The organism is Marinomonas sp. TW1, from assembly GCF_001625355.1.
In the GTDB taxonomy this organism is placed as follows: domain Bacteria; phylum Pseudomonadota; class Gammaproteobacteria; order Pseudomonadales; family Marinomonadaceae; genus Marinomonas.
Map to the genome: position 1 here is coordinate 170,749 of NZ_JSEE01000003.1, position 57,070 is coordinate 227,818.

Here is a 57,070-nt window from a genome sequence, read left to right on the forward strand (position 1 = left end):
CTCGTTGCTAGACTTGGTGGTATTTGGTCGCGCGGTTGGTTTGCAAGTGAAGAAATCCCTTGATGAAGGTTTTGATTCTTTAGATGCAACGGATACCGATGTCGAAACAGCCATGTCTCGTCTGAATCGCCTAAATGCCTCCACTGGTGGCGAAAGCGTGGCGGAAGTTCGTGCAGACTTGCAACGTGTTATGCAATTGTATTTCGGTGTGTTCCGTGAAGGTGACTCTATGCAGAAAGGCCTAGAGCAGTTAGCGGAAATTCGTCAGCGTGTTGAAAATCTTCACCTTGAAGATAAGAGTGAAGCCTTCAATACTGCTCGTATAGAAGCTCTTGAGCTTGAAAACTTGCTAGAAGTGGCGGAAGCGACAGCGGTTCCTGCAGAATTCCGTAAAGAGAGTCGTGGTGCGCATGCCCGTAACGACTTCACTGAGCGTGATGATGAGAATTGGTTGAAGCATTCTTTGTTCCATCCAGCGGATAAGAAAGTGACTAAGCGTGATGTAAACTTCGCGCCTAAGACAATGGACGCTTTCCCACCTAAAGCTCGTACGTACTAAGGGGTTATGTCAATGTTAGTTAGTATTTATCGCTACAATCCTGAGAAGGACGACGCTCCTTATATGCAGGATTATCAAGTGGACTTGCCAGAAGGTAAAGACCTAATGGTGTTGGACGTTCTGAACTTGCTAAAAGCGCAGGACCCAACGATTTCATACCGTCGTTCATGCCGTGAGGGTGTGTGTGGTTCTGATGGTATGAATATGTCTGGTAAGAACGGCTTGGCTTGTATTACCACTGTGTCGGAAGCGTCTAAGAACAACAAACTGGTGTTACGCCCACTACCTGGTTTACCCGTGGTGCGTGATTTAGTGGTTGATATGGGACAATTCTACAAGCAATACGAGAAAATTCGTCCATACTTGATGAACGATACGCCAGCGCCAGCCATTGAGCGTCTGCAAAGCCCAGAAGAGCGTGAAAAACTTGATGGACTCTACGAGTGTATCTTGTGTGCATGTTGTTCAACGGCTTGCCCATCGTTCTGGTGGAATCCAGATAAGTTTGTTGGTCCTTCTGGTTTGCTACAGGCTTATCGTTTCTTGGCGGACAGTCGTGACAACGCAACACAAGAGCGTTTAAGCGAATTGGATGATCCATTTAGTGTTTTCCGTTGCCATGGTATTATGAACTGTGTCAATGTATGCCCTAAAGGGTTAAATCCGACTAAGGCAATTGGTAATATTCGTACTATGCTGTTGCAAAGAGCGACCTAATAGATGAAAGATTCGGATAGTGACTGGGTGAATTTGACCTGACTGCCGAATTAGGCGGCTTGAATCGATATTCAATGCCGCCATTTTTGCATATTCTCCTATGGAGAATAGAATAAAAAGAATTTAAAATTCGACCTCTACGAGCAAGGATGTGCTAAGAAAAGTTGCTAACTCAGTGATGAAGGATTCAAAGTATTTCATAAATTGAGTGACATGCTTTTAGTGACTTAGTATTGAACGTCAGAGGGCGATAGTAGCTGGAAGTAAACAAAAAAATCGAGACTGTCAAAAGTCTTACGGGCCTGATAATAAGATCAATCGTTCGATTGAACCGGGACCCCGGTAGCTGGCTCGAACATAAGGGTGATCGAGAATGCACGAAAGTTTAATGGAGTTGCTGTGGAGCACCTCTCATTTTTCAGGTGGAAACTTGGAATATGTAGAAGGGTTGTTTGAAAGCTACCTCGTCGATCCGAATTCAGTTTCGGAAGAATGGCGGAAATGTTTTGACCAATTGCCTCGCGTTAGCGAAGCTCAGTCAACGGATCTTCCTCATTCAGTTATTCAAGAACAATTTCTGCAAATTGGTAAAAACAAATTCAGAGCCATGCCAGCTAGTTCTGGTGTCGCAGTGAGCTCTGACCATGAGCAGAAACAAATCGGTGTCCTGCAGTTGATTAATGCGTACCGCGTTCGTGGTCATCAACATGCAACATTGGACCCGCTAGGTTTACAGAAGCGTGAAAAAGTCGCTGATTTGGATCTGGGTTACCACCAATTAACGGGTGCTGATTTAGACACGTCATTTAACGTCAATTCTTTGTTTTTTAACAAAGAAAATATGAAGTTAAGTGAAATCGTATCCGAATTGGAAAAGACTTACTGTGGCAGTATCGGCTATGAGTTCATGCACATCGTTGATACCCAAGAGAAAGCTTGGTTGCAGCAGCGAGTAGAATCCGTTCGATCCCGCCCTGAATATTCAAAAGAAACTCGCGAGAGCCTATTAGAACGTCTTACTGCCGCGGAAGGTCTAGAAAAATACCTAGCCAGCCGTTACCCAGGCGCAAAACGTTTTGGTTTGGAAGGTGGCGAGAGCTTGATTCCTATGGTGAATGAGTTAATTCAACGTTCTGGCGCACTGGGTGCGAAAGAGGTTGTGATTGGCATGGCTCACCGTGGTCGTCTGAACGTACTGGTTAATACTTTGGGTAAAAACCCGAAAGACCTGTTCGACGAGTTTGAAGGTAAAAAGTTAGTCAACACTTCTGGTGACGTAAAATACCACCAAGGTTTCTCTTCAAATGTGATGACCGCTGGCGGTGAAGTTCACATCGCATTGTCTTTCAACCCATCTCACTTAGAAATTGTTTCGCCTGTGGTTGAAGGTTCTGTTCGCGCTCGTCAAGATCGACGTAAAGACACGACAGGTAAGTCTGTTGTACCAATTTCCATTCACGGTGATGCGGCATTTGCTGGTCAAGGCGTGGTCATGGAAACCTTCCAAATGTCGCAGACACGTGCTTATCGTACTGGTGGTACGGTTCATATCGTGATCAATAACCAAGTTGGTTTCACCACCAACCGTCAAGAAGATTCTCGTTCTACTGAATACGCAACCGATGTTGCTAAAATGATTCAGGCGCCAATCTTCCACGTAAACGGTGATGATCCAGAAGCGGTTTTGTTCGTGACACAATTGGCATTAGATTACCGTTACGAATTTGGTCGTGACGTCGTAATCGACATGGTTTGTTACCGTCGTCGTGGTCACAACGAGACGGATGAACCATCTGGTACACAGCCGTTGATGTACAGTGTTATTAGCAAGTTAAAAACCACTCGTAACTTATACGCTGAGAAACTGATTGCTGGATCAGTGGTGAGCAAAGAATTGTCCGATCAAATGGTCAGTGACAATCGCGAGAATCTGGATAATGGTCGCCACGTTGCGCAAAGCCTAGTGTTAGAGTCTCAAACGAAAATGTTTGTTGACTGGAAACCTTACCTAGGGGTTGAGTGGACAGATGAAGGTGACACTCGTTACCCATTGGCTGAGCTTCAAGAAGTGGCGAAAAAACTGACGCATGTTCCCGATGGGGTTGTTGTTCAGCGTCAGGTACAAAAGATTTACCAAGACCGTGACAAAATGACGGCGGGTGCTTTGCCTCTTAACTGGGGATACGCTGAAACATTAGCGTTCGCTACTTTGCTAGAGCAGGGTTACCCGATTCGTATTACGGGTCAGGATTCTGGTCGTGGTACTTTCTCGCACCGTCACGCTGTGATTCACAGTCAAAAAGATGGCAGTACTTATATTCCTCTGAAACATTTGTCTGAGGATCAGCCAACATTAGACTTGTACGATTCTTACTTGTCTGAAGAAGCTGTACTGGCATTTGAATACGGTTATGCCAGCACGTCACCACAAGGTTTGGTGGTCTGGGAAGCGCAATTCGGTGATTTTGCCAACGGCGCGCAAGTGGTCATTGACCAATTCATTACCAGTGGTGAGCATAAGTGGGGACGTCTATGTGGTTTGACTATGTTGTTGCCTCACGGCTACGAAGGTCAAGGTCCTGAGCATTCTTCCGCTCGCTTAGAGCGTTTTATGCAATTGTGTGCGGAATACAACATTCAAGTTTGTGTCCCAACCACACCGTCACAGATTTACCATATCTTACGTCGTCAAGCGATTCGCCCAATGCGTCGTCCATTGATTATCATGTCGCCGAAGAGTTTGTTGCGTCATAAACAAGCCACTTCGACTCTGGAAGATTTGGCGGAAGGCAGCTTTAAAACAGTATTGCCAGAAGCGTCAGAGTCTATCGCGGCGGATAACGTGAAACGCATTGTGTTGTGTAGCGGTAAGGTTTACTACGATTTGATTAATCGTCGTGAAGCGCTAGAAAAAGATGATGTGGTCGTGGTTCGTCTAGAGCAGCTGTACCCATTCCCATACGCTGACCTAGAGTCCGTATTGGAACAGTACAAAAATGTTGAGAGCTTGGTTTGGTGTCAAGAAGAACCGAAAAACCAAGGTGCTTGGCATGCCAATCGTCACCGTATGAATCGAGTGTTGGAAAAACTGTACCCTGAGTTGAAAATCCGTTTTGCGGGTCGAATTTCATCAGCTGCACCAGCAGCGGGTTACATGTCTGTCCACGTAGAAGAGCAAGAAGCACTGGTCAACGACGCACTAGTTGGTTAGTACCATAGCCTGTCAGAGATAAGGGTATAAAATGAGCATTGAAATTAAAGCACCTACTTTTCCAGAATCTGTAGCCGATGGAACGGTTGCTACTTGGTACAAAAAACCAGGTGAAGCCTGTGCCCGTGATGAGCACATTGTCGACATTGAAACGGATAAAGTGGTTCTAGAAGTAGTGGCACCAGCCGATGGTGTGATTGCAGAAGTATTGAAAAATGAAGGTGACATCGTACTGAGCGATGAAGTCCTAGCAAAATTTGAAGAGGGTGGTGCGGCCGCATCTGCTCCAGCGGCAGCGGAACAAACAGCAGCACCAGCATCCTCTTCTGCGAAAGAAACGGTCCAAATCAAAGCGCCAACATTCCCTGAGTCTGTTGCCGATGGTACGGTAGCGGCTTGGCACAAACAGCCAGGTGAAGCTTGTTCTCGTGATGAGCACATCGTTGATATCGAAACCGATAAAGTGGTTTTAGAAGTGGTTGCGCCTGCTGATGGCGTCATCGGTGAAATCTCTAAAAATGAAGGTGACACTGTACTGAGTGATGAAGTCTTGGCTTCATTCCTAGTTGGCGCGTCTGGTGAAGCGGCTGCACCTGCAGCACAAGCTGCTGCGCCTGCAGCCCCTGCTGAAGCGGGTGACGAAGACGGTGTCGCTGGTCCTGCAGCACGTAAAGCCTTGGCAGAAGCTGGTTTAACACCGGCTCAGGTGAAAGGCTCAGGTAAAGGTGGTCGCATCACTAAAGAAGATGTTGACGCAGCAGCGAAAGCGAAGCCTGCAGCCGCGCCGGCAGCGAAAGCAGCGCCTGCGGCTATGCCAGCATTGGGTGCTGATGGTCGTGTTGAAAAACGCGTTCCGATGACGCGCCTACGTGCCACTATTGCTAAGCGTTTGGTTGAAGCTCAACAAACCGCTGCCATGTTGACAACATACAACGAAGTTAACATGGGTCCTGTGATGGAGATCCGTAAGAAATACAAAGACCAGTTTATGAAGACTCATAACGGTACTAAACTTGGCTTTATGTCTTTCTTCGTGAAAGCGGCAACTGAAGCGCTTAAACGCTTCCCAGCAGTAAATGCGTCAATCGACGGTAATGACATGGTTTACCATGGTTACCAAGACATTGGTGTGGCGGTTTCTACTGACCGTGGTTTGATGGTGCCGGTATTGCGTAACACGGAAGCAATGGGCATGGCCGATATTGAATCTACAATCATGGACTTCGCATTGCGCGGTCGTGATGGCAAGTTAGGCATGGATGACATGCAAGGTGGTACTTTCACCATTACTAACGGTGGTACTTTTGGTTCCTTGATGTCTACTCCAATCATTAACCCACCACAAACAGCGATCTTGGGTATGCACAAAATCCAAGAGCGCCCAATGGCGGTAAATGGTCAAGTTGTGATCCAGCCAATGATGTACCTGGCTCTGTCTTATGACCACCGTATGATCGATGGCAAAGAAGCGGTTCAATTCCTAGTAACGATTAAAGAGTTACTAGAAGATCCAGCGCGTCTATTGCTTGAAATCTAAGGTACTTGAAATCTAAGGATTCATACACATCTAGTGGTATGAATTGAATACTGAGTGACTCTTCTGTATTGAGTCGCTCAGCTTGACTGAAAAATGGGACCTCTTATGTCTGATAAATTTGATGTTGTTGTAATTGGTGGCGGCCCTGGTGGTTACGTGGCTGCAATCCGTGCTGCTCAGCTTGGTCTGAAGACAGCGTGTATCGAAAAATGGTTGGACAAAGAAGACAAGCCGCGTTTAGGCGGCACTTGCTTGAATGTTGGTTGTATTCCTTCGAAAGCACTTCTAGATTCTTCTCACAAATACCATGACGCGAAAGATTCTTATGGCGTTCACGGTATCAGTGTTGGCGATGTTGCTATGGATGTTAATGCCATGGTTGATCGCAAAGACAAAATCGTTGACCAGCTGACTAGCGGTATCACTGGTTTGTTCAAAGCAAACGGTGTAACAAGCTTTGAAGGTTTTGGTAAAGTTCTAGCGAACAAAAAAGTTGAGTTCACAGCGCACGACGGCACGGTAAGTGTTTTAGACGCAGAAAACGTGATCTTGGCAACAGGTTCTGTACCAGTAAACATTCCACCTGCACCACGTACAGGTGACATCATCGTTGATAACGAAGGTGCACTTGATTTCCGTGAAGTACCTAAGCGTTTGGGTGTGATCGGTGCGGGTGTTATCGGCCTTGAGCTAGGTTCTGTATGGGCTCGTTTAGGTTCTGAAGTCGTTGTGCTAGAAGCGCAAGATTCTTTCCTAAGCGTATGTGACCAAGACATCTCTAAAGAAGCGGCTAAGATCTTCAAGAAACAGAAGCTTGATATCCGTACTGGCGCTCGTGTAACGGGTAGCCAAATCAACGGTGAAGAAGTAGAAGTGACTTACCTTGATGCAAAAGGTGAAGAGCAGAAGCAAACTTTCGATAAGTTGATCGTCGCGGTTGGTCGTAAGCCATTTACTGACGGCTGCTTGGCAGGTGACTCTGGTGTGAATCTTGATGAGCGCGGTTTCGTGTTTGTTGATGAGCAGTGCCGTACTTCTGTACCTGGTGTCTTCGCGATTGGTGACATCGTTCGTGGTCCAATGTTAGCGCACAAAGCATCTGAAGAAGGTGTGATGGTGGCGGATATTATCGCTGGTCACAAAGCGCAAATGAACTACGATTGCATTCCTTCTGTTATCTACACTCACCCTGAGCTAGCTTGGGTTGGTAAGAACGAGCAAGAACTGAAAGCAGAAGGCGTTAAATACAAAGTGGGTAAATTCCCATTTGCAGCCTCTGGTCGTGCTATGGCAGCAAACGATACAGATGGTTTTGTTAAGATCATTGCTTGTGAAGAAACAGACCGTATCCTAGGTTGCCATATCATTGGTGGTCATGCGGCTGATTTGATTGCGCAAGCCGTAATTGCAATGGAATTCGGCTCAACAGCAGAAGACATTGCCCTGACTGTATTCGCTCACCCAACCGTAAGTGAAGCAGTTCATGAAGCAGCCTTGGCTGTTGATGGTCACGCAATTCATATTGCGAACCGTAAGAAGCGTTAAAAGAAATTAGATTTGCCGGCTTTTCCAGCCGGCAATTTCTGTCTTAATCGGCAGAATTTATGTCAATCATTCAGATGAGCGGAAGAATCAAATGAACCTACATGAATATCAGGCTAAACAGCTTTTTGCTGAATACGGCCTGCCAGTATCGACAGGGTACGCAGTAGACACGCCAGAAGAGGCGGTCGAAGCTGCGAAAAAAATTGGTGGTGACAAGTGGGTTGTTAAAGCTCAAGTACACGCAGGTGGCCGTGGTAAAGCGGGCGGTGTGAAACTTGTTGATTCTTATGACGAAGTTAAAGCCTTTGCAGAAAATTGGTTAGGTAAAAACCTAGTCACTTACCAAACAGACGCAAATGGTCAGCCTGTTGCTAAGATCCTTGTTGAATCTTGCACTGACATTGCCAACGAATTGTACCTAGGTGCGGTTGTTGACCGTTCTACTCGTAAAGTCGTTTTCATGGCCTCTACTGAAGGTGGTGTTGAGATCGAGAAAGTAGCGGAAGAAACACCAGAGTTGATTCACAAAGCGATCATTGATCCGCTAGTTGGCGCTCAGCCATACCAAGCTCGTGAAATGGCATTTAAAATGGGTCTTAACCCAACTCAAATCAAGCAGTTCACTAAGATCTTCCTTGGTTTGTCACAAATGTTCCATGACTGCGATTTCGCATTACTTGAAATCAACCCTCTTGTTATCACAGACGAAGGTAACCTTCACTGTCTAGACGGTAAAATCAACATCGACAGCAACGCTGTCTACCGTCAGAAGAAAATGCAAGAGTTCCACGATCCATCTCAAGAAGATGAGCGTGAAGCACATGCGGCTCAGTGGGAACTTAACTATGTTGCTCTAGATGGTAACGTAGGTTGCATGGTAAACGGTGCTGGCCTAGCAATGGGTACAATGGACATCGTTAACCTACACGGCGGCAAGCCAGCTAACTTCCTAGACGTAGGTGGCGGTGCAACAAAAGAACGTGTTGCTGAAGCATTCAAAATCATCCTTTCTGACAGCAATGTTAAAGCCGTATTGGTTAACATCTTCGGTGGTATCGTTCGTTGCGACATGATCGCAGAAGGTATCATTGGTGCGGTTGAGCAAGTTGGCGTAAACGTACCTGTTGTTGTACGTTTGGAAGGTACTAACGCAGAGAAAGGCCGTGAAGTTCTAGCTAACTCTGGTCTAGACATCATTGCTGCATCCAGTCTTAAAGACGCAGCGGAACAAGTTGTTAAAGCTGCGGAGGGCAAATAATAATGTCTGTCTTAATTAACAAAGATACGAAAGTCATCTGTCAGGGTTTCACTGGCGGTCAAGGTACGTTCCACTCTGAGCAAGCGATTGCTTACGGAACGAAAATGGTTGGTGGTGTAACACCGGGTAAAGGTGGTCAAACTCACCTAGGTCTTCCTGTGTTCAACACAGTGAAAGAAGCGGTTGAAGAAACAGGTGCGGAAGCGTCTGTTATCTACGTTCCAGCACCTTTCGTTAAAGACTCTATCCTAGAAGCAGCTAACGCTGGTATCACGCTAATCGTTTGTATCACTGAAGGTGTGCCAACACTGGATATGCTTGATTGTAAAGTTAAATGTGACGAGCTAGGTGTACGCCTAATCGGTCCTAACTGCCCAGGTGTAATCACACCAGGTGAATGTAAGATCGGTATCATGCCTGGTCACATCCACTTGCCAGGTAAAGTTGGTATCGTTTCTCGTTCTGGTACTTTGACTTACGAAGCGGTTAAGCAAACGACTGACGCTGGCTACGGTCAATCTACTTGTGTTGGTATCGGTGGTGATCCAATCCCAGGTACGAACTTCATCGACGTTCTAGAAATGTTCCAGAACGATCCACAAACCGAAGCCATCGTTATGATCGGTGAAATCGGTGGTACAGCAGAAGAAGAAGCGGCGGCTTACATCAAAGCCAACGTGACTAAGCCTGTTGTGTCTTACATCGCTGGTGTTACGGCGCCTGCCGGTAAGCGTATGGGTCACGCTGGTGCGATCATCTCTGGCGGTAAAGGAACAGCTGACGAGAAATTCGCAGCGCTACAAGACGCTGGTGTTAAAACTGTTCGCTCTCTAGCTGACATCGGTACTGCATTGAAAGAAATCACTGGCTGGTAAGCACTTTTTTAAGTGATTGCTAAGTCATCTTTGATGATAAAATCCCTGCCAATTGGCGGGGATTTTTTTTGGAGAGAAGAGCATGTCTGCGTGTCCATTTTGTCAAGGCGAAGTGAGTTGTGGTCTCACTCAATCTGCATCTTGTTGGTGTTTTTCTGAAACCATACCAGAGAAAATGCTGGCCTTGTTGCCCGTCGAAGCGCAAGGTGTCGCCTGTATCTGTAAAATGTGTGTTCAAGCGTATCAGCAGCAGCCCATTGCATTTCGAGAACGTTATGACAGCCTGACCGGCTCACAGTAGTGATTCCAATACAAAATAACAAAACAAAGGGAGAGGGTAATATGTCGAAAGAGTCTATTTACGATATTGCTGTTATCGGTGCTGGCATAGTGGGGCTATCGACCGCTTGGCAGTTGCAAAAGCGTTATCCTAAGTACCGAATTCTGTTGATAGAAAAAGAAGCGCAAGTCGGTTTGCACCAAACAGGTCACAACTCAGGTGTGATTCATGCTGGAGTCTATTATGCGCCGGGTTCGCTCAAAGCGGAGTTTTGTTATCGTGGGGCAAAAGACACCAAAGCCTTCTGTCGTGAGCACGGTATCGAGTTTGAGGAATGCGGTAAATTGCTGGTTGCCACCAATGATGCGGAATATGAGCGAATGCGGGCTTTGTATAAGCGTTGTCGCGAAAATGGCTTAAAAGTTGAATTACTTGACCAGGCAGAATTAAATCGTCGTGAGCCGAATGTGAAAGGGGTCGCCGCCATCTATGTGCCTTCTACTGGTATCGTCAATTACCAGCACATTTGCCAAAAAATAGCGGCGCTCTTTGAGCACGCCGGTGGTGTTTTAATGCTGGAAAGTGAAGTAGTGGGTTTAAAAGAGCATGCAGATCATGTCAACATCAAGTTGAAAAATGCCCAAGTGCAAGCCAGTTTTTTAGTCAGTTGTGGTGGTCTAATGGCCGATCGATTGACGAAGATGCTGAAGATTCCAACGGACTTTCAAATCATCCCATTTCGTGGTGAGTATTATCAATTACCACCTCAGCACAACAACATCGTTAAACACCTTATTTACCCCATTCCAGATCCAGATTTGCCTTTCTTAGGTGTCCATCTGACTCGCATGATTGATGGTTCTGTTACGGTCGGTCCAAATGCCGTGCAAGGTTGGAAGCGGGAAGGCTATGGTCGTATTAACTTTAGTATTCGAGATGTGGCGGAGATGGTGACCTTTGCTGGTTTTTGGCGGCTACTGAAAACCTATTGGAAAACCGGATTAATCGAAACCAAAAACTCTTGGTTCAAAGCCGGTTATTTACAACAAGTACGCAAATACTGCGACCTTGTTGAGTTGGAGGATTTACAACCATACCCAGCTGGGATTCGTGCGCAAGCGGTCATGAAAGATGGTTCACTGGTGCACGATTTTTTGTTCGCCAACAGTGAGCGTACTTTGCACGTCTGTAATGCGCCTTCTCCCGCTGCCACCAGTGCCTTGCCAATTGGCCAATACATAGTCAACAAGCTGGACGATCAGATCACTAACTTGTGATATTAAGTAAATGGAGACTTACAGAACGAAAGGATTGTGAAACAAATTTGCTAAGGTTTGCTGGGCCTTCAGGGTATAAGCTAGAGTATTTGATCTTGATTAAAAAGTGAGAATACTATGTTGTTTGAAAAGACGGTATCCGAGGTCGATCTGGTTAATCGAGCGGTAAAAAGGATGTCTAATTTGGAAAAGGCCAAAAGTGAAACACAGGATAAAGACAATGTGCAGCACTTGAGAATAAATGCGTCTGCAACTCTTGGCGTTAACGGTTTACTTTCCAAGGGGCGGAACGCTAAAGCTTTGTTTGCTAAAGGCATGATCAGTCTACTAATAGCCTCTCAGCTGGCCGCCTGTGGCACGATTATCTATCCTGAACGACGTGGTCAAAGCCATGGTGCGATTGACCCTGGTGTGGCTGCACTGAATGCAGTGGGTTTGATTTTATTTTTCGTACCTGGTGTGGTGGCGTTTGGCGTGGATTTTGTTACTGGCTCTATTTACCTTCCTGGGGGCAAAACAGCCAGTCTTAGTCAAGACGAATTGAAACAGTTAAAGCAAGGTGATGATTCGGTAGATGTCACTCATGTACGTAAGGTGCTGGCGCAACGGAAAGACATTGCATTGCCAGAACAGGCTTATACTCAGTCGTGGAATGTCGTCTCTATGGCATCAAAGCAATCTTTGCAATTGGCCATGTCGATGCCATCAGAGCAGCTAGCTATGTTGACCCGATAAGTTTTCATTAGCCATTATCATGCTGTTTTAGAAACGAATATTACGGTCTTGTTTGGTAGATTAAGAGTTGCTGCTGGTTAAGGTCTTGATCTAACGCTAAGGTCAAGACTTCAACGCCTGTTTTGTGAATGCCTTGCCATATATTATCAGCAATGATCAGCGATTCGCCCTCTATTTGAATGATCAAATCGACTTGATGTTTGACGACCAGAGCTGCCACTTCGCTGGGAGAGTAAACGGTAACCTGATGCACTTGAGTGCGATTGTTCCATGGCTCATCATCAATGAATGCAATGATTTCAATGGGCTTTGAATGGTGATGGTTATTATCCAGCAAGGCCTTCGACAGAGAAAAACAGCGATAGTCTATGCCAATAAAAATGACTTTTATGGGTTGGCTTCTCGATTGAAAGAGCGGTTTAAACAACGCTTTCAATCGCATGACAAGAGGGTGAAGGCTAGGCAAGAGTTTCATCATGCCTGTTATCTTAATCAAGCCAACCTATAAAGCCAAGTTTGTTAAGGGTTGTCAGAGCCCGCCATCAGACGTCCAAAATGGTATTGAAGCCACCGTAGATAAGTCGCTTTCCATCAAATGGCATGGGATTGGCTTCGGGTGACATTCTGGGGTCCTCCATCATGGCTTCCCAAGCGGCGTCTCTTACTTCTTTTGATGGCCAAATAACCCAAGAAAAGACAATGGTTTCATCCTCCTTGGCTTTTACCGCAGAGCTAAACGAGGTGATCTCCCCGTCGGGGATTTCGTCACCCCAATTCTCAACCAGTTTCAGCGCGCCGTAATCTTTAAAAATGTTAGCCGATCGCATGGCATGCGCCAGATACTCTTCTTTTAGTGCGGTCGGTACAGCGGCAACAAATCCATCAACGTATGACATAATCTTCTCCCATTTTGTATTGTGGCCAGCAGCGACGTTGGCATTTTTGCTTGGTGATTACATTTCAGGGTGATTAAAAGGTTAGTATGTGATTGAAATAACTCAAGTCTAAACAGCCCGAACCGCTGTTAGAGACTAGAGAGGGCAACACATGGAAGAAGGGGCAGAACAGTCATTCTCGCGGCGTATAATATCAGAGAGCTTTACTGTAGCGCTGCTTTGGACGACCGCCTGTTTTGTAATCGAGCGTCATAGTGACCTGACCTTGGGCTTCTAAATATTCCAAATAACGACGAGCCGTAATGCGACTTAGGCTGACAGCCTCGCCAATATCGTCGGCAGTGAACGGCGTATTATCAATGTGTTTTAGGTGCTCGGTCAGTGTTTCTAATGTGTTTTCATCAATGCCTTTAGGGGTTTTTCGGCTGCTATTATCCTGTTTGGACTGTTTGCGAAAAAGTGCATCAATGTCTTGTTGATCGATTTTCTCTTGCTTGGTGAGGCGCTGTTTGAAATCTAGATAATCGTTTAGGGCCTGTTGAACACGAGACATACGAATGGGTTTTACCAGATAATCCATAACGCCGAGTTGAATGGCTTGTTCTATGGTTTTCGTTTCGCGTTCCGCTGTGGTCATGATGAAGCAGGCATGAGGGTGGCGGGTTTTAAGGCGCTGAATTAATTGCAAACCATTGCCGTCTGGTAAACTGATGTCGACCATGATCAGCTCAGGTTCAAATACATCGGCTTTTAATTCCGCTTCTGCGAGGTTTTCACAGGCTGCTACGACGCTGAAAGCCTTGTGTAAGTTGATGGTGTTTTCTAGAACATAGCTAGCACGTAGGTCATCTTCTACTATCATTACTGGGATGCTAGTCATCTTTTTAACGCCTGTTTGTCTAAATAGATACTAAATACCGTGGTGTTTTCGTCACTGCGTTCCCAATCCAAACTGCCTTGATATTGGTCGACAATCTTCTTGACTAAATATAGTCCAATGCCATTTTGTTCTGTATTGTGCTTGCTGCTCACGCCAAAGTCTAATATTTGATTTTCCAGTTCGGCTTCCACGCCTGCTCCGGTGTCTTCAACTTCTAGCATGATATGGGCATTACGATCACTAATATAGAGTTTAACGCAGGGCGATCGGTATTGGCGGTGGTGCCAAGCCGCCAAAAAAGCATTGTCTAATAAGTTGCCCACCAATGTGACCAAAGCTTCGTTCGTTTGCGGTGAGTATTGCGCCAATTGGCAATCACTGTCGATAATAAATTCGAGTTGTAAATCTTTGGCTTTATTATGTTTCGCAAAGATCAAACCTGCCACAGCACTGTTTTCGATGGTTTTGATGATTTGCCTCAACATCGCCTGATCGCCGTCACTTTCTTGTTGTAAGTAGTTAATGGCGTCATCGTAGCGTTCGGCTTGCAGCATGCCAGACAATACATTCAAACGATTAGCATACTCATGTGTTTTAGCCCTTAGTAAGTCAGCATAGTTCTGAGTACTGGTCAGTTCCTGTTCAAGAGATTGCTCATCGTGATCAGGGTAAAACACAATCACATAGCCAAAATGTCCTTTTTTACTGAGTAAAGGATAGAGGGTGGCCAGAAAGGCAAGTTTGCCTAGGCTGAAACGTCTTTGTGTAATTTGGCCTTGGGCTTCCAATACAAAGTGCGACAAGCTTTGCGACTGTTCATTGAGCGGTTTGTTAATGACGTCATTGGCGGTCAAGACTTTCATGGTTAGCCATTCTATGGCAGTACTATTGATGGCGGTCACATTTTGCTCGTGGTCCACGGCAATGATGCCATCTCGAATGCTGTCGAGAATCAGTTCTTGTTCTTTAAATTTTTGAACGATTTCCTCGGGTTCGAGCGACAAGAAGGTTCGCTTTATTTTTGCAATAAAGATAATGGCGATGACAACACCTAATACATAAAGAAACACCACCAACCATGCGGCTTCTTTTAGATGTTGGTAGATCAGTTCGCTGGTGGTTTTTGAAAGATAGCCAACACTTACCGCGCCAATGATGTCTTGATCTTTTATCACTGGTGTAAAGTTTCGAATGGCTTCGCCTAAGGAGCCTTTGGCCACATTGGTGTAGCTCTTACCCTGTTGCAAGGCGGGGTAAACATCATCACCGATAAAGGGTTTACCGACCCGATCTGGAATCGGGTGACTCAAACGCAAGGCGGCTTTATTGACCACGACAATAAAAGAGGCGTCGGTTTGTTGTCGTTTACTCTCAATGTAACTTTCTAATGAAATGACTTGGCCTTGATTGCTCATGTTTAAGGCTTCGATGACGTTATCATCATGAGCCATCACCCGAGCTAGCTCCAAGCCTCTTTGACTAATGCTGTCGAGATAGGCGCTGCGTAGGACGTAACCAAAGACTAAAGTAGCGGCGACAATAATGAGCGTGATGGTGGTCACCGTTATTAATGCCAGATAGGACTTGAGTGTCATATTTGAAATACGCTTCAAAGAGGTAAAAGCGGAAGTATACAGCATGGGAAACTGGCGCTAAAGCAAGGCTGAGTGTTGCAATGAGGAAATCAGAAGAGAGGCTGGAATCTCTCTTCTGATTGACCGTGATTTAACAAAAAAATTAGGCGATAGCCTGCACAACCAAGGTGGCCAATATCAGCATGAAAGCGCCACCAATACGAGAGGAAATCTGCGCAAATGGCATGAGTTCCATACGCTTACTGGCAGCTAACACGGCAACATCGCCTGTGCCGCCCATGTTGGCCATGCAAAGACCACCGGTGATCGCCGCTTCGATAGGGTAGAAGCCCATTAACCAGCCAATCAAACCGGCACCAATAATCGCGCCTAATACGGTAATCAAGACCAGCAAGAAATACATAGGTGATAGCGCATTTAGAATCTGATTTAGGTCTGTGTACGCGACACCAATGCCAACTAATAGGGCAGGTGTTAAGTTACTGACAACAAATTTGTACCAAGAGTGAGCTGCTTGTTCTAACGCTGTTGGCATGATGCCAGAGACTTTAATCAAAGCAATGGAAATGATCATCAAGGCATAAGTATGCATGCTGATAAAGCTAGACAGCACAGTACCAACGAAGAACATGCTCACGGCTAATAGGGCACCAACACCCAAAATAGTGACGTTTAATGAGCCGGTTTGTTGCTCTTCTTCTGTGATGGCTTTTTGGCCACGAATAAGCTGTCCGTTACCGGTTAAGCTAGGGGCAATCTGACCCAGTTTGTTCAATAAGCCCGCCATAACGATGGCAATGGCGTTACCGATGGCAAGGGCTGGTACCATTTGCGACATCAAGGTTTCAGCGTTCATGCCGGTTTTACCAGACATGATCTCAACCAGAGGAACCGCACCAGCGCCCATGCCGCCACCCATAATTGGCAGCGCGATCAGCATGACTGAATCGTAAAAGTCTTTGCTGACTAACATACCAACCACACCGGTCAGTACACAGGCAAAAAAAGCTGAACCTAAGATGACTGGAATGTATTTAAGTGCGGCTTTCTTGAGGGTTTGAGTATCCATTCCTAAGATGGAGCCCGTGACTAAGCTGGCAACATAAAATGCCAAAAAGCCACCGCTTTTCATAAAGGTTGTCACATTGTCATCGGCACTAGAAGGGAAGAAACCACTGTGGAAAAGGTAGGCAGAGCCAAAAATGACCACGATGGCGCCACCGCCAAAAAATTGATTGATAATCGGGGTTCGGTCGCCGACAAAGTTGAGGATGGCACCGACAACAACCATAATGCCTAATGCGCCAATCATGCCTCCTGGCATCTTTCCTGCAAAGGTAGCTAAAAAGATAATAATGGCGGCAATGGCTAGAATCGCTTTGCTGATACGTTGGTCACGTACCGTCATGGTTTCGTTCATGATCATGTTTGACTCACTGTTTTTTTGTTTGTTTTATGAATGGGTCGCAGTCTACCAAGCTTCTTTCAGAGCGGAAGTTCTGGAGGCTTTAATGAAACTAAAGAAAGGTTTTGAAAGTTTTGTAACTCACTTAAGGTCGGTTTAAGGAGAAAAACATGATACGAGACGTCAGTTTAGATGACGCTAAAGTCATCACTGAAATTTACAATTATTACATAGACCATACTGTTGTTAGCTTTGAAGAAGCGATGATTGAACCTGCGGAAATGACAAAACGGATTCAAGCAGTGCACGACGCATCTTTGCCTTGGTTGGTGCTGGAAGAAAACGGCATTTTGCTAGGGTATGCCTATGCGACACAATGGAAGGCCAGATCTGCTTATCGATTTGTGGTGGAAGTGAGCGTCTATCTTGAGTCGACACAAGGAGGCAAAGGGCTTGGGACAAAGCTGTATGATGCGTTATTTATCAAGCTTAAGCAGATGGACCTGCAAGCGGCTATTGGTTGCATTACTCTACCAAACCCAGCCAGTGTGTATCTGCATGAAAAGTTTGGCATGGAAAAAGTGGGGCATTTTGCCAAGGTCGGTAGAAAGTTTGATGCTTGGCATGATGTCGGTTACTGGCAAGTTATGTTGTAAGCCATAATGAGTTAGTAGAATAAAAGGGAGGGTAAATGAAAGCGTACTTTACGTTACTGGCGCAATATAACCAGTGGATGAACGAGAAAATTTATCGTGCCGCCGCGCAGCTGAACGAGCAACAACTCAAGCAGGATAGAGGTGCTTTTTTTACCTCAATATTAGGCACGTTAAATCACAATGTGGTGGGCGACATCATCTGGCTGAAACGTTTCGCTAACCATCCTGAGGCTAAGCAGGTTCTGCAAGGGGTTCACGTTTTCCCGCCACCAGCGACATTGGATGAATCGCTCTTTACTGACCTACACACCTGTCAGCAAGCACGCCAAAAGTTAGACGAACTCATTATAAGCTTGATCGACGAGTTATCTGACGATGCATTAAATCGCCCTCTGACCTATCGCAACATGAAAGGGCAGCAAGCCAGTAAAGCGTTTGGTTTATTATTACTGCACTTTTTTAACCATCAAACCCATCACCGAGGACAGTTAACCACCTTGTTTAGCCAAGCTGGCTTGGATACTGGTGTGACCGATTTATTGGCGTTAATTCCCAGTCATTAAAAAAGCCAGTGAGTCTTCTCACCGGCTTATTCTGAGTTTACTTGCGTTTCCCGCCTTTGCCTTGCACCGCTTTAAATCTTGGATTGTCTTTACAGATCACAAAGACACGTCCGCGACGTTTCACCACTTGGCAATTCGGGTGGCGCTTCTTAGCACTTTTTAAAGAAGATAAAACCTGCATCTATTTGCTTCCTTTCAACGTACGATCGCCAAAACGGCGCTTAAAGTTATGCACACGACCTTCCAATTGAGCAGAGCGTTGTTGACCTGTGTAAAACGGATGCGAAGCGGAAGACACATCAATGGAGTGATACGGATAGGTTTTACCGTCGTTCCAGTCGATGGTCTGACTTGTGCTGATGGTCGAGCCGATCAAGAAATACGTGTCAGCACTGGTGTCGTGAAAGATTACGGTTCGATAATCTGGGTGTATATTTTTGCGCATGAGAGTCTCCTGATTAAGTTAGTATTGTTTTGTTATAACATAACATTAATTGTCTAATCAAGAACTATTCACATTAAGCTTGTGTGTTATAGTCAGGTGAGTTGTACATAATGTGTTTAGTATGGACTCTAATTTATCAGGAGATTCCGATGCAATCAGACATTAAAAACAAGTTTGACGCATACCCAGCGGCTGCACGACAAAGGTTGTACGACATCCGCAGTTTGATTTTTGAGATGGCAGAGGAATTAGAACTCGGTACCATCACTGAGGCGTTGAAATGGGGGGAAGCCAGCTATTGTTCTAACATTGGCAGTCCCATACGAATGGACTGGAAAGCCAAACAGCCTAATCAGGTGTCTCTCTTTGTTCATTGCCAAACTCAGCTGATGGAAACCTATAAAGAGCTATATGCTGATCGTCTCACCTTTGTAGGCAAGAGAGAAATTCAACTGCCATTATCAGACCCTATGCCTTTAGTTGAATTGCGAGGCTGTATTGCCATGGCTTTGCAATATCATCAGTTAAAGCACCGTCCTTTATTAGGTGCTTAACCTCACCATAGTAGAAGCTAAGATTGATTGTCTAATATCATACAAACAATCACCATGACCAATAGAAACGACATGCCTTGCCAGAACATAATGGGATTACGTTGTAGGATAGGACGTTGCGTTCGCTTTAAGAACGCTGGATTTGGATGGTGTAGATCGTAAATGAATTCGGACACTTCGTCATAGCGCTTTGCAGGGTCAATGTGCAATGCTTTTTGCAACGCGTCATCCACCCAGACAGGCACTTCTGATTGATCCGTAATGAGGCTGCGATAGGTCAATTTTCGTTGCGCCGATATGCTTCTCGCTTCAGTGATTTTACGGCTGTAAGGAAAATGATTGGCAGATAGCATTTGATAAGCAATGACCCCTAGCGCATAGATATCAGAGCGTTCGGTACCTGAATGCCCTAAAAAGTACTCGGGGGCGGAGTAGCGCAGCGTGCCGCGAAGAACATTGGTGTCTAAAAGGTGACTGACGCCAGCGACTTGGGTGGAACCAAAGTCGATGATTTTTATTCTATCGTGATCGTCAATCATGATGTTTGCTGGGCGAATATCTTGATGGATCATGGCTTTACGGTGAAAGGCTTGTAACCCGTTGGCTATCTGCTCAATGATGTAACGAACTTGTTCTAATGACGGTGTTGGGTGGTCTCTCATCCACTGTTCGAGAGACTTACCTTCAATGTATTCCATCAGTAGATAGAGGTAGCTTCGCCCTCGTGTTGTTTCTTTTATTTTAGCCACGTTAGGATGATCAATGCGCTTGGCAATCCACTCTTCTAGCATAAAGGTTTCACGGAAGGTTGTGTCATCTTGTAATTCCATAGAGGGCGTTTTCATTACCAATTTCTCGTGGCGCTCTAGGTCATAAACTAAAAAGACATGGCTGCGACTACTGATCTGAATAGGACGAAAAATTTCATAACCATCAAATCGCATTCTTTCCCTTAATGGTGGAGGAAAAGGCAGCTCTCGAAGGTTAAAGTCATTGTCGTCTGTTTGATGGCTGGGCATTTGATCAATGCGTACTATCTGAACACTTAGATTGTCTTGACTGCCGTTCTGCAAGGCGAGGTTAATCAGATGCTCAGCTGCCTTGTCTAAGCTGTCTGCCGATGCAATCACCTGATGGAACTGATCGGCTTCAATATGTTCATAGACCCCATCTGTCGCCAAGATAAAGACATCGTCTATTGCGATAGACTGAGCTTGATAATCCAATTCTAAAATTGGGTTAATGCCCAAGGCACGAGACAAATAACTTTCCTGAGAAGACACTACATGACGATGGTCTGTCGTTAGCTGATCAAGTGTCTCGTCTCTTAATTGATAGATTCGGCTATCGCCTAGGTGAAACAGATGGGCGCTATTGGAACGTAAAATAATGGCACTAAAGGTACACACATAACCTTTGTCTTTATTGAAACGGTCTGGTTCATTTTGACTTTGCGAGTATAAGTTAGCATTGATGGATTTGATGACGTTTTCGGCCGACATTTTCACCGACCAAGTATCGGATGTTCGGTAATAATCTTCTAAGAATTGAGTAATGGCCGTTTCACTGGCGAGTTGGCTAACCTCACTGCTACTAATGCCATCAGCAATGGCCAGAGCAATTCCTTTACTTTGCAGTCTTGGCGTTTGTGGCATCCAGTGGCCAAGTGCATCTTGGTTTATGGTTTTCATGCCAGCACACGTTGCACTACCTATACTTACTGTCAGAGGTTTCATACCTTACTCCTTACGTCCTTTTAAAACAGGTAAAGAAACCTGATACTCCGAAGACCTTACGTCTTCGGAGTCGTCCGACTCAGAAAGATTAAGCCAATTTACGTGATGCCGATGTCCTTACATGAGTAATATACAAAGGTAACCCGACTAATAAAAGACCGCCTGCTAAATTTCCAAGTACAGTCGGGATTTCATTCCAAACAAGGTAATCAACGAAGGTGAACTCGCCACCCATAATCATCGAGAATGGGAATAAGAACATGTTGACGATTGAATGCTCGAAGCCCATATAAAAAAACAGCATGACAGGCATCCACATGGCCGCCATTTTTGCCCCAGCAGACGTTGAGATCATGGCACCGACAACGCCCATAGAAACCATCCAATTACACAACATGCCACGTATGAAAATCGTGAACCAACCAGACGCCCCATGAGACTGGTAGCCTAGTGTACGAGATTCGCCAATGGTACTGACTTTAGCAGCAATGGCACCACCGTCAGTAGAGTATCCATAAGTCAAAATGAAGGACATCATAAAGGCGGTGGTTAACGCGCCAGCAAAGTTGCCGATAAACACCAGTCCCCAATTTCGTAATACCGCTCCTGGCGTTACCCCTGGTCGTTTATCAAACAGGGCTAAGGGAACCAGAGTAAATACCCCTGTCAATAAGTCGAACTTCATTAAGTACAGCATGATGAAACCAACAGGAAACAATAATGCCCCCACTAATGGGCTCCCCGTTTTCGTGGCAACGGTAATCGCAAATACGGCCGCGAGCCCTAAAATTGCCCCTGCCATAAAAGCACGAACGAGCGTATCTTTGGTCGACATGTAAGCTTTTTGTTCACCGGCATCGACCATTTTGGTTACAAATTCACTGGGTTCTATATAAGCCATAATTCGTTTCTCCGTTTAAAGATGGTTGTTAGATGTATGCGTTTAGCTTGATTCGAGATCACCAAGAGGCATAAGGTAAGAACTTTCCGTTTAATGTCAGAACCACACGATCTCCTTTCGGATTTTCTTCTTTTTCAATGTCCATAGAGAAATCAATTGCGCTCATAATGCCATCGCCAAATTTTTCCTGAATGACTTCTTTTAAGGTCGGACCGTACACACCGACAATTTCATAAAGGCGATAAATCAGCGGATCCTGAGGGATGGCTTCTTGCCATGTTTTCGTTGGGTATTCCATTAATACTGATTTGGCTTCTTTGGGTAGGTTCAAAAAATCCACTAACTTATCGGCCACATCTTCTGGGCAACTGTTCATGCCTAAACAGGCGGATGTGGTCCAAACATCACTCTTCCCTACAGCGTGAGCAATGGCTTCCCAGCTTAAGCCTCTGGCTTTCTTGATCTCGAAAATGGCTTCTGTGACATCAATTTTTTTCATCTGCTTCCCTTTTCATTGATTTCAGCCTCCCGTTAAAGAGGACGATGATTGAGTAGGTGACACGGCTCAAGTCCGTCTGACGGTTAAAAGAAATCACCCTTGTTTCGAGTAGCGTTGATCTGGTTAATCAGACAACAGCAGGACACAAAACAGACCCAAGAGATGCGTTTTAAAAGAGGAAGCTGATAAGAAGGAGGGCACGCCAACCCTTAACAGATTTCTTATAAAAGAACCTGATTGGGTGCTACTGATCGGACAGTAGCGGGCGACGTTGCCTTAGAATACCTTGACCGCCATTGGTCAACATACAGACTTGATACAGCTAATATCAAAGCAAAAGAAGTGCCAAATAAAAATACAGGAACAGAATATGAAAGGAGGTTTCGTCGTTCAATAATATAGGCGCATGTTTAATAAGGTGTTTTTAAATAAATGCAAACGAATCTTCGTTTTTGAAATAGGGTATTGGCGTTTCTTTTTGGTCAGTTAATATTTTTTTATTGACCATAAATGCACCAAGATATGTCATGTTTTGTTTTATCTGTCCTAATGTATATTCCAAAGAGCTTTCGATTTCTCAGAAAAGATTTTTTAATCTTTATTTTTTAATACATATTTCTATGTTTGTTAGAAAGTCTGAATGGTCAATGTTGAGAGCATAGCCTTTCCTAAAGGTCGTATTAACCTGGTCCTATATATAATACTGGTTGGTGTTTATTTCAGTCACTTGTTTCACCAGAGCTTTATTAGCATCCATGCTCAGTGTCCTATGCTCAATGGGATGTACTCATCGGGTTAATGGTTCATCAATAATTTAATGCCAAGTCCCATTAATAACACGCCAGCGACTCGCTCGATCCAATCTTTGAAGGCAGCGCTTTTTTGTTGAACTTTAGCCGTTGTTAATAACGTGGCCACTATCGCAAACCAGAGAAAATGGACAAGAGCAATGTACGCTCCGTAACTCAATTCCATAAGTAAGGATGTCTCAGTCGAAATCACTTGGCTAAACAAAGAGACGATAAATAGCATGGTTTTTGGATTGAAGGCATTGCATGCAAACCCAGACCAAAAGGCAGAATGCGAGTTTGATATTGCCGCGGTTTCTGAGCAAGGTGTTGATGTCGGAGGCTGTTTGACAATATGAGCTTTGATGTCTGGCCACAAAGCCGATGCGCCCAGCCAGATTAGATACATGGCACCCAGCCAGCGCAGTAGTTGTAATGCCCAAACATTATTGGCGAACACAATGCCAAGCCCTAGCAGGGTATAAGTAATGTGGACGCTGATCGCCAGGCCAATTCCCAGCGCACATAGCACGCCTGCACGCCTTCCGTGTAACAGGGACAGTTTAGACACCATGGCAAAGTCTGGTCCGGGGCTCATGACCGCCAGTAGCGTAATCACTATGACGGAATAAAGTTCAAAATGATTTATAGAAGGCATGCTATTTCTCTCGTTTGTGTGAATAATAGGATTATGAAATATTGGTTTGATCAATAAAAACGAAAAATAATGGTGAATATTGTGAGTAAAAATCACAGATATGGTCGCTTGCCGCCTTTGAACGCTCTGCTTGCTTTTGAAGCGGCCGCTAGATTGCAGAGCTTCACCAAAGCCGCAGAAGAATTGCACCTTACACACGGTGCGATCAGTCGCGCTGTTGCGCAAATAGAGGAGCGTATCGGCGTGGCATTATTTAAGCGCCAGAATCGCAGAGTGTATTTAACCTTAGCAGGGCAGCGTTTGTGGAAAACCAGTCGTCAAACCTTGGATGCATTAACGGAAACAGTGGAAGAGATTCATCGTCACGATATTGATTCGCCTTTTTTAGTGGTGTCTTGTGAGCCCAGTTTGGCGATGCGCTGGCTAATGCCGCGCTTGGGACAATTTAAAAGCATCTGCCCAGAGTTACACATTGATCTGCGCATGTCGGGCGGGCCAATTGATTTATTAGAATCAGGGTGTGATCTCGCCATTCGACGTGTGGATTTTAGCGTCAAGGGAGATTATCAGGTTACCAAGTTGTGTGCTGAGTTCGCCGGGCCGGTTTGCAGTGAAGAGTACTGGCTTGAGCAGATTCAGCAAAATCTCAATCAGGCGAATTGGCTGCACAGTAGAACGCGTCCTCAAGCTTGGCATGATTGGCTTTCGACACAAAAGGATCACACTTGGCAGGCGCGCAATGAACAATATTATGATCACTTCTTTTACACTCTGCAGGCCGCGCAAGATCACCTTGGTATGGCAATTGGTTCAACGCCTTTAGTGTCTGATGACTTGAAAGCTGAGCGCCTGATTAGCCCGATGGGATTGCAACCGACAGGCTATGAGTACGCGGTATTAACCCTTCATTCACTGGCACAAGATCAAAGGGTTACACTGTTTACGGATTGGTTAATGGGGTCCATGAAATCTGACTGATCAGTCACATTCGTCGCTATATTCCTACTGAATATGTCTTATCCACCTAGTTCAAATTACGACAGGCTTTTAGGTGTGTCGTAATTTGTCATGCCTCGGACGCTTCCAAGCATAAGAATCCTCTTCTTTGATTCTATTATCAGGTCGAATCCTAGGCGCTATTTTATCTGCGGTAGGCCAAGGCCTGATCAGAACAGTGATAGGCCAATTATTTTGTACCACCCATGACAGTGTTTTACTGTTTTTGTAAGGAGCGGATTTGATGCAGCATTATTCAGGCTTTGGGTTGTTAAAGCACAGCTTGACTCATCATGAGAACTGGCAGCGGGTGTGGCGTAACCCAACCCCGAAAAAGAAATACGATGTCATCATTGTGGGTGGTGGCGGTCATGGTTTGGCGACGGCCTATTACCTAGCCAAAGAATTCGGTGTCACTAATGTCGCGGTGATTGAAAAAGGCTTTTTAGGGGGGGGGAACACCGCCCGTAACACCACCATAGTACGTTCCAATTATCTTTGGGACGAAGCCGCGTACTTGTATGAACATGCCATGCAATTATGGGAAGGCTTGTCGCAAGAACTCAACTATAACGTCATGTTTTCACAACGTGGCTGTATGAATTTAGGTCATACCTTACAAGACATGCGTGACATTGAGCGCCGTGTGAACGCCAACCGTTTGAATGGCATCGACGGTGAAGTGCTAGACGCCAAACAAGTTCAAGAAATCGTGCCAGTATTAGATTGCTCCGAATACGCTCGTTACCCCGTGATGGGCGCATCATGGCAACCACGTGCGGGTGTGGCTCGGCATGATGCGGTCGCTTGGGGCTATGCCCGTGGTGCTGACGCGCATGGAGTGGACTTAATTCAGCAAACCGAAGTAGAGGACCTGATTATTGAGGACGGCTCTGTAGTCGGTGTTAAAACTGCTCGTTACGGTGAAATTCGTGCGGACCGCGTCGGTTGTGTGGTGGCTGGGAATTCCAGTGTGCTAGCCAAAATGGCCGGCTTCAAATTGCCATTAGAGTCTCATCCGCTGCAAGCTTTGGTGTCTGAGCCGATTAAACCAATTTTGGATACTGTGGTGATGTCGAATCATGTACACGGTTACGCCAGTCAATCGGACAAAGGGGACTTGGTCATCGGTGCAGGGATTGATGGGTACAACGGTTATGGCCAACGGGGCTCCTTCCCCACCATCGAACACACTATTCAAGCCATAGTAGAAATGTTCCCTGTGTTCAGTCGAGTACGCATGAACCGTCAATGGGGGGGTATTGTGGATACCTGTCCAGATGCTTGTCCTATCATCAGTGAAACGCCAGTGAAAAACCTGTTCTTTAACTGTGGCTGGGGAACCGGTGGCTTTAAAGCGACACCGGGTTCTGGTCATGTGTTTGCGGCGTCGTTAGCGAAAGGGGAGATGCATGAGTTAGCCAAGCCGTTTTCGATGTTTCGTTTTCATAACGGCGCGCTGGTGGATGAACACGGTGCCGCTGGTGTGGCGCATTAATTGGGCTAAGTTAGAGTTTGGAGAAAGAGTATGTTCCATATTTTTTGCCCGCATTGTGGTGAATATCGTGAAGAAGAAGAGTTTCACGCCAAAGGCGAAGCGCACATTGCTCGTCCATTAGATCCAGACGCTTGCCGTGATGAAGAGTGGGGTGAGTTTTTATATTTCCGCACAAACCCGCGTGGTATTCATCATGAACTTTGGGTGCATGCTGCGGGTTGTCGCAAGTTTTTTAATATTACGCGTAACACACAAACGTATGAAATTTTAGAAGTATACAAGCTTGGCGAAATGCCATCGGTTGTGGCTGAGTAAAGGAGTCTGGTGATGTCTCAGAAAAATCGTCTTCAAGATGGCGGCCGCATTGATCGCAGCAAACCATTAACCTTCACCTTTAACGGTGACTCTTACCAAGGTTATGCCGGTGATACCTTGGCATCCGCCTTGATTGCCAATGGCATCGATGTGATTGGTCGCAGTTTTAAATACAGTCGTCCGCGTGGCTTTGTGGCTGCTGGTGCTGAAGAGCCAAACGCGGTGGTACAGCTAGGGGCAACAGAAGCCACGCAAATTCCCAATGTGCGTGCCACGCAACAATCTCTTTATCAAGGCTTAGTTGCTGCCTCCACCAATGGTTGGCCAAGTGTGGAAACGGACTTTATGGGTTTGGTGGGTAAGCTTGGTGGGAAAATGATGCCACCAGGGTTTTACTACAAAACCTTTATGTTCCCACAATCCATGTGGCCAACCTACGAATCTTACATCCGTAAAGCCGCAGGGTTAGGGCGTGCTTCGAAAGAAAAAGACGTCGATCGCTACGACAAGATGAACCAACACACAGATGTCTTGATTGTGGGCGCTGGACCTGCGGGTTTAATGGCGGCACTAAGTGCGGCTCGTGGTGGCGCTCGCGTCATCCTTGCTGATGAACAAAATGAATTCGGCGGTAGCTTATTAAGTAGTAAAGAAACCATTGATGGCAAACCAGCAATGGACTGGGTCGCGGAAGTCGTTGCAGAGTTAAATCAGTTTGACGATGTGATGATGTTGCCAAACTCGCAAGTAAATGGATATCACGACCATAATTTCCTGACCATTCAGCAGCATTGTACTGACCAATTTGCCGATCGTGCTCCGAATGGCGCGGTGGCACAGCGTCTTCACAGAGTGCGTGCTAAATGGGTGGTGTTAGCCACAGGCGCACACGAACGTCCATTGGTATTTGGCAATAACGATGTACCGGGTTGCATGCAAGCCAGTGCGGTGTCGACTTACATTAATCGTTTTAGCGTGGTACCGGGTAACGAATTGGTGCTGATGACCTCAAACGACGGCGCTTACCAAACGGCGATTGATTGGCATGATGCGGGTCGACATGTGGTGGCGATTGTCGATGCACGTAAAAATCCACAGGGCAGTTTGATTGATGCGGCTCGTGAGCGCGGTATCAGCATCATGGTCGGCTCAGGCGTGATTGAAGTGCAAGGTTCGAAGCGAGTGACTGGCGTTTCGGTAGCCCCTTTAAATGACGTGGGTGATAAAGTCACTGGCGCCATCGCCAAACTCAAAGCCGATACGGTCGCCAGCTCAGGTGGTTGGAGTCCGGTGATTCATTTGTCTTGCCACACGGGGGCGCGTCCTGTGTGGGATGACGAAGCGATAGGCTTCTTACCAGGGCCAACAGTACAGAAACAACTTACTGCGGGGGCGATTAATGGAGTGTTTACGACTCACGCGGCGCTATCACAAGGTTTGCAGGCGGGGGCGGATGCCCTAGCGCACTTAGGGTTAGAAGCCACCGACAGTAGCGTGCCAACAACGGAAGACGTGACACAAGGCAAAGCCATGGCTTTGTTTCACATTCCACACAATAAACCGACTTCCAAAGCGCCTAAACAGTTTGTGGATTATCAAAACGACGTGACGGCGGCCGGCATTGAATTAGCGTGTCGTGAAGGGTTTGAATCCATCGAGCATGTGAAGCGTTACACCGCCATGGGGTTTGGTACGGACCAAGGCAAATTGGGTAACATTAACGGCATGGCGATTGCCGCCAAGGCTTTGCAAAAAAGCATTCCAGAAACCGGCACAACGATTTTCCGTCCTAACTACACGCCAGTGACTTTTGGTGCCATTGCGGGTCGTGACTGTGGTGAATTATTTGATCCTAAACGTTTCACGGCCATGCATGCTTGGCATGTGGCGCGGGGAGCAAAGTTTGAGGATGTGGGGCAGTGGAAACGTCCTTGGTACTTCCCGAAAGACAATGAAACCATGCAACAAGCCTTGAACCGAGAGTGTCTAGCAACACGAGAATCCGTGGGCATTTTAGATGCGTCGACGCTAGGTAAAATTGACATTCAAGGCAAAGATGCCCGTGAATTCCTCGGTCGAGTGTACACCAATGCTTGGGCAAAACTGGCCGTTGGCAAATGTCGTTATGGCTTGATGTGTGGCGAAGACGGCATGGTGTTTGACGATGGGGTGACTTCTTGCCTAGGCGAACATCATTTCCTCATGACCACCACTACAGGTGGCGCGGCTCATGTGTTGGAATGGTTGGAGTTATATCACCAAACCGAATGGCCAGAAATGGAGGTCTACTTCACCTCGGTGACAGACCATTGGTCCACCATGACCATCTCGGGTCCGAATAGCCGTAAATTGTTGGAAAAATTGACGGATTACGATGTCTCAAAAGACCATTTTGCCTACATGGACTGGAAACCAATGACGGTGGCTGGCGTGCCTGCCCGTGTCTTCCGTATCTCTTTCACGGGCGAATTGTCTTTCGAGATTAACGTACAAGCCAACTATGGCATGCACGTATGGAATGCCTTATTTGAAGCAGGTGAAGAGTTCAACCTGACGCCATACGGCACCGAAACCATGCACATTTTGCGTGCTGAGAAAGGCTTTATTATTGCCGGTCAAGATACCGATGGTTCAGTGCACCCATTTGATTTGGGCATGCCGTGGGCGGTGGCCATGAAGAAACCTTTTAGCTTCATTGGTAAACGAGGCATGCAGCGTGAAGATTGTGTTCGTGCTGACCGTAAACAGCTGGTGGGTTTGAAAACCATTGATCCAAATGTTGTATTGCCAGAAGGTGCGCAAGGGGTGTTTGATCCGAAAGCGCCGATTCCTATGCCAATGGTCGGGCATGTGACGTCCAGTTATTGGAGTGCCTGTTTAGGTCGTTCGATTGCCATGGGCTTTGTTAAAGGTGGTCACGATAAAATCGGTGAAAAAGTCTATTACCCATTGGCGGATGGCCGAGTGGTCGAAGCCGAGATTTGCCAACCTGTATTCTTAGATCCAAAAGGGGAGCGTCAGCATGTCTGAGACCAATCAAGAAACGCTTGAGCAGCCGCCAATCAAGTTGGTAATGAATCAATTGCCCGACGCGAATGTGCCATTTGAAAGCCCTTTGCATCACGTGGAATTGACGAAAATTGCGGAACATAGCGGCTCCCAAGGAGGGGTGGTGTTTCGAGAATTGTCATTGGGTTTATTGACCTTGCGTTGTACGCCCAATGCAGAACAAGCGGCCAGCATTGAAGGGATATTAGGTGTTGCTTTACCAAGTAATCCATTGACCTCGATCACTTCTGCTAATGGTGAATTGACCGTCATGTGGATTTCCCCTGACGAGTGGTTATTGCAAGTACCACAAGACAAAGCCTTTGAGCTGGAGTCGCGTTTCTTTGCCGAGGTCAGTGGTCATGTTTCGTTAGTGAACGTGAGCGGCGGTATGACGGTCTTTGAGTTATCCGGCAATGACGTGGTGAAGGTATTGAAAAAGTCCACGCCAATTGATTTCCATGACAGTGAATTTCCGGTTGGCAAAGTTGTCTCCAGCATTTTTGCGAAAAGTGGCGCGACCATTTGTCGTACTTCAGAGCAAACTTACCAGCTGGTGGTGAGGCGCAGCTTTGCCGACTACCTCTGGTTGTGGCTACAAGATGCCAGCAAAGAGTATGGCTTAACCGTTATGGGTTAAGGATTTGCTTTACTGCCTTGCTAACTCCTCAAGACACCTAATGGTGTGGTGATGGGCTTTTTGGACTGTCCTTTGAAAAGCTCATCGCTTTACCCAATTAAAAGAGACTTTGTGATGAAAACAAACGTAGCCCCTTGGATCTTTACGGCCAGTTGCCCGAGTATTATCGGCACGGTGGATGTGGTCACACGGTACATGGCGGAAGCTGGAAACTACATTGATGAAATTCATTCCTTTGATGATAGAGAGTCAGGTCGTTTTTTTATTCGTATTGAGTTTTTGCCACCGCAGGAGAACTTTAGCGAGCAAGCGTTTGCGGAAGAGTTTGCTCAGCGTGCCGCGCAATTCAATATGGAATGGGCGTTGACGGCGCCTGATCACAAGCCCAAAGTGGCCATCATGGTGTCGAAATACGATCATTGTTTGAACGACTTGTTGTATCGTTTTCGTACTGGTCAATTAAACATCGATGTGACGGTGATCATTTCTAACCACCCTGATTTGGAAGACTTAGCCAAATGGCACGGCATTCCTTATTACCACTTGCCGATTACTCATGAAACCAAGTTGGAACAAGAAGCCAAAGTGCGTGAACTGGTCGAACAATATGAAACAGAACTGGTGGTACTGGCGCGTTACATGCAGGTTTTATCACCCAGTATGTGTGAGTACCTAGATGGTCGAGCGATCAATATTCACCACTCATTATTGCCCGGTTTTAAAGGCGCACGTCCTTATCACCAAGCGTGGGAGAAGGGCGTGAAAATGGTCGGTGCGACTGCTCACTATGTGAACAATGACTTGGACGAAGGGCCGATCATTTCGCAAGGCATTCAAACCGTGAACCATGCCCATTATCCGGAAGATTTGATCGCCAAAGGCCAAGACATCGAAAGAGTGACCTTGTTTCACGCAGTGAAATACCATGTTGAGAAACGCGTGTTTTTAAATGATAAACGCACCGTTGTGTTGGGCGGATAAACCTCAGTGTGATTATTTACTGGCTAGAAAACAGCAAACCCAAAAAGGGAAGCATCAAGCTTCCCTTTTTAACGGCGTTTGACATGGGTTTACAGTTTAGTATGCAATCCACATTCACGACCCGCTTGCGCTTTGGTCGGATCAAAGTAGTGATCAGGCGTTGGTAAGTCGTGCTCTGCGAGATACGCTTGCATGTCTGCTTCTTTCCAATGTAAAACAGGCGCCACCTTGATGACGCCATTCGGGCCCATTTCAATGACCTTCATGTCTTTACGGAACTCGGTTTGCTCACTGCGTACTGCGGTTAGCCAGATGTCTGGGGCCTGTTCTGCCATGGCGCGGCGGAACGGCTCCAATTTGAATTGCTCAGTAAACTCAACATGGGCTTCGTCATCGACACTAGGAATACCACCCAATGCCGCATCACGACGTGCCGCACTGACTTTTGGTGTGTACACTTCTAAGTTCAGCTCTAATTTACCGATGATGTCTTCCGCGACCTTGTAAGTATCACGCACGTTGTAGCCAGAATCGATCCAGATAACCGGAATGTCCGCTTTCACTTGCTTTGCCATGTGCAAAATAACCGCTTCGTGAGGGCCAAAGTTGGTCGTCACAATTGGTTTTTGCGCGTTTTTCATTGCCCATTCAATGATGGCTTGTGGCGTAGCGCCTTCGAGTTCGGCATTGGCTTTGTCTAAATCAATCACAATTCTGCTCCTAAAATGAATACATGCATACTAAAAGTTTGTATGGGCAAACACAAACCACAAAAGGGCTAAAGATCAAAAATCCCAAGACGGAATTGGCATAAGAAAATTCGAATAGCTTTTAAAAAAACGGGCCAGATATTGCGCTCGATCAATAAATCCCCCTCAGCAGTTTTTATAGGGGGGGGAGTTGGGTATACTAACCGCCCTCATTCAACTCGTTGCGAAGTACAAAAAGATGACAAAAACCAGTTTCAGCTTAGACCTGGCCGCAGAATTGAAGGCCATTGTGGGAAGCCAGTATACCTTAACGGATGAAGACAAAAAGCAACCTTATTGCCAAGGTATGCGCTTAGGCAGTGGTAAAGCTTATGCAGTGGTACGACCTGGCTCGCTGGTAGAAATCTGGAAAGTACTGCAAGCCTGTGTCAAAGCCGATGTGATTGTCATCATGCAAGCCGCCAATACCGGCTTAACCGGCGGCTCAACACCAAGCGGCAACGATTACGATCGCCCGATTGTCATTATCAGCACCATGCGCATCGACGACATTCAGTTAATCGATCAGGGTAAGCAAATCATTGGTTTTGCGGGCAGCACCTTGTTTGGTCTAGAAGACACTCTCAAACCTTATGGTCGTGAGCCGCATTCTGTTATTGGTTCTTCTTGTATTGGTGCGTCCATTGTGGGTGGCATCTGTAACAACTCGGGTGGTGCCTTGGTACAACGTGGTCCTGCTTACACTGAATTGTCTCTCTTCGCACAAGTAACAGAAGAGGGCGAGCTGCAACTGGTCAATAATCTTGGCATTGAATTGGGGACAGAACCGGAAGAAATCTTGTCCAGCCTTGAGAACAAAACGTACCAAGAAGCCGACGTCCAATTTCCTGACAAGCGCGCCTCAGACAATGAATACCATGAGCGTATTCGTGATGTAGACGCAGACACGCCGTCACGTTTTAATGCTGATAAGCGCCGTTTATATGAGTCATCTGGTTGTGCGGGTAAATTGGCCGTATTCGCGGTGCGTATTGATACCTTCCCAATCCCAGAAAAACATAGTGTGTTTTACATAGGCACCAATGATCCAGCCGTAATGGAAAAAATGCGCCGTGACATGTTGTCGACCTTTGATAACTTGCCTGTGTCTGGTGAATACCTGCACAGCAGCAGTTATGACATCAGTAAAAAATACGGTAAAGACAGTTATTTGGTGATCGACAAATTGGGCACCAAGTACATTCCGAAAATGTTTGCGATCAAACGCACTGTGGATCGTTGGGCCGGTAAATTTAAATTTCTACCCAGTAAGCTTTCTGACCGTATCATGCAGTACATGAGTCAGATCTGGCCAAATCACTTACCTAAGCGTATGGAAGATTTCCGCGAAAAATACGAGCACCATTGGATCGTAGAAACCGCAAACGCTGGGGTAGACGAAGCGCAAGCTTACTTGCAGGAATTCTTCAAAAACAACGAAGGCGACTACTTCGAATGTACTGAGCGGGAAGCAGATCAAGCGATCTTGCATCGTTTCGTAACCGGTGGTGCTTTGACACGTTACCACATTATGAATGGTAAAGACCTAGGTTCCATCATGACCATTGATGTGGCTTTTCCTCGTAATGAAGAAGATTGGTTTGAAGTCTTACCACCGGAAATCGACGATAAGATTGCCGTGAAAATGTATTACGGTCACTTCTTCTGTCACGTCATGCACCAAAACTACATAATGAAAAAAGGCGTTGACGGAAAAGCGGTGAAACAGCAGATCTTGTCCAGCTACGATGCCCGTGGTGCCGAATACCCAGCCGAGCATAACGTGGGTCATGAATACATTGCCAAGCAATCATTACGTGATTTCTACAAGCAGAATGACCCAACCAACAGCTTTAACCCAGGCATAGGCGGCACCAGCAAACTAAAGCATTGGCAAAATGCGCATGACGATCACACTGGCTGTGGTTGCAAATAACGGCTGAGACGCCATCTTTACTAAAAAGCCGTTCAGTTGAACGGCTTTTTTTATGGAATAGTTAACCGACGCTTTATTCGGTTAGCGTTTCTTAAGCGTAATGGCGTTTTCAGGGCAGGCGGAAACACATAATCCACATCCTTCACAAGCATCTATGTTTGGCATAAAAGCTTGTTGCCAACCATGGACCATGCCTTTTAATTTTCCGACTAAAGACAGTGTTGATCGCTCTGACTTAGGCAATATATCCATAATGAAAACGTCTTTAGGGCAAACTACTTCACAGTCCGCTTTGCCTTCGCATTTATTACGGTTAATGACGGGCACAATGACACCGGCTTCGTGCTTGCAAATCTTGTTTTGCTGAGACGTTTGATCATTCATAATGCTGTCCTCAGGTTTATCTGGTTTCACAAATCTATGTCATGCGTTAGATCAACGAGAATGCTGTCAACGTCCTGTCTACAAAGCAACTAACGCCACAAGAATCCCGCAATCCGCTTGCCAAATAACAGCCCTGCATAAATTTTTTCAGCATGCTTGGTTGTGTCCATCGCGGCCCCAAAACAGACATGCATTGGCAGTAAATGATCTTCTCTTCGATGACAATCTCGTGCCGCTGGGGCAGACGCCCAATTCACTAAACGTTGCGTCGCTTTTTGAGACGGGGTATGAACCAATGTTTCGGTTAACCAATCATCAAATTGTGCGCTGTGTTCATAGCTGCCATCTCGTTCGTGGAATGACATGCCTGAGCCAAGGATTAGGACGCCTTGTTCACGTAATGAGGCAATGGCTTGCCCTAATGCAATATGTTTCGCAGGGTCCAGAGAGCGCAATAGCGACAATTGCACAACGGGAATATTGGCCTTCGGATACATCAGCATTAGTGGTACGAAAGTACCATGATCATAGCCACGGTTTTCATCCAAAACACAATCGATTTTGTGTTCGTTGAGTAACCTTGCAATCTGTTGAGCCAGAGGTGGGTTTCCTGCAGCCGAATACTGGTACTGATAGCACTCTTTTGGAAACCCCATGTAATCGTAGAGCATTTGAGGGTTGGGTGAAGAAGAGATCGCCGCGACGTGACTTTCCCAGTGGCCACTAATCATTAAAATGGCTTTGGGTGTTGGAAGTTCGGTAGAGATATTTTTTAAAAAACCGATTAAATCCCTATGTCCTGGTTCGCCTAAAAGGGGCATAGGACCACCGCCATGAGGTACGTATAAAACAGGCATTAATTTAATGGGTTGATTAATATCCGTCATGAGAACACCTACATAGGTTGGGATATTTAAAGATGATTAGCCAATAAAAGACGGTCTATAAGACCGTCTTTTATTGAGGAAAGGTCTGCTGTTAAGACAATTGATCGCTTTGCTTGTTAGCAAATAAGATACTGTCTTTCTTGTGAGCAAAGAAAATAATGATCGAGAAGATGAACAGCGCAGCAGCAAATGGGAAGCCTTGTGGCTCGAAATTAAGATGGAAGTACATCGCACCCACCATAATGATCGCCAAGCCCGCAGCGGCCAATGAGCTGAGACGTTTAATAAAGATGCCGATTGCACCAGCGATTTCACAGACACCAATAAAGTAACCCATAGCAACAGGCAGCCCTAGTAGTTCAAAAGACTTGTGCATCATAGGTACACCCATTAATTTGCCAGCACCACCCGCTAAAAAACCGACTGCGGTTAGTATCATAACAGCCCATAATCCATACTTTTTAAATTTAGTCATAAGTCACCTTTTACTCTTTGTTAGTTGATTTTGGTTAGTATAGAGAATGCCTAATTAATTAAAATTGATTGTATTTCATTAAGATCATAACTTATTGTTATACTGTTTTGAGACGTTACGGGTCATCGTCGCGCTTGCCATCGAACAATAATGGAGAGTCATTCATGACATTAGAACAATTAAAAATGTTAAAAGCCGTGATCCAAGAGGGGTCAATACAAGGTGCTAGTAATCGACTTTTTAAAACGCAACCAGCCATCAGTAAAGGCTTGCAGCAGTTAGAATCGGCCCTTGGCATTTCATTGTTGGATCGATCTGGGTATAAGTTAAAACTCACTCAACAGGGAGAGCTGATCTATCAAAAAGCCCTGCTGGTGCTCGATCAGGGTGATCAGCTGAGTCAAATGGCGAATCACTTCAAAACAGGTTACGAAGCAAAGGTCGTGATAGCGGTGGATGCCATGTTTGATTTAGAAAGGCTGGCGCCCATCTTTGATAGCATTCAAAAGGCGTTTCCTCTAACGCAGATTATTTTAAAGCAAGAATTCATCACGGGCGGGATTGATGCCGTAGTGAATGAGAGAGCGGAGCTCGCTATCTCGGCATCGGAAGCCAGCTTTTTAGAGGGCTTTAAATTAGTGACGAAACACATATGCACACAAAGCATCATTAATGTTGCGGCCCCTAAAATGTTAGCAAGGCATCCACAATTAACCGATTCTTCTCATTTGAGAGACGAATATCAGATTGTTGTGCAGGACTCAGGGAGTTTGACTAAAAATGTCGAATTAGATGTGCAAAAAGGCCAAAGAAAATGGTACGTGAATGATTTCTACAGTAAGCGTACCTTGTGTTTAAGTGGTATCGGCTGGGGACGCTTGCCATACTTTATGGTGAAAGACGATATTAAAAATGGCAAGTTGGTTCCCATCGAACTTGCCGATACCAAAACACAGATTGAAGTAAGAAGTTATGTAATGAAAGTAAAAGGGCAGGTCCTAGGGCCCGTTGCCAATGAGTTATGGCATTTAATTAGTAAATTAGAAATCAGTTTAGAAACAGACTAAAACGCATTCAAAAGCAGTCACGACATTTGAGCAACGAGAGAGCGAAACCATGTCAAATTACGATAAGTTAACGTCACACTACCAAACACTCAGCCACTTTCATCATGCTCAAGCTATGCTTGGATGGGATGCGGCCGCGAACATGCCATCGGGCGGTAGCGAAGCGCGTTCCAACGCCATGGCTGAGCTATCGGTGCATATACATCGCTTATCGACGCAACCTCAGCTAGAAGACTGGTTTGGTTACGCCGAGCAAGAAACCTTAAACACTGAACAACAAGCCAGCCTACGTGAAATGAAACGCCAGTGGCAGCAAGCGACCATCCTTCCAGAAGACTTGGTGCAAGCGCAATCCATAGCGGGTTCGAAATGTGAACATGCGTGGCGCGCCCAGCGTCAAGAAAACGATTGGTCGGGCTTCGAGAAGAATTGGCAAGACGTGGTCGCCTTGTCTCGCGAAGAGGCAAACATACGTGGCGAAGTACTCGGGCTAACGCCTTATGATGCCATGCTCGATAAATTCGAACCGGGCACCACAAGCGCATCGCTTAACACCTTATTTAGTGACGTGAAAACTTGGCTGCCAGAACTGATTGAAACTGTATTGGAGAAGCAACAATCTGAATCCATCATCATGCCATCTGGCACTTTCTCCACCGCGACCCAAAAAGCCCTCGGCTTAGAAGTCATGAAATTGCTGAAATTCGACTTTGAGCGTGGGCGACTAGACCAGAGCGTTCACCCATTTTGTGGCGGCGTGCCATCCGATGTACGCATTACCACACGGTACGATGAGCAAGACTTTGTACAAGCCTTGATGGGCATCGTTCATGAAACTGGCCACGCCCGCTACGAACAAGGCTTACCGAAAGCCTTTGCTGGCTTGCCCGTTGGCGAAGCGCGTTCTATGGGCATTCATGAGTCTCAATCGCTGTTTTTTGAAATGCAGATTGGTCGTAGCAAGCCGTTTATCTCTCACTTGTCTCGACTGTCAGCCGACGCTTTTAACGCCCATCAAGACCCCGTATTTGCCGAAGACAACCTCTACAAAATCTACACCCAAGTAGAGAAAGGTTTTATCCGTGTAGACGCAGACGAGCTTACCTATCCTGCTCACGTGATACTGCGTTATGAAATAGAGCGAGACCTCATCAACGGCGTCATCGAACACACCGATGTACCCGCATTGTGGGACGAGAAGATGAAAGCCAGCCTGGGCCTTTCAACCAAAGACAATTACAAAAATGGCTGCATGCAAGACATCCATTGGACAGACGGTGCCTTCGGCTACTTCCCAAGCTACACACTTGGCGCTATGTATGCCGCGCAATTTAAAACGGTTATGGCGCAAAAGGTAGACATCAACTCCGCCATTCAAAGCGGCGACCTCAGCCCCATCTTCCAATGGCTCAGCGACAACATCTGGTCACAAGCCTCACTGCACAGCACCGATGAACTGGTCAAACGCGCCACGGGTGAGACGCTCAATGCGGCGCATTTTAGAAAGCATTTAGAAGAGCGGTATTTGTAGTAAATTCCGCTTATTCTTGACCCGAATTATTTCGGGTTCCTTTGATTGGCTTTGGTTGAGGAGCTTTTTTCCGTTTCTTAATTCCGGGAAAGGCTGAGCGGGTAACTTCTTTTTTTGAATTTAAGAGTAGCGCCACAAAAGTAACCAAAAAATCGCTTTAATCCTTTCGCGCAATCAGGATCCCGGATCGCGTCGAACTGACAACAGTTGAGTTGCTCATTACCTCTTTTTTCGTTTAAAAGCATTTCAGCCAAACCAAATCTCTTGTTCCTTCCCCTTTTCAAGGGGAAGGTTAGGATGGGGTTAGTCCAGCAACCTCAAATTCACTGTTCCTTAGGCTATTCTGGATTCCTCGGATTGGCTTTGGTTGGAGAACATTTTTCCGCTCTGCTGAGCGGGTAACTTTTGCCAAACGATGCAAAACTCTTTATTTAAAAGAACGCAAAAAATCTTTTTCAGAATCATAAGGGCTCATTGCTTTCGGATGTTGCCAATGTCTGCACAGGGTTGAATATTGTAAGGTGTTGAGCTGTTATTATGGTCGGAGAAAGGTCTTCGGTTACTGACTTAGGAAGACCATAAGGTCGCGCAATCCGGATCGCGTCGAACTGACAACAGTTGAGTTGCTCATTACCTCTTTTTTCGTTTAAAAGCATTTCAGCCAAACCAAATCTCTTGTTCCTTCCCCTTTTCAAGGGGAAGGCTAGGATGGGGTTAGTCCAGCAACCTCACACAAACTCAGAGTAAACCACCAAGTGTAGGTCTGATAAGCACAGCGCAATCAGACAATTGCGAACTTCAAACAACGGAATGAATCCTAGTTTAAAAATTGTAATTCTTATTGGAAAACCCCAAAATACTGCTTTAACATGAATTAAACGTAAGGGATGTATAGATAAAAAGAAAAGGATATTACCTGCCTGATTTAGCTTCACATTCCAATAAATAAAGCACATTCCGATTTCTGTTCGAGCAAAGAGTGATAACAATGTAGATACGACCGTGACTTGGAAATTCTGGAACTAACATCGTTTCGTAGAAAACGCCAAAATGATTAGAACCAAGTCAGCGCTTTTATTCGTTGGAATAGCATCAGAGATAAAGCTTAAAAGGTTTACAAAAAATCCGAATTGATGGCTGCAAAACTACTCTTGTTAGATCTTGATTTTGCTTGCAAAAATCGGTGCGTCCATAGATGTTAGGTGAAAACACCATGAGAATAAGTCTACTTTTAATAGCTCTAATTTCTGTAAGCTCAAATGCATGTATTGTTGGGCCTAGGACCATTTCTGACCCGAAAGAAATTGAATTTTATTTGGTTTCTGGTCAGGATTCCTTTTGTGATGGCTGCGACATGTTTGGTGCCGGGGCTGTTCCTGTGTATCAAGATCAACCTTTTTCACATGCTCTACTATCCGTATACAAGTCTTCAGAATTAGTATCAAAGTCATTGATATCTTCGAGTAGCTCATCTCAAATGATAGAGTTTTCGGCGATTATCAGTAACGCATCTGATGTGGAGTATGAACTTATTTTAGAGTACGGCACCGGGCGATGTACGTCCTTCAAGTACATTTACAGCTCGGCGAAAAAGTCACATAACAAATCAAGCAAGAAGGACGCCGCAAGCGGCGACCTTGTTTAGCATGCTGGAACCCTAAATCATCCAATGGTTTATCCAGTAACTTGTTGTACAAAAAGGCGAGAGCATTCAACGCAGACTTTTGGGTATTAATAGCAACATGGTGTTCAACAGCCAGAAACGATAAAAACGCTCTTACTTCTTCCGCGCCCATGTTTTGAGGATGTTGTAGCTTATGAAATCGAATGAAATATTTGATCCAATAAAGGTATGATTTTTCTGTTTTTAAGCTATAGCCGCGAAGGCGTAACTCATGTCGAATAAAATTAAGAAACGGACTGGATGACATCACACACTCCTTGTGAATAATTGCCAGTAAGCTGTATGAATATACAGTTTGTTTTTTGGGTTGCCAATTTTTGGCGCGCTTTGCCTAAAAGCTAATCATAGTATTGCGCGTTTGCGCTGGAAGAAAAATAAAAAGTCTTTTAGTATCAATGGATAGGGATATCCTCAGCAAAAATAACGCGCTTTGGATAAATGAAATAACGCGCATGCTCATTTTTCCAGATTTGGATTTTGTTAATAGCTTTATAAAAGCTTTAATTTTCAGTTGCTTATAAAGGTATTGTCGAAATGTTGAAATTGTCTAAACGCGCATGCGCACTATTAAAATAATGAAATGGACACCCCCTTCTATACTGAGTAGGTCAGTTTAAAAAGAGAACATCATGGATACGATTCATGCAATTGGTATTGATTTAGCCAAGTCAGTTTTTCAGATATGCGCTTTTAATCGAGCTGAAAAAAAACTGTTTAATAAAATGCTACGCCGCAATCAACTTCTTCGTTTCTTAAGCAATATAGAGCCATGTTTGATTGGAATGGAGGCGTGCGGTAGCTCCCATTACTGGGCGAGAGAGATAAGGAAATTAGGTCATACTGTGAAGTTGATGCCTCCACAATATGTAAAGCCCTATGTTAAAACGAATAAGAATGATGCAGCAGATGCCGAAGCCATTTGTGAAGCGGTTAGCCGACCAAATATGCGTTTTGTGTCTGTTAAAAGTGAAGAGCAGCAAGCTTTGCTTTTACTTCATCGAGAACGAGATGGTGTTATACGAGACCGAACGGCTTTAATTAATCGAATTAGGGCAAGTTTGCAGGAATTTGGTGTCAGTATCCCAGCAGGAAGGTTTCGCTTACAGATATGGTTTAGAGAAGATTTTGCTTTAGTAGAAGATTGTCTGCCTACGATGTTGTGTAATCATATTAAGGCGATGCAATCTAGATTAATGGATTTAGAAAAATACCTAGGTGGCCTAGATACACAAATTGATAGAGCAAGCCAAGAAAGTCGCCAATGTCAGGCTATTAGAGAAATTCCAGGTGTTGGTCGATTAACCTCATCAGCGTTAGTGGCAAGTATTGGTGATGCGAGAGAATTTAATTCTGGTCGTCAACTATCTGCTTGGTTGGGTTTGGTACCGAGTCAATACTCAAGCGGAGGGAAGTCACTATTACTAGGCATTAGTAAGCGAGGCGATTCGTATTTAAGGCGAATGTTTATTCATGGTGCTAGGGCGGTCATAAGACATATTAAACCGGGAAAGCCTTATTATGAGTGGATTACAAACCTGTTAAACAGAATGCATAAAAATAAAGTCATCGTGGCATTAGCCAACAAATTGGTAAGAGTTGTTTGGGCGATACTTGCACGAGATCAAAAATATCAGGCTCAAACAATCTAAATTTTAAAGAGTGATACACCAAGTTTTGCTTAGTAAAAAAGAGTGATGACAAGATAGGTAAGACCGTGACTTGGAAATTCTGGGACTAACATCGTTTCGTTGAAAACGTCAAAATGATTAGAACCAAGTCAGCGGAGTTCATCAGGGATAAAAGCATCGATTGCTTTATAAAAAATCCGAATAGATGGCTGCAAAACGCTTCTTGTTAGATCTTGATTTTGCTTGCAAAAATCGGGGTGTCCATAGATGTTAGGCATCTTCGGAGAACTCAATTGAACCCTAATGAACAATATTTCAATATGGCTATGTGTTATATAGAAATAGGAAAAATAACATCAAAAAAAAATTGGATATGGGATCGTCTTCCAAAGTGGTTCCCAATTGGTAAAGTTACACCATTCTCTGACGTTGAAGATTATCAGAATGCCAATGCTTATCAGTTATTCCATGCAATTGAACTTTATTTGAAATACGCAATTTTGAATAAGGAAGGTAAGTGCTGGGGGCATGATGTTACGAATCTTTATGACAAGTATACAGAACTATATACGTCCGAAGACTTTCACTTTGAACATCCTTTTGATTTTTCTAATTATGAAGCAATCCCTGAAAACATTGGGGAAAAAGAACTAGCGGAAGCCCATATGGCTAATTTCAAAACATCAATAATGGATCAGCATTTAAGATACCCAAGTGACAATAAAACAGGTGGTTATAGCTTCAGTTTATCAAGTTGCTACTTTAAGGAAATAGAGCAAAAGTTCATGGAGTTGCATTCAAAAATCAACAATGCCTAACAAGCGCTTCAAAACGGAACAAAAATAGCGGGCTATGTTTCGTTCCTCAACAAATTTTAGCCCACTATTTTAGTCCGCTTAAGCGGGCGTTAGGCACCCAATAAAATGGAGAAGTTGTGAGTATTAAGAAGTTTATAATTTATGTGGTTGAGTTTTTGCTTTCGCCAACTTACTTTTTTGCAGATTATAAAAAATCTAAAAGTATGGACTCTAAACAAGATGTTGGCCTTTTGATTAAGAAATTCAATATCATCTATTTGTTAATAGCCACATTAATTGCGCTTGGTTTATATTTTTACCCTCCAACTCAGATATATAAAAAGGGGCTCGAAGAACCTTTTATTTGGGTTGCAGGGTTTATCATTTGGTTTTATCCATTATCCCGAGCAAACGAAATAATTTATGCATTCTATCGTGATGCAATAGAAAAATTAAATGGAGAGCAAAGTCGTAGCAAACTGAAGTATGGAGAAAGAATTCAGCTAGCAGTGAAAAGCTATATTGAACTTATTATAAACTTTGCAAGTATTTATATGTTACTACCTCCATCTTATTTTGGTGACAAAATAACTTCATATATTGAGGCTCTTTATTTTAGCGGCGTTACAATCACGACCCTGGGATATGGAGATATTTCACCAACACATGGATTTGCTCAATTTTTATCTATCTATCAGGTACTTTGTGGTTTCACTCTCATAGTTGTTAGTTTTGCTGTGTACACTGGTCGTAGTATTGAAGTTAATTCAGATAGTGGTGCCTAACAAGGCCATCAAGTCGGATTCGTAACAGTTGGCTCGGTTTCGCTTCGCTACACAGTTTAGCCAACTATTACTCACCGCTTATGGCGGCGTTAAAGCCAAAAGGAGATCTAGTGCACGAAGAAATAACATTGCTTGTAAATGCCATTGATGGATTAAGGCAAGAGCCTAATTATTTCAAAGACTATGCCTTTCCAATTGCAAGTGCTTTCTTTTCTTCCATTCTTGGTGCAGGAATAGCCTACCTAACTCTCAGGCATCAAGAAGGCATTCAAATTGAAAAAGATAAGATGGATGCGGCGAATAAATGGATTCTTTCTGCTGAAGAAGCACGGGCAACTCTTCTAGCTATCAAAGGCAATTATCACGGTGAGCTAAATGAGAACCCACTCCAACGATTAGCCGCGATACCAAGCATTTTGTTTCATGAAAGCCCGATAGCTGAAGGCTATCAAGATCTTTCATTTGTGGTGCCATCTAGCGAAGAAGATGGAGAGAGCTATCACAAATGGAGTCAGATACCACGCATTAGATCAATGGTTAGCAATTACAACTATATCCTTAAGCTCTGGAAGCAAAGAAACGGAATCAATCAGCAATTTAAAGAGCAGCTATTAAAGCACCACGGTGACAAAGCGTATGCCACCCTATCACTCGACGATACAGTAGCTGCTGTTGGGCAAGCGAATGTTGTAATTCTAATTGATTTGACAGAAAGGCTAATAAAACTAACGGATGACTTAATCGTCGAGTTTGATGACTTTCTTTCTGAGTTCCCTGGATATGCAAAAACGAAGATTCAGGTAAAGCGTTTAAAAAGATATGGGTCGATCATGACCTACTCAAATAATGGAAACCAGAAGCTACTCGATTTGCTAGCAAAGTCGCCTGAGGTCGACTTTAAGCCATTTGAGCCTTTATTTGGTGAGTCATCAGAAAACATTAAAAATAGGCATGTAACAGGCTATGAAGAATAGCTTTAACAAAGCCAGCCAGAGGGACCAAAAAACCGCCGCTTCGCTCTGGTTTTTCGGCCCCTGCTGCGGGCGTTAGCAATCAAGGAGGATGCAGTGTCAAATGCCAATCATCAGTTTTTAAATATGGCACTTGCTTATATTGAAATAGGGAAAGTATCAGCTGAATCTGAATTAAAAAACACATCTGAATATGAAAATGCTATCGCATATCAGCTATTTCACTCAGTTGAACTTTTTTATAAGCATATGCTTTCAAAGAAAGGCGTAACTAAAAATATCCATGTTATTGCTGATCTTGAAGTAGAATACAAAAAATATTTTGTTGAAGAAAAATATCAACTTGAACATCCTTTTGACTTTTCCAATTATGAACCAAGTGAATTGAATCAAGGTGAGGCTTATTTGAATAAGGCTCACATGGAAAAGTTTAAGCCTAAGTTAATGGATCAGCACTTGAGGTACCCTAGTAACCATAACACTGGTGGCTACTCGTATAAGTTTGAACCTTGCTATTTCGATGGTATGAAAGAACAAATGCTGAAAATTAGTGCAATTGATTGCTAACAAGCTGTTCAAGTGGGACAGCTAACAGTTGGCTCGGTTTCGCTTCGTTACACATTTTAGCCAACAATTATCAGCCCCTTAACAGGGCGTTAGCTGCCAAATGGAGAAAGGATGTTCTGCAACATGACCTTCACTGATTGGGTTCAAGTGATCACTCAGATAATTACGGCGGTAACAGCAGTAGTCATGGCTGTATTAGGCTATAAAACATATCTACAACCACCTGAACAACCATCTGAAAACGAGCCAGATGAAGCTGTCAATGATGAAGCTGACGAAAAACTCAAAAGTATTCTTGTATTTAAAACATCTAAACAAGAAACTTGGCTGTCAGTTTCAGAGCAAGGTTTGAGTTGTCGCATTGAGGATAGCCGTGAAGGTAAGGGAGGCCCGCAGTGGACTCTTACTAAAACCCAAACTGCCGAAATATTGAATACTAATACTTACCATGTAAATCCAGGATATAAAGCTAAAACTGGTACTTTTACTATAGGTCCTAGAAGGAACTGGCTTTATTCAAAAGCTCTATTCCCTGAGCCGGATTATTTGCATGGTGTACTTAAGCAGTTGCTGAGTAATTCCAGCAGCTAACAATACGTGTCAGTTGGACAGTTTATTCCGTGGCTCTTTTTGTGCTTATCGCTACGCTAGCACAAAACGCCACTCCATAAACTGCCACTGCACTCTGCGTTAGCCTTCATACTTAACCCACCAACGATGCATTGCTTCAAACATTTCGTTTAAATCCATTGCTTTTTGCGTAGCAGAGTACTCAACGCGTGGAGGAACTTCCGCGTATACTTTTCTCGATATTAATCCATCCTCTTCCAGTGCTCTTAACTGGTTTGTAAGCATAGCCTGAGTGATGCCTTCGATCTTCCGGCGTAACTCATTGAATCTGTGAGTTCCATGAAAAATTAAAATTTGCAGCACAATTAATTTCCATTTTCCCCCAATGAGTTGTGCTATTTGAGGCATTGGACATAGCGTCCTCTCGGCAGATTGTGTTGTTTCTTTTCTCGATGTCATAGGTCGACCTTCAACCCCAATAGTATTAAAAACCATACTATATACTAAATTATTGCCTACTTATATTATCAAACTGATTTAAGTATATTGTTTTCTCCAATACAGAAGAGGAATCAATAGTGAAAAATTACGAACATACAATAACAGTCAAAGTCACCCCGAAGCGTGTTTTTGATGCGCTAACAAAAGAGATGTCAAATTGGTGGGCTGATATGACATCTACAGTAGATAAAATTGGGGATAAAACAACAGCAAAATTTGAAGATGGCACCACATGGTCTTTTGAAGTTGTTAAGCTAGAAGCAAATAGACTCGTTGAACTGTTTTGCTATCAAGCAGACCATATTCACCCAGTTACAACTCCGGAAATGAGGAAGGAGTGGGAAAATACGACATTACGGTTCAACATTATTGGTAAGGGTGAAAATACGGATGTTCATTTCACTCATGTTGGGTTAACTCCAGAAGTAAATTGCTATAGCATTTGTAATTCTGGCTGGAATCACTTTTTTGGGTCAGCATTTAAGGCTTATTTGGAAAAGCAAATTGCTTGAGCCCGTTATTGGGATGTTATGCCTGATGCCAGCTCAGAAGATATTTTTCATATCGCGATAAAAATTTTCATGTGAACCTAACGCCATAAGTTCGAGAGTAACGGTGCCATCTTGGTAACTATAACCAAGCAATGTCGGTTGCTTCACCATTTTAAATTTGTACACGCGAAGGAAGGATAAATCACCTTTCTTTTGCTGTCCTAGCAGCGGATCTTCAATCAGTTCTTTGATTGCGCTATCTAGATCCGCTTTTTGGTTTTTGTGTAGTTTTTTGACTGCTTTTTTAAATGTGGCTGTCTGAAGAACTTGGGTAATCTTAGCCAAAGTTGTATTCCTCAAGCTTTCCAGCTTCTTTTTCGGCTTTGGCAATGATAGCTTGTTTTACGAACTCATAAGGCAAATCGGGGTTATCTTCCATCATTTCACCGATTTTAGCCCAGTGTTCAATTTGCTTAGGGGTAGTGCGGTTTAGGGCTTTAGCCATAATGGCCGCTTTATCAACTAACTCTTGGTCAAGTCGAATACTTGCAGTAGACATAATTAAATCTCCTTAAGTGTGCTGTAAGAAGTGTAGCGAGTTGCTACAATTGTCGCAACTTGATTTATAATGGGCCAGCTTAGTATGTTGTTTATAGCCAACTATTTTTTGCCTCTTAACAAGATGTTGCACTTTTACGGAAAATCAGAAGCTTATGGATGAGAATACTGAAATTTGGCGTCAATACTACGAAAAAGCACTCACTCGCCCACATTCAAAACGTACTGAGTTGGCCGTGCAACTTAATAAATCCAATCTCAAGGTAGCTACTGACTGTGGTTGTGGCACTGGCAGTGATATTCAATATTTAGAGCAACAAGGTTTTCGAGTTCACGGCTTTGATATTAACCCTGATTCGGTCGCTATTTGCAGGGACAGGTTTGGGTCAAAGTCATTAGTTGATATCGCTGAGACTTCGTTTGAGTTATTCGACTACCCAAAATCTGGAGTAGTTATCGCAAACTCTAGCTTGTTCTTCGCTGACCCAAACCAGTTTGTAACGACTTGGGGCAACATCAAGCTTTCAATCGAAGTCGGTGGGGTATTTGCTGGTGATTTCATGGGTTTCAAAGACAGTTGGGCTAACAATTATCGTAGTCCAACAACACCTTTATCGGAATCAGAAGTAAAAGGGTTGTTCTCTGACTTTGAAATAGTCAGGTTCTTTGAGCGTGATGAAAAAGCGAAAACCTCTCTGGGCAGAATGAAACATTGGCATACCTATTCTGTGGTCGCGGTGAAACCTATATGACAAAGCAATCGATGTGGTTTCAAATGTCGGGTTTGAATCAGCTTTAGTCTTTACGGCACAATGGTTTAAGTAAGGTGGACGCCTTGTTCACTTGTTAACGCGGGGTTATAACTTTTTTAAAGGAGCCGAAATTGGAAAGTTTAGAAGGTTACCGGAAAAGCATAGATAATATCGATAATGCGATAGTCGCTATGTTTGCCGAAAGGTTTAAAATCACCAACAAAATTGGCCAAAATAAGGCCGAACAGGGGCTTCCCGCTAAAGATGAAACACGAGAAGCATCACAGTTTGAGCGTGTTGCTGGCTTGGCTGAATCCTATGGATTAGACCCTAAATTTGCAAAGGACTTGTTAAAGACGGTTATCGATCAAGTGGTTCAAAATCATATTGAGATATCGCGTCTTCAGTCTGCGAAACGTCCTGATAAATAATGGTATGGGTGTATCAAACAGCGTACATGCTCCAAAGCTTAGGTGTGGTTAGATGACATTCGAAGAAACGACAGCTGCTAAAATTCCCATTGAACTGCTCTTGCAGGCAGATCCAAGTGTTGAAAACATCACTTCGTACATCGAAAATGGGTTGGTTTTTGCAGCAATGGAAAGGGACCTCGTTGTTGGTGTTATTGTTGCCGGATTTCTATCTGATAAGAAAATGGAGATATATAATGTTTCTGTTTTAGAAGAATTTCAGAAACGGGGTGTTGGTAGCAAGCTAATGGAGTTTGTGCTCATTAGATTGAAGTCTAAAGGCGTAGCCAGAATTGAAGTGGGTACGGGGGCATTTGGTTACCCATTAACATATTATCAACGCATTGGTTTTCGTGTCGATGCCATACTAAAAGATCACTTTGTAAACAATTATCCCGAGACAATTTATGAGAATGGGATTCAGCATAAAGATATGCTGCGCTTGTATCTAAATTTGGAATAGATACCTGGTAAGTAGATCAATCTTATGCAGTGCAGTTTACCCCTAAAACCTTCTTTGTATACAGTACAGATTACTTGAGCATCAGAATCAAAAAATGCGATTCATCAATAAATCAACCATCCTACACCTAGACGGGACTGCTGGTTTAACGGCAGGCATCCTCTTGTTGCTGCTAAAAGGTTGGTTGGGTCATCTATATGGTTTGCCTATTGCCACCATTCAGTTTTTAGCTGCGGCTAATGTCTGTTACGGGGGTTATGCTTTGTTGCTTGCTTTTTCGCGCGTCAGAAAGCGCTTTTTCATTTTATTGCTGGCGATGGCAAATGTGCTGTGGATGCTGGTGTGTGTCATGGTGATTTGGCAATACTTCCAGACTATCAGTTATATTGGAGTGGTGTTTCTCGGACTAGAAGGTATATTTGTGATGACGCTTGCGTATTGTGAGTGGAAAGATAGAAATGAGTTAACCGTGAAGTGTAGAATCTAGGGAAAGCCTCAATCCCTAGGCTTACTTAAACAGTCATGCTTAAACCGTAAAGTTAAAACAGTGAACAGGACTGACACAGCAAAACCGTGCTACTCAGTGTTCCACCAAAATTAAACAACCACCAAGATCAAATAACCACCAAGGAAGACTCATGGATCTGATTCAAATCGATACGATAAAGGTCGCAGGCCTATCTGTCCGCACCACCAATGCCGCTGAAATGAAGCCTGCTACTGCCAAAATTGGAGCTTTGTGGGCAAAGTTTTACGCTGATTTGTCCCCCATGCTTGATCCGCATTCTCGCGTTTTTGGCCTTTATACTCATTATGAATCTGATCACACCGGCGCTTTCGATGTGGTGGCATGTTCCGATTCGCTGACGGGTAAAAATCTAGAAGAGCATCAAATACAAGCTGGAAACTATGTGAAGTTCATTGGCACTGGTGATATGCCGCAAGCGGTCATCGATTTGTGGGGGGAAGTCTGGGACTATTTCAGCGCAGATAAATGTGCTCATACTCGTGCTTTCACAACGGATTTTGAATGTTATAAAGGCGAACGAGAAGTAGAGATTTATATCGCAGTGAAGTAAGGCTTGGTATGAGCGTTGAGCAAATGGTCTATGCTGTCATTGCTTTATTACTTTTGCTGGTGCCTTTGTGTTTATCCTCTTTAGTAAGAAAACGATCCAAAGGTGTATTGGCTTTTATCACGGTAGTGGGAATGTCTGCTTTTATAATGAGCAGCGTGGTGATTGCTCAATGGGCCGCATTCAATTGGTCTCTGGAAAGTAAAATCGAAACACTAGACAGAGACGGCAATGGTGTCTGGTCTCAACAGGAAACCGATACTTGGACTGAAGAAGATCACAAAAATATGGATGCCTACATCGGAGACGGCGGTCGTCATGTTTTTGCCGTCATAATATTCCCCATTGTATCGCTCATTTATTCTTTATTTATGGCATCAATATACTGGTTATTAGCCTGGCTAATCCGCAGGTGGAAAAACCGCATAAGACCAAAGATCTCAGTGCAGTGACGGAGTGAATTTTTCATCCGTATACAGGATTCCGCTTCGTTTAATCGAGCAGAAAATGGATACGAATGAAGGTGAATGTTTGTACTTAGCTCTCTTTTAAGAATCGCTCTAAACTTTCACGACTCATTTTCATAATGTGATTGGCTCTTTCTGAGTTAGGTTCTATTTTTTTATCGGGGCCAAGAGTTCTAACGGCATAGTCACCATCAAAATAGTATCGCCACTCTTCTATTGTTGATTTATTAGGGTCAAATGCCTCGTACTTTGTCTCTTCTTCTTTGCTTAAACGCGCTGCTCGCTCGGGTGTCATCGTGATGGGAGCGTTATAGCTATAATCTTGTTCAAACACAAAAAATGCTTTGTTTCTCTGATAATAAATTTGATAGCTGCGCTTTCCTGTTTCACCGAAATGAGTAAGGTTAATGAGTCGCACATTCCCCCATCCCGCTTGATACGCGATGGCTTCGCCCGCTTCTGTGGACTCTGCCAGTTTAATGGACTTTTGTTTATAGTTGTTTAGGTTATCTCGAACGTCCTTGTATTCTCGTTTTATCCAACTAATGCGATTTGGTGAGCGCATTGCTTCATCACGAGGTGTACTTTCTACCAAGACATCACTGGGTAATATATCTACATAATCTTCCGCATTGTAATCCAGTTCTCTGTCGAGTCCTGAAAACAGTTTCGCGAGTCTCTTTCCTTTTCTGAAGACATCTATCGAAATACCACTTCCCATCCCAAGGGCTCTGCTAATGTAATAGTGAATATTGCCATTGTTAAAAAAAATCACCTCATCGCCTAGTCGGCCATCGATATGATGATACGATGAAAAAGGCGCGTCTTTGGTAGCGACTTTCTCAAACTCCACATCACCAATTTTGCCGTAGCGGTAAACTATCATTGGAGTCGCGTCGTGCTGCTTGCTATAACACAAAGATAAAACTTTTCCTGTTGGTTTCAACTCGTACAGTGCGCCACTACTAGGAGAATCGATGACTTTTTGCATTTTTGCATTTAAGTAGACATTTTCATTACTGTGGCAATGTGAAGGGAACTCAGTTTGACCTTCTGTTTGAGCTGCATTCGCGAAGATAGGAGCGGGTAGCATGAGCAAAATCAATAAATTTTTAAATTTAGTAATCATTACTTCTTTAGTCCTTGTGTATATTGATCCTGCAAAGGAATAGGGTGTTTGCTTTATTCGGTCGGCTGAATTATTCAGCTTGGCAATCGTATAGCGTAAAATTTTTAAACAATTCACACGCCGCTGTCAATAAGAATAAATGATACGTTAAATCAGGGCCTTACTCATTTTTCCATCCAGACTTTTACGAACCTATTCATCGTCAAATTCTTCGGCACTGGCGACTGCCACAAGCGGTAATTGATTTGTGAAGGTAAGTCTGGGACTATTTCAGTATTTTGTCTTACCGTTGCACGGTAAGGATTACACAAACTGCTCTATTCAAATTAGCCGGTTACCAAGGCGTTAGGAAATAAAATAGATTATGCGAATTATAGAAGTGGTTGAATATAACGATGATTGGCCTCGTCTGTTTGAAATAGAAAAGCAATTGATACTCTCAAGCCTACCGATAAAAAAATTATGGGTCCATCATATCGGCAGCACAGCGGTAAGTGGACTTGCCGCTAAACCCATTATTGATATATTGCTAGAAGTCGAAGAAATAGAGGCTTTGGATGGGTGTAATGAACTATTTGAGTCCATCGGTTACGAGTGTAAGGGCGAATTTGGTATTTCCGGGCGTCGATATTTTCAGAAGGGTGGATATAAGCGATCTCACCAAATTCATGCCTTCGGTAAGGACTCAGAAAACTCGATTAGGCATCTGGCTTTTAAAGAGTATTTAATTGCCCATCCGGCGGTCGCAGAAGAGTATGCCGAGCTTAAGCTGGACGTTGCTAAACATTGCAATAATGATATTGGAGCTTACTGTGATGGCAAAGATGAGTTTGTGACGACGCATGAAAAGCATGCCGTAGAGTGGTATAAAAATGCTTAGACAAAAGCGGCATGCGGAAATATTTTACTAGGCTCGTTTTTTGTACACTTGGTTTCCCTGTACTTTCGAATAAAAATGTTCTTCGTGTAATATTCCACTGAGCGGAGCGTTATCGCTCTGAATGACATGAGCATTTAATTCAAGGACAGATGAATTGAAACAGTCGATAGTACACATTGCACTGGTCGTTAAAGACTATGACGAAGCAATTGATTTTTATGTCAATAAACTCAAATTTGAGCTTATTGAAGACACTTACCAAGCAGAACAAGATAAACGTTGGGTTGTGGTCTCACCGCCCGGTTCTAATGGTGTCACACTGTTGCTGGCTCGTGCATCTAACCCTGAGCAAAATGACGCTGTGGGAAATCAAACGGGTGGTCGAGTATTTTTATTCTTAAATACCGATGACTTTTGGCGAGATTATAATCGTATGCTAGCTGACGGTATAAAATTTATTAGAGAGCCAAAAGAGCAGGATTACGGCACGGTAGCCGTCTTTGAAGACCTTTATGGCAACTTGTGGGATTTACTTCAATTAGAACCAAATCATCCGATGGCATCGAGAGCGCTATAGCAAGTTATTGAAACGGGGCAAATGACAGTTGGTTGGCTCCGCTCCGCTCCGCATGTTTGCCTGTACTCTTACCCAAGAAGACGACCGTTGCTTTTTATGTCGGGGATAGAGCAATAAACAAGAGATGTATGCTTCCACAAAAAAGCCCCTCTACTTTCACTTAGTAAAGTAGAGGGGCTTCTTGTTTATCGGGGGTTAAAGCATTTTCCGAACACCTTCATCTGGAATATAAGGTTGCTCTAGATCCTCCAGATTTTTAAACTCGAATTGCGCGTTAATCGCATTGATCCATGAATGAGCTCGGGGCAACAAGGTACGCTCATCAGACTGCATGCGTCCACAGGACACTAGAATACCCATGTCAGCACCAAGGTAGCTGTATTCGCCTTCACCGTAGACGCGCATGTAGAAGGCGTTGTTTTCGTCCCCCACATTACTCCAGTCAATACTGTGGCGGATAAATTCGATGTTACCCTCTTCTTTCATCTGCCAAATCCCAGATTGAGGGGCTTTGGTGATCATGCGAACTTTATCTTCCGTGTGCTTAAGGACTAATTGAGTCCAGCTACCATAATCTGACCAACGCTTCTGGATTTCTTCTACATCAATTTCGAAATCCACATCCATAAATTCTAAAAGGTGGAACAGCATTAATGGTGCGCCGCCGTATTTAGAGGTGACTAGGTTAGTTAACGGACTGGCGCCACTGATACGAGGGTTAATTTCACCCAAATACACTTCACCATCATCGGTATCAATAAGATAATCAAAACAGAAAGCGCCACGGTAGCCGGTTTCATACAGCTTATCGCCCATAGCCTTGACCATGGTGATTACTTTATCGTGTTGCGCACCGTCTTTAAGCAGCTCTGGGAAAATGTCATTACCACACCAGCCGCCCTTGTATGGGGTTAGCTCTTCGTAGCCTGTGATGTCCGTTTGTAGTGGGCCTACCAAGGTACCGCAACGAGTGGCGACGGCTTCCACTGTGCCTGGAATGTGGTTGATGTATTTCATGATCTTGAGGGTTTCGCCAACAATCTTCTTGGCGTTTTTATCCCAATCTGCTTCATTACGAATGAAGAAGGTGGTTTTACCTGAGTCGCCATAAGGCGTTTGTACCACTAGGTTGCTGCCTAGATGATTGGCTTCTGCTAAAACGCTCAGTTCTGCGTAGCTTGAGGCTTTCACATCGACTAAATTTGGGGCGCTTGGTACGCCGGCTTCATTGGCAAGTTGAGTGGTAACAATTTTAGAGTCGATGTGTTGACGTAACTGGGCCGAAGGTAGGGCCATTTCTAAGCCAAGGCTGGCGGCAATTTCTTCTGTTTTCTCATCAAACATCACGGTTAACAATTTACCATTGCTGCCATTTTCACATTTATGGGAATTGGCTTCTAATAGGTCGATGGTTTCTTTATGGCTTAATAAATAATTAACCATTTCTTCCATGGATTGGAATTCCCTTTCACTGTTGAGCTTAGGGTTCACAATACGGAAATGGCCGCCATCAAAAGAGTCGAAGAAGGTGATGTATTGAAAGCTTTGTACCCATTGTCCAATGCCAAGTACGTTATAAGCGGTAGGTGAAATGAAGTAGATCGGCGTCTGGTTTTTACGGAAAAAACGGTAAATATCAGATAAGCCTTTTAGTTTTGTTTGTTCTTGCATCGGTTTTGTTCCTCCAGTATCTGGTTCTATTATTGTCTTTGTTTCTTGTTCGTTGGTGCTAAAAAGCTTTTTCAGTGCTGCTATAATGATCTGGTACATCTCTATTTCCTATACGGTTAGCTGTCGTAATAGATGGTTAAGTCTTGATCTTGCGTGCTTGATAACGATGCCAGATCAATGCTGATCTGTGCCTGTGGCCACAAATAGCGAATTTGCCCCGCCTTCGGGTAATAAGCAGCGGTATATAAGGTGCCTGATTTGTTAATCAAATGAGAGCGATACAATGGCGGATATAAAAAGCTAATACTTGGGTCTAAAGCAGTGGTGCTAACAGTCAGTGCCAAATGGTTTAGTGCGTCAAGGCGGATGCCTGTGTCGGGCAAAAAGAGTGGCTTTTCAGGAACAATGGGGTCTTGATGGTTCGTGGATGCTTGTTCCTGAGTGACCATCACATCTCGATCTGGAGCAACATAAACAGTTGCTTGATTGCCATCCGCATCTATTAAGGCAATATTGTAATCAAGATGAATCGGAATGCGTTTTAAAACGCGAATAGCCTCTTCTACATTGGTACAAATTTCTAATACATAGCGTATGACGATGGTAATGCCAAAGCCTTCTCCTTTCGCTAAACGTCCGCCGTAGGCTATGGAAACAGAAAGCCCAGCTTCATTCATGCCATCCAACGCCCCCCAGACACAATCGGCCATGGCTACGACGTTATTGCCCAACCATTGGCCACAAGAGATAATGCCTTCGCACAAAATAGGCGGGAAATCATAGTTGCGGATCAGTGTGGGAGTGGGCGTATTTAACGTCAGTTGAGAACAGGCTGAAAAGAAAGGAGGCGGACAGTATAAGCTGAGAAAACGCGCTTGTAGGTCGTCGCCATTTATCAATTTTAGAATGTCTTGATAAACAGGGTAGAGCTCAGGCATATGCTTTTTAAAGGCTTGAATGCACTCTAGATAGCTTGGTCTAGCCGCTTCTCCTTCGTCTAAATACCACGCTTTATAAGCTGGCCAGTTTTTTTCAAATAGGCGCTTAAATTTTTCGCCAGGATAATCTTCATTGACAACGGTAAACTGTAAGCTTTTCATCGTTTATCCTTTCGTGGGTACGATAATCTATCGGCTTTCGTCATGCCTTCATGCAAGACTTGCACCCGTTTTTAACAGTGGCGAACGTTTGTTCCAGCCAATGAGTGATTCCATTTTCTCTGCAATATCGAGTACTAAGGCATCGGCGCCTCGCGGTGCCGTGACATGAATAGAAAGTGGTAATTCTTCATTACCTAACCCAATGGGTAGAGCGCACGCAGGCATGCCCGTTAAGTTGGCATCATATAGGAAACTGGCCCAATCTAACCAAGGGTAAGTTATCTTGGTTGATCCTATGTATTTTGGATGGCGATACTTATGACTAAAGGCTTCACAACCTAGGGTGGGTGTGACAAAAAAAGCACTTCCATTGCGTTCAAACATAGCATTATAAGCGGCTTGAATATCGAGGCGGTGGGCTTCTGCTGCATCAAATTCTTCAGGTGTTAGACTGGCGCCAAACTTCATCATTTCAATGGTGTATTTGTCTAAACCTCGTAGCGGCTTGTCTTTTTGGCTTTGAAAGCTCCAAGAGTCGAAATGAGCAATGGTCGCCCATGCGATGACCGATGAAGGCAGGTTAGGTTGGTCATACACCAATTCAGCACCAGCCGCTTCTAATAAACGCAATGTTTGTCTGAAATTTTGTCGCACATCGTCATCAACGGGAGCAAATCCCAAGTCTTCTGAGACAATGATTTTTTGACCTGCGAGTGTCAAAGGCTGATGAAAATGAGCGAGTAAAGCGTCTTTAAAGGCAAACTCTTCGTTATTTTCTGCTAACACCGAGTACATAAGACGAGCATCGGCGACCGTTCTCGCCATAGGGCCATATGACACTAATGTGCTCCAAGAAGGAAAGCACGGTTTTCTAGGGACCGCGTGAATAGTGGGTTTGAATCCTACAATGCCACAAAAAGCAGAAGGGATGCGAATGGAACCACCGCCATCTCCGCCTAATGATAGAGTGCCTAAGCCTGCTGCTACTGCGGCTCCTGCACCGCCAGAAGACCCGCCACAAGTACGTTCTGTATTCCAAGGATTCGCCGTAACACCGTACATTTTAGATGAGGTTACGCCCATTAGACTGAATTCGGGGCAAGTGGTTTTTGCAAAAATAATGGCCCCTGCGGCTTCTAATTTTTTAATGCTGGAACAGGTTTCAGTTGGAATAAATTTGGCTTGTGTTTTAGAGCCATTCGCACAAGGAACGTCTGCTAACCACTGGGAGTCTTTTACTGTAATGGGCAAGCCGCAAAGCGGTCCGCCTAAGCCTTGATCTAATAATTGATCGGCAAGCTTTGCGGCTTCGCGTGCCCGGTCGTATAAAGTAACCGCAAGGGGGTTAACTGTTTTGGTGACTAATTTAGCGTGTTCAATCGTTAGCTCTAATAATTCAACCGCAGTGATGTTACGGGCACGAAGGTCAGCGAGAAGTTCGATGGCGGTTTTTTCTAAAATATTCATTTTCACGGTGCTCAGTGCGTAGTCTGTTTGGTTTTGGTTCACTGGAGTTGATGGAAACCCAAGAACGAATATGAACGATATAAGGCGATTCTGGTAACATTGAGAAAATTGACGCCATGGATCATAATGTATGCCTATTTTTTACAAATCGCAACACTATGGATCATGATGTTAGATAATAAAACTTTAGATGCGTATTTAGGTGTGTCTGGTGTGATTACTCAGACAGAGCTTCCTATTGTTCGAGAGCAATCTCGATTAGGAGAGTATGCCGTGGTATATCGAACTTATCGCGAAAAACAAGGTGGTGGTTTTGGTGATCAAATTAAACATCCCTATGCATGGTCTGTCTTGGTCTATGTCGATTCCTACCTTTTAGCCATAAATAG

At 44.3% G+C, this 57,070-nt stretch carries 61 protein-coding genes (2 of these 61 running past the window's edge); 38 read left to right on the forward strand and 23 right to left on the reverse strand.

The genetic code is table 11. The features are described from left to right. The 10 genes from sdhA to OA79_RS03970 all read left to right on the forward strand — a co-directional run. A protein-coding gene (gene sdhA / locus OA79_RS03925) for a succinate dehydrogenase flavoprotein subunit (RefSeq protein WP_063331906.1) crosses the window boundary here: on the forward strand, positions 1-559 show its final stretch. The gene continues 1,214 nt to the left of window position 1, outside the view; 559 of the gene's 1,773 nt are visible here — the last part of the coding sequence; its start codon lies beyond the left edge, outside the window; it ends in the stop codon at positions 557-559. Between the two features lie 12 nt (positions 560-571). Continuing rightward, entirely contained in the window at positions 572-1,276 is a 705-nt protein-coding gene (locus OA79_RS03930) for a succinate dehydrogenase iron-sulfur subunit (protein ID WP_063331907.1), read from the forward strand. 373 nt (positions 1,277-1,649) lie between these two features. Then, entirely contained in the window at positions 1,650-4,487 is a 2,838-nt protein-coding gene (locus OA79_RS03935) for a 2-oxoglutarate dehydrogenase E1 component (protein ID WP_063331908.1), read from the forward strand. Between the two features lie 31 nt (positions 4,488-4,518). Beyond that, complete coding sequence (gene odhB / locus OA79_RS03940) at positions 4,519-6,024, forward strand: 2-oxoglutarate dehydrogenase complex dihydrolipoyllysine-residue succinyltransferase (RefSeq protein WP_063331909.1); 1,506 nt, start codon at positions 4,519-4,521, stop codon at positions 6,022-6,024. Between the two features lie 105 nt (positions 6,025-6,129). Further along, entirely contained in the window at positions 6,130-7,569 is a 1,440-nt protein-coding gene (gene lpdA / locus OA79_RS03945) for a dihydrolipoyl dehydrogenase (protein ID WP_063331910.1), read from the forward strand. 91 nt (positions 7,570-7,660) lie between these two features. After that, on the forward strand, positions 7,661-8,827 hold the full coding sequence (gene sucC / locus OA79_RS03950; RefSeq protein ID WP_063331911.1) for an ADP-forming succinate--CoA ligase subunit beta: 1,167 nt from the start codon (positions 7,661-7,663) through the stop codon (positions 8,825-8,827). A gap of 2 nt (positions 8,828-8,829) precedes the next feature. Then, positions 8,830-9,702 (forward strand): succinate--CoA ligase subunit alpha, encoded by an 873-nt coding sequence (gene sucD / locus OA79_RS03955; RefSeq protein WP_063331912.1) that lies wholly within the window; start codon positions 8,830-8,832, stop codon positions 9,700-9,702. 82 nt (positions 9,703-9,784) lie between these two features. After that, complete coding sequence (locus tag OA79_RS03960; protein WP_063331913.1) at positions 9,785-10,003, forward strand: cysteine-rich CWC family protein; 219 nt, start codon at positions 9,785-9,787, stop codon at positions 10,001-10,003. A gap of 41 nt (positions 10,004-10,044) precedes the next feature. Then, positions 10,045-11,259 carry an L-2-hydroxyglutarate oxidase gene (gene lhgO, locus OA79_RS03965; RefSeq protein ID WP_197465353.1) on the forward strand — a complete coding sequence of 405 codons (1,215 nt, stop codon included), beginning with the start codon at positions 10,045-10,047 and terminating at the stop codon, positions 11,257-11,259. A gap of 117 nt (positions 11,260-11,376) precedes the next feature. Continuing rightward, complete coding sequence (locus OA79_RS03970; protein WP_063331914.1) at positions 11,377-11,994, forward strand: hypothetical protein; 618 nt, start codon at positions 11,377-11,379, stop codon at positions 11,992-11,994. A 40-nt stretch (positions 11,995-12,034) separates the two neighbouring features. Here the strand turns inward: OA79_RS03970 and OA79_RS03975 are convergent, their stop codons facing one another. The 5 genes from OA79_RS03975 to OA79_RS03995 form a co-directional block, all read right to left on the reverse strand. After that, the gene (locus tag OA79_RS03975; RefSeq protein WP_231908795.1) at positions 12,035-12,472 is read right to left on the reverse strand and encodes a nucleoside-diphosphate sugar epimerase/dehydratase; all 438 of its coding nucleotides are present in this window, start codon (positions 12,470-12,472) and stop codon (positions 12,035-12,037) included. 64 nt (positions 12,473-12,536) lie between these two features. Further along, positions 12,537-12,890, reverse strand: a complete 354-nt coding sequence (locus OA79_RS03980) for a DUF1428 domain-containing protein (protein WP_063331915.1) — start codon at positions 12,888-12,890, stop codon at positions 12,537-12,539. A 193-nt stretch (positions 12,891-13,083) separates the two neighbouring features. After that, positions 13,084-13,770 (reverse strand): response regulator, encoded by a 687-nt coding sequence (locus OA79_RS03985; RefSeq protein ID WP_063331916.1) that lies wholly within the window; start codon positions 13,768-13,770, stop codon positions 13,084-13,086. Beyond that, complete coding sequence (locus OA79_RS03990; RefSeq protein WP_231908796.1) at positions 13,767-15,365, reverse strand: ATP-binding protein; 1,599 nt, start codon at positions 15,363-15,365, stop codon at positions 13,767-13,769. Before OA79_RS03990 ends, OA79_RS03985 begins: the two co-directional genes overlap by 4 nt. 142 nt (positions 15,366-15,507) lie before the next feature. Continuing rightward, positions 15,508-16,791: a 2-hydroxycarboxylate transporter family protein gene (locus OA79_RS03995; RefSeq protein ID WP_063331918.1), complete on the reverse strand. Its 1,284-nt coding sequence runs from the start codon at positions 16,789-16,791 to the stop codon at positions 15,508-15,510. 149 nt (positions 16,792-16,940) lie between these two features. Here OA79_RS03995 and OA79_RS04000 point away from each other — a divergent pair, with 149 nt between their 5' ends. Further along, positions 16,941-17,426 carry a GNAT family N-acetyltransferase gene (locus OA79_RS04000; protein ID WP_063331919.1) on the forward strand — a complete coding sequence of 162 codons (486 nt, stop codon included), beginning with the start codon at positions 16,941-16,943 and terminating at the stop codon, positions 17,424-17,426. A 35-nt stretch (positions 17,427-17,461) separates the two neighbouring features. Beyond that, positions 17,462-17,989, forward strand: a complete 528-nt coding sequence (locus OA79_RS04005) for a DinB family protein (protein WP_063331920.1) — start codon at positions 17,462-17,464, stop codon at positions 17,987-17,989. A 37-nt stretch (positions 17,990-18,026) separates the two neighbouring features. Here the strand turns inward: OA79_RS04005 and ykgO are convergent, their stop codons facing one another. Then, on the reverse strand, positions 18,027-18,170 hold the full coding sequence (gene ykgO, locus OA79_RS04010) for a type B 50S ribosomal protein L36 (RefSeq protein ID WP_013795806.1): 144 nt from the start codon (positions 18,168-18,170) through the stop codon (positions 18,027-18,029). After that, positions 18,171-18,434: a type B 50S ribosomal protein L31 gene (locus OA79_RS04015; RefSeq protein ID WP_063331921.1), complete on the reverse strand. Its 264-nt coding sequence runs from the start codon at positions 18,432-18,434 to the stop codon at positions 18,171-18,173. 149 nt (positions 18,435-18,583) lie between these two features. On the opposite strand from OA79_RS04015, the gene OA79_RS04020 reads away from it, so the two are divergent. Next, positions 18,584-18,988, forward strand: a complete 405-nt coding sequence (locus OA79_RS04020) for a DUF1801 domain-containing protein (protein WP_063331922.1) — start codon at positions 18,584-18,586, stop codon at positions 18,986-18,988. 17 nt (positions 18,989-19,005) lie between these two features. On the opposite strand, the gene OA79_RS04025 is transcribed toward OA79_RS04020, so the two are convergent. The 4 genes from OA79_RS04025 to OA79_RS04040 form a co-directional block, all read right to left on the reverse strand. Beyond that, entirely contained in the window at positions 19,006-20,724 is a 1,719-nt protein-coding gene (locus tag OA79_RS04025; protein ID WP_063331923.1) for a bifunctional protein-serine/threonine kinase/phosphatase, read from the reverse strand. A gap of 88 nt (positions 20,725-20,812) precedes the next feature. Next, on the reverse strand, positions 20,813-21,625 hold the full coding sequence (locus tag OA79_RS04030) for a formate/nitrite transporter family protein (RefSeq protein WP_063331924.1): 813 nt from the start codon (positions 21,623-21,625) through the stop codon (positions 20,813-20,815). A gap of 58 nt (positions 21,626-21,683) precedes the next feature. Further along, the gene (cynS, locus tag OA79_RS04035) at positions 21,684-22,124 is read right to left on the reverse strand and encodes a cyanase (RefSeq protein WP_063331925.1); all 441 of its coding nucleotides are present in this window, start codon (positions 22,122-22,124) and stop codon (positions 21,684-21,686) included. A 795-nt stretch (positions 22,125-22,919) separates the two neighbouring features. Beyond that, entirely contained in the window at positions 22,920-23,570 is a 651-nt protein-coding gene (locus tag OA79_RS04040) for a LysE family translocator (RefSeq protein WP_063331926.1), read from the reverse strand. Between the two features lie 81 nt (positions 23,571-23,651). Between OA79_RS04040 and OA79_RS04045 the strand changes: the two genes are divergently transcribed. From OA79_RS04045 to purU, 6 genes are all read left to right on the forward strand, one after another. Then, complete coding sequence (locus OA79_RS04045; protein WP_063331990.1) at positions 23,652-24,548, forward strand: LysR substrate-binding domain-containing protein; 897 nt, start codon at positions 23,652-23,654, stop codon at positions 24,546-24,548. 262 nt (positions 24,549-24,810) lie between these two features. Then, a complete protein-coding gene (locus OA79_RS04050; protein WP_063331927.1) occupies positions 24,811-26,064 on the forward strand; it encodes a sarcosine oxidase subunit beta family protein in 1,254 nt (417 codons plus the stop codon). A gap of 30 nt (positions 26,065-26,094) precedes the next feature. Then, positions 26,095-26,379 (forward strand): sarcosine oxidase subunit delta, encoded by a 285-nt coding sequence (locus OA79_RS04055; RefSeq protein ID WP_063331928.1) that lies wholly within the window; start codon positions 26,095-26,097, stop codon positions 26,377-26,379. Between the two features lie 12 nt (positions 26,380-26,391). Then, entirely contained in the window at positions 26,392-29,409 is a 3,018-nt protein-coding gene (locus OA79_RS04060) for a sarcosine oxidase subunit alpha (RefSeq protein WP_063331929.1), read from the forward strand. Next, positions 29,402-30,067 carry a sarcosine oxidase subunit gamma gene (locus OA79_RS04065; RefSeq protein ID WP_063331930.1) on the forward strand — a complete coding sequence of 222 codons (666 nt, stop codon included), beginning with the start codon at positions 29,402-29,404 and terminating at the stop codon, positions 30,065-30,067. Before OA79_RS04060 ends, OA79_RS04065 begins: the two co-directional genes overlap by 8 nt. 114 nt (positions 30,068-30,181) lie before the next feature. Continuing rightward, the gene (purU, locus tag OA79_RS04070) at positions 30,182-31,048 is read left to right on the forward strand and encodes a formyltetrahydrofolate deformylase (RefSeq protein WP_063331991.1); all 867 of its coding nucleotides are present in this window, start codon (positions 30,182-30,184) and stop codon (positions 31,046-31,048) included. A gap of 89 nt (positions 31,049-31,137) precedes the next feature. On the opposite strand, the gene OA79_RS04075 is transcribed toward purU, so the two are convergent. Next, positions 31,138-31,758: a phosphoadenosine phosphosulfate reductase domain-containing protein gene (locus OA79_RS04075; RefSeq protein WP_063331931.1), complete on the reverse strand. Its 621-nt coding sequence runs from the start codon at positions 31,756-31,758 to the stop codon at positions 31,138-31,140. Positions 31,759-31,996: 238 nt separating this feature from the next. Here OA79_RS04075 and dld point away from each other — a divergent pair, with 238 nt between their 5' ends. After that, a complete protein-coding gene (gene dld / locus OA79_RS04080; protein ID WP_063331992.1) occupies positions 31,997-33,733 on the forward strand; it encodes a D-lactate dehydrogenase in 1,737 nt (578 codons plus the stop codon). An 81-nt stretch (positions 33,734-33,814) separates the two neighbouring features. Here the strand turns inward: dld and OA79_RS04085 are convergent, their stop codons facing one another. The 3 genes from OA79_RS04085 to OA79_RS04095 all read right to left on the reverse strand — a co-directional run bounded on the left by OA79_RS04085 (position 33,815) and on the right by OA79_RS04095 (position 35,479). Further along, positions 33,815-34,117, reverse strand: a complete 303-nt coding sequence (locus OA79_RS04085) for a 4Fe-4S dicluster domain-containing protein (RefSeq protein WP_063331932.1) — start codon at positions 34,115-34,117, stop codon at positions 33,815-33,817. Between the two features lie 89 nt (positions 34,118-34,206). Further along, positions 34,207-35,004: a DODA-type extradiol aromatic ring-opening family dioxygenase gene (locus tag OA79_RS04090; protein ID WP_063331933.1), complete on the reverse strand. Its 798-nt coding sequence runs from the start codon at positions 35,002-35,004 to the stop codon at positions 34,207-34,209. 91 nt (positions 35,005-35,095) lie between these two features. Then, positions 35,096-35,479 carry a DoxX family protein gene (locus OA79_RS04095; protein WP_063331934.1) on the reverse strand — a complete coding sequence of 128 codons (384 nt, stop codon included), beginning with the start codon at positions 35,477-35,479 and terminating at the stop codon, positions 35,096-35,098. 164 nt (positions 35,480-35,643) lie between these two features. On the opposite strand from OA79_RS04095, the gene OA79_RS04100 reads away from it, so the two are divergent. Together OA79_RS04100 and OA79_RS04105 are read left to right on the forward strand one after the other, a co-directional pair. Further along, positions 35,644-36,546, forward strand: a complete 903-nt coding sequence (locus tag OA79_RS04100; RefSeq protein ID WP_063331935.1) for a LysR family transcriptional regulator — start codon at positions 35,644-35,646, stop codon at positions 36,544-36,546. 49 nt (positions 36,547-36,595) lie between these two features. After that, positions 36,596-38,077 carry a carboxypeptidase M32 gene (locus OA79_RS04105; RefSeq protein WP_063331936.1) on the forward strand — a complete coding sequence of 494 codons (1,482 nt, stop codon included), beginning with the start codon at positions 36,596-36,598 and terminating at the stop codon, positions 38,075-38,077. Positions 38,078-39,642: 1,565 nt separating this feature from the next. On the opposite strand, the gene OA79_RS04110 is transcribed toward OA79_RS04105, so the two are convergent. Continuing rightward, a complete protein-coding gene (locus tag OA79_RS04110) occupies positions 39,643-40,008 on the reverse strand; it encodes a site-specific integrase (protein WP_269447814.1) in 366 nt (121 codons plus the stop codon). Positions 40,009-40,390: 382 nt separating this feature from the next. Here OA79_RS04110 and OA79_RS04115 point away from each other — a divergent pair, with 382 nt between their 5' ends. From OA79_RS04115 to OA79_RS04140, 6 genes are all read left to right on the forward strand, one after another. Further along, positions 40,391-41,410, forward strand: a complete 1,020-nt coding sequence (locus tag OA79_RS04115) for an IS110 family transposase (RefSeq protein ID WP_063331937.1) — start codon at positions 40,391-40,393, stop codon at positions 41,408-41,410. A gap of 272 nt (positions 41,411-41,682) precedes the next feature. Further along, the gene (locus OA79_RS04120; protein WP_063331938.1) at positions 41,683-42,207 is read left to right on the forward strand and encodes a hypothetical protein; all 525 of its coding nucleotides are present in this window, start codon (positions 41,683-41,685) and stop codon (positions 42,205-42,207) included. Positions 42,208-42,323: 116 nt separating this feature from the next. Next, positions 42,324-42,971 carry a potassium channel family protein gene (locus OA79_RS04125; RefSeq protein WP_063331939.1) on the forward strand — a complete coding sequence of 216 codons (648 nt, stop codon included), beginning with the start codon at positions 42,324-42,326 and terminating at the stop codon, positions 42,969-42,971. A 110-nt stretch (positions 42,972-43,081) separates the two neighbouring features. Further along, entirely contained in the window at positions 43,082-43,945 is an 864-nt protein-coding gene (locus tag OA79_RS04130; RefSeq protein ID WP_063331940.1) for a hypothetical protein, read from the forward strand. 93 nt (positions 43,946-44,038) lie between these two features. Next, positions 44,039-44,509: a hypothetical protein gene (locus OA79_RS04135; protein ID WP_063331941.1), complete on the forward strand. Its 471-nt coding sequence runs from the start codon at positions 44,039-44,041 to the stop codon at positions 44,507-44,509. Between the two features lie 123 nt (positions 44,510-44,632). Beyond that, positions 44,633-45,100 (forward strand): hypothetical protein, encoded by a 468-nt coding sequence (locus tag OA79_RS04140; RefSeq protein ID WP_063331993.1) that lies wholly within the window; start codon positions 44,633-44,635, stop codon positions 45,098-45,100. Positions 45,101-45,199: 99 nt separating this feature from the next. On the opposite strand, the gene OA79_RS04145 is transcribed toward OA79_RS04140, so the two are convergent. Continuing rightward, positions 45,200-45,487, reverse strand: coding sequence for a winged helix-turn-helix transcriptional regulator (locus OA79_RS04145; RefSeq protein WP_156486213.1), 288 nt, complete (start codon positions 45,485-45,487; stop codon positions 45,200-45,202). Between the two features lie 170 nt (positions 45,488-45,657). Here OA79_RS04145 and OA79_RS04150 point away from each other — a divergent pair, with 170 nt between their 5' ends. Continuing rightward, positions 45,658-46,092: an SRPBCC family protein gene (locus OA79_RS04150; protein ID WP_063331942.1), complete on the forward strand. Its 435-nt coding sequence runs from the start codon at positions 45,658-45,660 to the stop codon at positions 46,090-46,092. A gap of 33 nt (positions 46,093-46,125) precedes the next feature. Here the strand turns inward: OA79_RS04150 and OA79_RS04155 are convergent, their stop codons facing one another. Together OA79_RS04155 and OA79_RS04160 are read right to left on the reverse strand one after the other, a co-directional pair. Further along, positions 46,126-46,416, reverse strand: a complete 291-nt coding sequence (locus tag OA79_RS04155; RefSeq protein WP_063331943.1) for a type II toxin-antitoxin system RelE/ParE family toxin — start codon at positions 46,414-46,416, stop codon at positions 46,126-46,128. Then, the gene (locus tag OA79_RS04160; RefSeq protein WP_063331944.1) at positions 46,409-46,630 is read right to left on the reverse strand and encodes a TA system antitoxin ParD family protein; all 222 of its coding nucleotides are present in this window, start codon (positions 46,628-46,630) and stop codon (positions 46,409-46,411) included. Before OA79_RS04160 ends, OA79_RS04155 begins: the two co-directional genes overlap by 8 nt. Positions 46,631-46,784: 154 nt before the next feature. Here OA79_RS04160 and OA79_RS04165 point away from each other — a divergent pair, with 154 nt between their 5' ends. From OA79_RS04165 to OA79_RS04190, 6 genes are all read left to right on the forward strand, one after another. Further along, positions 46,785-47,381, forward strand: coding sequence for a methyltransferase domain-containing protein (locus OA79_RS04165; protein WP_063331945.1), 597 nt, complete (start codon positions 46,785-46,787; stop codon positions 47,379-47,381). A gap of 131 nt (positions 47,382-47,512) precedes the next feature. Next, on the forward strand, positions 47,513-47,812 hold the full coding sequence (locus OA79_RS04170; protein ID WP_063331946.1) for a chorismate mutase: 300 nt from the start codon (positions 47,513-47,515) through the stop codon (positions 47,810-47,812). A gap of 52 nt (positions 47,813-47,864) precedes the next feature. Further along, the gene (locus OA79_RS04175; protein ID WP_063331947.1) at positions 47,865-48,314 is read left to right on the forward strand and encodes a GNAT family N-acetyltransferase; all 450 of its coding nucleotides are present in this window, start codon (positions 47,865-47,867) and stop codon (positions 48,312-48,314) included. A 94-nt stretch (positions 48,315-48,408) separates the two neighbouring features. Beyond that, the gene (locus OA79_RS04180) at positions 48,409-48,801 is read left to right on the forward strand and encodes a hypothetical protein (protein WP_063331948.1); all 393 of its coding nucleotides are present in this window, start codon (positions 48,409-48,411) and stop codon (positions 48,799-48,801) included. Between the two features lie 151 nt (positions 48,802-48,952). Next, positions 48,953-49,393, forward strand: a complete 441-nt coding sequence (locus OA79_RS04185; RefSeq protein WP_063331949.1) for a GyrI-like domain-containing protein — start codon at positions 48,953-48,955, stop codon at positions 49,391-49,393. A gap of 8 nt (positions 49,394-49,401) precedes the next feature. Continuing rightward, on the forward strand, positions 49,402-49,842 hold the full coding sequence (locus OA79_RS04190; RefSeq protein WP_063331950.1) for a hypothetical protein: 441 nt from the start codon (positions 49,402-49,404) through the stop codon (positions 49,840-49,842). An 85-nt stretch (positions 49,843-49,927) separates the two neighbouring features. On the opposite strand, the gene OA79_RS04195 is transcribed toward OA79_RS04190, so the two are convergent. Further along, on the reverse strand, positions 49,928-51,103 hold the full coding sequence (locus OA79_RS04195) for a hypothetical protein (RefSeq protein WP_156486214.1): 1,176 nt from the start codon (positions 51,101-51,103) through the stop codon (positions 49,928-49,930). Positions 51,104-51,350: 247 nt separating this feature from the next. On the opposite strand from OA79_RS04195, the gene OA79_RS04200 reads away from it, so the two are divergent. Then, positions 51,351-51,866 carry a GrpB family protein gene (locus OA79_RS04200; RefSeq protein WP_063331952.1) on the forward strand — a complete coding sequence of 172 codons (516 nt, stop codon included), beginning with the start codon at positions 51,351-51,353 and terminating at the stop codon, positions 51,864-51,866. Positions 51,867-52,020: 154 nt separating this feature from the next. After that, positions 52,021-52,443 (forward strand): VOC family protein, encoded by a 423-nt coding sequence (locus OA79_RS04205; RefSeq protein ID WP_063331953.1) that lies wholly within the window; start codon positions 52,021-52,023, stop codon positions 52,441-52,443. A gap of 195 nt (positions 52,444-52,638) precedes the next feature. Here OA79_RS04205 and OA79_RS04210 read toward each other — a convergent pair whose 3' ends face one another. The 3 genes from OA79_RS04210 to OA79_RS04220 all read right to left on the reverse strand — a co-directional run bounded on the left by OA79_RS04210 (position 52,639) and on the right by OA79_RS04220 (position 56,681). Then, entirely contained in the window at positions 52,639-54,114 is a 1,476-nt protein-coding gene (locus OA79_RS04210; RefSeq protein ID WP_063331995.1) for an ATP-binding protein, read from the reverse strand. A gap of 116 nt (positions 54,115-54,230) precedes the next feature. Then, positions 54,231-55,214: a C45 family autoproteolytic acyltransferase/hydolase gene (locus OA79_RS04215; RefSeq protein WP_063331954.1), complete on the reverse strand. Its 984-nt coding sequence runs from the start codon at positions 55,212-55,214 to the stop codon at positions 54,231-54,233. 48 nt (positions 55,215-55,262) lie between these two features. After that, positions 55,263-56,681, reverse strand: a complete 1,419-nt coding sequence (locus OA79_RS04220; protein ID WP_063331955.1) for an amidase — start codon at positions 56,679-56,681, stop codon at positions 55,263-55,265. 168 nt (positions 56,682-56,849) lie between these two features. Between OA79_RS04220 and OA79_RS17920 the strand changes: the two genes are divergently transcribed. After that, positions 56,850-57,070, forward strand: the 5' portion of a protein-coding gene (locus tag OA79_RS17920) for a hypothetical protein (RefSeq protein ID WP_156486215.1). It continues 112 nt past the right edge of the window; only the first 221 of its 333 coding nucleotides appear in the window; the start codon lies at positions 56,850-56,852; its stop codon lies beyond the right edge, outside the window.

What these genes read in the sequence shown, in the direction of transcription:
- OA79_RS03930 (WP_063331907.1), top strand. Translation starts at nt 572, where the DNA reads ATGTTAGTTAGTATTTATCGCTACAATCCTGAGAAGGACGACGCTCCT.
- OA79_RS03935 (WP_063331908.1), top strand. Translation starts at nt 1,650, where the DNA reads ATGCACGAAAGTTTAATGGAGTTGCTGTGGAGCACCTCTCATTTTTCA.
- odhB (WP_063331909.1), top strand. Translation starts at nt 4,519, where the DNA reads ATGAGCATTGAAATTAAAGCACCTACTTTTCCAGAATCTGTAGCCGAT.
- lpdA (WP_063331910.1), top strand. Translation starts at nt 6,130, where the DNA reads ATGTCTGATAAATTTGATGTTGTTGTAATTGGTGGCGGCCCTGGTGGT.
- sucC (WP_063331911.1), top strand. Translation starts at nt 7,661, where the DNA reads ATGAACCTACATGAATATCAGGCTAAACAGCTTTTTGCTGAATACGGC.
- sucD (WP_063331912.1), top strand. Translation starts at nt 8,830, where the DNA reads ATGTCTGTCTTAATTAACAAAGATACGAAAGTCATCTGTCAGGGTTTC.
- OA79_RS03960 (WP_063331913.1), top strand. Translation starts at nt 9,785, where the DNA reads ATGTCTGCGTGTCCATTTTGTCAAGGCGAAGTGAGTTGTGGTCTCACT.
- lhgO (WP_197465353.1), top strand. Translation starts at nt 10,045, where the DNA reads ATGTCGAAAGAGTCTATTTACGATATTGCTGTTATCGGTGCTGGCATA.
- OA79_RS03970 (WP_063331914.1), top strand. Translation starts at nt 11,377, where the DNA reads ATGTTGTTTGAAAAGACGGTATCCGAGGTCGATCTGGTTAATCGAGCG.
- OA79_RS03975 (WP_231908795.1), bottom strand. Translation starts at nt 12,472, where the DNA reads ATGATGAAACTCTTGCCTAGCCTTCACCCTCTTGTCATGCGATTGAAA.
- OA79_RS03980 (WP_063331915.1), bottom strand. Translation starts at nt 12,890, where the DNA reads ATGTCATACGTTGATGGATTTGTTGCCGCTGTACCGACCGCACTAAAA.
- OA79_RS03985 (WP_063331916.1), bottom strand. Translation starts at nt 13,770, where the DNA reads ATGACTAGCATCCCAGTAATGATAGTAGAAGATGACCTACGTGCTAGC.
- OA79_RS03990 (WP_231908796.1), bottom strand. Translation starts at nt 15,365, where the DNA reads ATGACACTCAAGTCCTATCTGGCATTAATAACGGTGACCACCATCACG.
- OA79_RS03995 (WP_063331918.1), bottom strand. Translation starts at nt 16,791, where the DNA reads ATGATCATGAACGAAACCATGACGGTACGTGACCAACGTATCAGCAAA.
- OA79_RS04000 (WP_063331919.1), top strand. Translation starts at nt 16,941, where the DNA reads ATGATACGAGACGTCAGTTTAGATGACGCTAAAGTCATCACTGAAATT.
- OA79_RS04005 (WP_063331920.1), top strand. Translation starts at nt 17,462, where the DNA reads ATGAAAGCGTACTTTACGTTACTGGCGCAATATAACCAGTGGATGAAC.
- ykgO (WP_013795806.1), bottom strand. Translation starts at nt 18,170, where the DNA reads ATGCAGGTTTTATCTTCTTTAAAAAGTGCTAAGAAGCGCCACCCGAAT.
- OA79_RS04015 (WP_063331921.1), bottom strand. Translation starts at nt 18,434, where the DNA reads ATGCGCAAAAATATACACCCAGATTATCGAACCGTAATCTTTCACGAC.
- OA79_RS04020 (WP_063331922.1), top strand. Translation starts at nt 18,584, where the DNA reads ATGCAATCAGACATTAAAAACAAGTTTGACGCATACCCAGCGGCTGCA.
- OA79_RS04025 (WP_063331923.1), bottom strand. Translation starts at nt 20,724, where the DNA reads ATGAAACCTCTGACAGTAAGTATAGGTAGTGCAACGTGTGCTGGCATG.
- OA79_RS04030 (WP_063331924.1), bottom strand. Translation starts at nt 21,625, where the DNA reads ATGGCTTATATAGAACCCAGTGAATTTGTAACCAAAATGGTCGATGCC.
- cynS (WP_063331925.1), bottom strand. Translation starts at nt 22,124, where the DNA reads ATGAAAAAAATTGATGTCACAGAAGCCATTTTCGAGATCAAGAAAGCC.
- OA79_RS04040 (WP_063331926.1), bottom strand. Translation starts at nt 23,570, where the DNA reads ATGCCTTCTATAAATCATTTTGAACTTTATTCCGTCATAGTGATTACG.
- OA79_RS04050 (WP_063331927.1), top strand. Translation starts at nt 24,811, where the DNA reads ATGCAGCATTATTCAGGCTTTGGGTTGTTAAAGCACAGCTTGACTCAT.
- OA79_RS04055 (WP_063331928.1), top strand. Translation starts at nt 26,095, where the DNA reads ATGTTCCATATTTTTTGCCCGCATTGTGGTGAATATCGTGAAGAAGAA.
- OA79_RS04060 (WP_063331929.1), top strand. Translation starts at nt 26,392, where the DNA reads ATGTCTCAGAAAAATCGTCTTCAAGATGGCGGCCGCATTGATCGCAGC.
- OA79_RS04065 (WP_063331930.1), top strand. Translation starts at nt 29,402, where the DNA reads ATGTCTGAGACCAATCAAGAAACGCTTGAGCAGCCGCCAATCAAGTTG.
- purU (WP_063331991.1), top strand. Translation starts at nt 30,182, where the DNA reads ATGAAAACAAACGTAGCCCCTTGGATCTTTACGGCCAGTTGCCCGAGT.
- dld (WP_063331992.1), top strand. Translation starts at nt 31,997, where the DNA reads ATGACAAAAACCAGTTTCAGCTTAGACCTGGCCGCAGAATTGAAGGCC.
- OA79_RS04085 (WP_063331932.1), bottom strand. Translation starts at nt 34,117, where the DNA reads ATGAATGATCAAACGTCTCAGCAAAACAAGATTTGCAAGCACGAAGCC.
- OA79_RS04090 (WP_063331933.1), bottom strand. Translation starts at nt 35,004, where the DNA reads ATGACGGATATTAATCAACCCATTAAATTAATGCCTGTTTTATACGTA.
- OA79_RS04095 (WP_063331934.1), bottom strand. Translation starts at nt 35,479, where the DNA reads ATGACTAAATTTAAAAAGTATGGATTATGGGCTGTTATGATACTAACC.
- OA79_RS04100 (WP_063331935.1), top strand. Translation starts at nt 35,644, where the DNA reads ATGACATTAGAACAATTAAAAATGTTAAAAGCCGTGATCCAAGAGGGG.
- OA79_RS04105 (WP_063331936.1), top strand. Translation starts at nt 36,596, where the DNA reads ATGTCAAATTACGATAAGTTAACGTCACACTACCAAACACTCAGCCAC.
- OA79_RS04110 (WP_269447814.1), bottom strand. Translation starts at nt 40,008, where the DNA reads ATGTCATCCAGTCCGTTTCTTAATTTTATTCGACATGAGTTACGCCTT.
- OA79_RS04115 (WP_063331937.1), top strand. Translation starts at nt 40,391, where the DNA reads ATGGATACGATTCATGCAATTGGTATTGATTTAGCCAAGTCAGTTTTT.
- OA79_RS04140 (WP_063331993.1), top strand. Translation starts at nt 44,633, where the DNA reads ATGACCTTCACTGATTGGGTTCAAGTGATCACTCAGATAATTACGGCG.
- OA79_RS04145 (WP_156486213.1), bottom strand. Translation starts at nt 45,487, where the DNA reads ATGCCTCAAATAGCACAACTCATTGGGGGAAAATGGAAATTAATTGTG.
- OA79_RS04160 (WP_063331944.1), bottom strand. Translation starts at nt 46,630, where the DNA reads ATGTCTACTGCAAGTATTCGACTTGACCAAGAGTTAGTTGATAAAGCG.
- OA79_RS04165 (WP_063331945.1), top strand. Translation starts at nt 46,785, where the DNA reads ATGGATGAGAATACTGAAATTTGGCGTCAATACTACGAAAAAGCACTC.
- OA79_RS04175 (WP_063331947.1), top strand. Translation starts at nt 47,865, where the DNA reads ATGACATTCGAAGAAACGACAGCTGCTAAAATTCCCATTGAACTGCTC.
- OA79_RS04180 (WP_063331948.1), top strand. Translation starts at nt 48,409, where the DNA reads ATGCGATTCATCAATAAATCAACCATCCTACACCTAGACGGGACTGCT.
- OA79_RS04185 (WP_063331949.1), top strand. Translation starts at nt 48,953, where the DNA reads ATGGATCTGATTCAAATCGATACGATAAAGGTCGCAGGCCTATCTGTC.
- OA79_RS04190 (WP_063331950.1), top strand. Translation starts at nt 49,402, where the DNA reads ATGAGCGTTGAGCAAATGGTCTATGCTGTCATTGCTTTATTACTTTTG.
- OA79_RS04200 (WP_063331952.1), top strand. Translation starts at nt 51,351, where the DNA reads ATGCGAATTATAGAAGTGGTTGAATATAACGATGATTGGCCTCGTCTG.
- OA79_RS04210 (WP_063331995.1), bottom strand. Translation starts at nt 54,114, where the DNA reads ATGCAAGAACAAACAAAACTAAAAGGCTTATCTGATATTTACCGTTTT.
- OA79_RS04215 (WP_063331954.1), bottom strand. Translation starts at nt 55,214, where the DNA reads ATGAAAAGCTTACAGTTTACCGTTGTCAATGAAGATTATCCTGGCGAA.
- OA79_RS04220 (WP_063331955.1), bottom strand. Translation starts at nt 56,681, where the DNA reads ATGAATATTTTAGAAAAAACCGCCATCGAACTTCTCGCTGACCTTCGT.